The sequence below is a fragment of the Methylosinus sp. LW4 genome, assembly GCF_000379125.1.
Taxonomy (GTDB): domain Bacteria; phylum Pseudomonadota; class Alphaproteobacteria; order Rhizobiales; family Beijerinckiaceae; genus Methylosinus.
Genome location: NZ_KB900626.1, coordinates 2713139 through 2768034, shown reverse-complemented (window position 1 = coordinate 2768034; position 54896 = coordinate 2713139). Strand labels below are relative to the sequence as shown.

53 protein-coding genes, 1 tRNA gene and 1 pseudogene (1 of these 55 cut by a window edge) are annotated in these 54896 nt (G+C 65.6%); 21 read left to right on the top strand and 34 right to left on the bottom strand.

The features are described 5' to 3' along the window. The 3 genes from queG to nth all read right to left on the bottom strand — a co-directional run. Positions 1–1108: the 5' portion of a tRNA epoxyqueuosine(34) reductase QueG gene (gene queG / locus METLW4_RS24915; protein WP_245258455.1), read on the bottom strand. 110 nt of this gene lie to the left of the window's left edge; 1108 of the gene's 1218 nt are visible here — the first part of the coding sequence; its start codon is at positions 1106–1108; its stop codon lies beyond the left edge, outside the window. Further along, positions 1006–1698, bottom strand: coding sequence for a glutathione S-transferase family protein (locus METLW4_RS0113885; RefSeq protein ID WP_018266821.1), 693 nt, complete (start codon positions 1696–1698; stop codon positions 1006–1008). Before METLW4_RS0113885 ends, queG begins: the two co-directional genes overlap by 103 nt. Before the next feature lie 406 nt (positions 1699–2104). Then, a complete protein-coding gene (gene nth / locus METLW4_RS0113880; protein ID WP_020493743.1) occupies positions 2105–2794 on the bottom strand; it encodes an endonuclease III in 690 nt (229 codons plus the stop codon). 44 nt (positions 2795–2838) lie between these two features. On the opposite strand from nth, the gene METLW4_RS0113875 reads away from it, so the two are divergent. The 3 genes and pseudogenes from METLW4_RS0113875 to METLW4_RS28885 form a co-directional block, all read left to right on the top strand. Next, entirely contained in the window at positions 2839–3336 is a 498-nt protein-coding gene (locus tag METLW4_RS0113875; RefSeq protein ID WP_026191506.1) for a DUF2244 domain-containing protein, read from the top strand. Between the two features lie 48 nt (positions 3337–3384). After that, positions 3385–4284, top strand: a complete 900-nt coding sequence (locus METLW4_RS0113870; protein WP_026191505.1) for a methylated-DNA--[protein]-cysteine S-methyltransferase — start codon at positions 3385–3387, stop codon at positions 4282–4284. Positions 4285–4287: 3 nt separating this feature from the next. Next, positions 4288–4392, top strand: a pseudogene (locus tag METLW4_RS28885) (DUF1640 domain-containing protein); the annotation flags it as partial. A gap of 183 nt (positions 4393–4575) precedes the next feature. Here the strand turns inward: METLW4_RS28885 and METLW4_RS0113860 are convergent. Next, complete coding sequence (locus METLW4_RS0113860; RefSeq protein ID WP_018266815.1) at positions 4576–5229, bottom strand: DedA family protein; 654 nt, start codon at positions 5227–5229, stop codon at positions 4576–4578. 106 nt (positions 5230–5335) lie between these two features. Then, positions 5336–5761, bottom strand: coding sequence for a hypothetical protein (locus METLW4_RS24905; protein ID WP_245258454.1), 426 nt, complete (start codon positions 5759–5761; stop codon positions 5336–5338). Positions 5762–6144: 383 nt separating this feature from the next. Between METLW4_RS24905 and METLW4_RS0113850 the strand changes: the two genes are divergently transcribed. Then, positions 6145–6432 carry a hypothetical protein gene (locus tag METLW4_RS0113850; RefSeq protein WP_018266813.1) on the top strand — a complete coding sequence of 96 codons (288 nt, stop codon included), beginning with the start codon at positions 6145–6147 and terminating at the stop codon, positions 6430–6432. Positions 6433–6448: 16 nt separating this feature from the next. Here METLW4_RS0113850 and METLW4_RS0113845 read toward each other — a convergent pair whose 3' ends face one another. The 3 genes from METLW4_RS0113845 to METLW4_RS0113835 form a co-directional block, all read right to left on the bottom strand. Further along, positions 6449–6889, bottom strand: a complete 441-nt coding sequence (locus METLW4_RS0113845) for a VOC family protein (protein ID WP_018266812.1) — start codon at positions 6887–6889, stop codon at positions 6449–6451. 65 nt (positions 6890–6954) lie between these two features. Beyond that, on the bottom strand, positions 6955–7149 hold the full coding sequence (locus tag METLW4_RS0113840; RefSeq protein WP_018266811.1) for a hypothetical protein: 195 nt from the start codon (positions 7147–7149) through the stop codon (positions 6955–6957). Between the two features lie 104 nt (positions 7150–7253). Beyond that, a complete protein-coding gene (locus METLW4_RS0113835; RefSeq protein WP_018266810.1) occupies positions 7254–8150 on the bottom strand; it encodes a radical SAM protein in 897 nt (298 codons plus the stop codon). Between the two features lie 343 nt (positions 8151–8493). Between METLW4_RS0113835 and METLW4_RS27060 the strand changes: the two genes are divergently transcribed. Next, positions 8494–9465, top strand: a complete 972-nt coding sequence (locus METLW4_RS27060; RefSeq protein WP_157235128.1) for a DUF535 family protein — start codon at positions 8494–8496, stop codon at positions 9463–9465. Positions 9466–9597: 132 nt separating this feature from the next. Here METLW4_RS27060 and METLW4_RS0113825 read toward each other — a convergent pair whose 3' ends face one another. The 3 genes from METLW4_RS0113825 to METLW4_RS24895 form a co-directional block, all read right to left on the bottom strand. After that, positions 9598–9978, bottom strand: coding sequence for a VOC family protein (locus tag METLW4_RS0113825; RefSeq protein WP_018266808.1), 381 nt, complete (start codon positions 9976–9978; stop codon positions 9598–9600). A gap of 81 nt (positions 9979–10059) precedes the next feature. Next, positions 10060–12153: a sensor domain-containing diguanylate cyclase gene (locus METLW4_RS26555; RefSeq protein WP_018266807.1), complete on the bottom strand. Its 2094-nt coding sequence runs from the start codon at positions 12151–12153 to the stop codon at positions 10060–10062. 172 nt (positions 12154–12325) lie between these two features. Beyond that, complete coding sequence (locus METLW4_RS24895) at positions 12326–14143, bottom strand: putative bifunctional diguanylate cyclase/phosphodiesterase (RefSeq protein WP_018266806.1); 1818 nt, start codon at positions 14141–14143, stop codon at positions 12326–12328. Between the two features lie 504 nt (positions 14144–14647). Here METLW4_RS24895 and METLW4_RS0113810 point away from each other — a divergent pair. Beyond that, entirely contained in the window at positions 14648–15157 is a 510-nt protein-coding gene (locus METLW4_RS0113810; RefSeq protein WP_026191503.1) for a hypothetical protein, read from the top strand. 2 nt (positions 15158–15159) lie between these two features. On the opposite strand, the gene METLW4_RS0113805 is transcribed toward METLW4_RS0113810, so the two are convergent. Both METLW4_RS0113805 and METLW4_RS0113800 read right to left on the bottom strand, forming a co-directional pair. Next, positions 15160–15543: a cell division protein ZapA gene (locus METLW4_RS0113805; protein ID WP_018266804.1), complete on the bottom strand. Its 384-nt coding sequence runs from the start codon at positions 15541–15543 to the stop codon at positions 15160–15162. Between the two features lie 13 nt (positions 15544–15556). Beyond that, complete coding sequence (locus METLW4_RS0113800; protein ID WP_018266803.1) at positions 15557–15850, bottom strand: DUF4164 family protein; 294 nt, start codon at positions 15848–15850, stop codon at positions 15557–15559. A 266-nt stretch (positions 15851–16116) separates the two neighbouring features. Here METLW4_RS0113800 and gap point away from each other — a divergent pair, with 266 nt between their 5' ends. Next, positions 16117–17124 carry a type I glyceraldehyde-3-phosphate dehydrogenase gene (gap, locus tag METLW4_RS0113795; protein ID WP_018266802.1) on the top strand — a complete coding sequence of 336 codons (1008 nt, stop codon included), beginning with the start codon at positions 16117–16119 and terminating at the stop codon, positions 17122–17124. A 35-nt stretch (positions 17125–17159) separates the two neighbouring features. After that, on the top strand, positions 17160–18353 hold the full coding sequence (locus METLW4_RS0113790) for a phosphoglycerate kinase (RefSeq protein WP_026191502.1): 1194 nt from the start codon (positions 17160–17162) through the stop codon (positions 18351–18353). 10 nt (positions 18354–18363) lie between these two features. Here the strand turns inward: METLW4_RS0113790 and METLW4_RS0113785 are convergent, their stop codons facing one another. From METLW4_RS0113785 to METLW4_RS0113740, 9 genes are all read right to left on the bottom strand, one after another. Further along, complete coding sequence (locus tag METLW4_RS0113785; RefSeq protein ID WP_018266800.1) at positions 18364–21048, bottom strand: nitrate reductase; 2685 nt, start codon at positions 21046–21048, stop codon at positions 18364–18366. Beyond that, positions 21048–22661, bottom strand: a complete 1614-nt coding sequence (locus METLW4_RS0113780; protein ID WP_018266799.1) for a sulfite reductase subunit alpha — start codon at positions 22659–22661, stop codon at positions 21048–21050. The genes METLW4_RS0113785 and METLW4_RS0113780 overlap by 1 nt, the downstream gene beginning before the upstream one ends. Next, entirely contained in the window at positions 22658–24409 is a 1752-nt protein-coding gene (locus tag METLW4_RS0113775; RefSeq protein ID WP_026191501.1) for a NirA family protein, read from the bottom strand. The genes METLW4_RS0113780 and METLW4_RS0113775 overlap by 4 nt, the downstream gene beginning before the upstream one ends. Before the next feature lie 2 nt (positions 24410–24411). Next, positions 24412–25626: an NAD(P)/FAD-dependent oxidoreductase gene (locus METLW4_RS24890; protein WP_018266797.1), complete on the bottom strand. Its 1215-nt coding sequence runs from the start codon at positions 25624–25626 to the stop codon at positions 24412–24414. A gap of 12 nt (positions 25627–25638) precedes the next feature. Then, complete coding sequence (locus METLW4_RS0113765; protein ID WP_018266796.1) at positions 25639–26430, bottom strand: ABC transporter ATP-binding protein; 792 nt, start codon at positions 26428–26430, stop codon at positions 25639–25641. Positions 26431–26441: 11 nt separating this feature from the next. Continuing rightward, the gene (gene ntrB, locus METLW4_RS0113760) at positions 26442–27338 is read right to left on the bottom strand and encodes a nitrate ABC transporter permease (protein ID WP_018266795.1); all 897 of its coding nucleotides are present in this window, start codon (positions 27336–27338) and stop codon (positions 26442–26444) included. A gap of 14 nt (positions 27339–27352) precedes the next feature. Then, positions 27353–28678 carry a CmpA/NrtA family ABC transporter substrate-binding protein gene (locus tag METLW4_RS0113755; RefSeq protein WP_018266794.1) on the bottom strand — a complete coding sequence of 442 codons (1326 nt, stop codon included), beginning with the start codon at positions 28676–28678 and terminating at the stop codon, positions 27353–27355. 339 nt (positions 28679–29017) lie between these two features. After that, complete coding sequence (locus METLW4_RS0113745) at positions 29018–30178, bottom strand: CmpA/NrtA family ABC transporter substrate-binding protein (protein WP_018266792.1); 1161 nt, start codon at positions 30176–30178, stop codon at positions 29018–29020. Continuing rightward, a complete protein-coding gene (locus tag METLW4_RS0113740; RefSeq protein ID WP_018266791.1) occupies positions 30175–30747 on the bottom strand; it encodes an ANTAR domain-containing response regulator in 573 nt (190 codons plus the stop codon). Before METLW4_RS0113740 ends, METLW4_RS0113745 begins: the two co-directional genes overlap by 4 nt. Positions 30748–31367: 620 nt before the next feature. On the opposite strand from METLW4_RS0113740, the gene METLW4_RS0113735 reads away from it, so the two are divergent. Beyond that, the gene (locus METLW4_RS0113735) at positions 31368–31667 is read left to right on the top strand and encodes a DUF6156 family protein (RefSeq protein WP_018266790.1); all 300 of its coding nucleotides are present in this window, start codon (positions 31368–31370) and stop codon (positions 31665–31667) included. Positions 31668–31854: 187 nt separating this feature from the next. Here METLW4_RS0113735 and purB read toward each other — a convergent pair whose 3' ends face one another. Continuing rightward, a complete protein-coding gene (gene purB, locus METLW4_RS0113730; RefSeq protein WP_024878632.1) occupies positions 31855–33162 on the bottom strand; it encodes an adenylosuccinate lyase in 1308 nt (435 codons plus the stop codon). Positions 33163–33393: 231 nt separating this feature from the next. Here purB and METLW4_RS0113725 point away from each other — a divergent pair, with 231 nt between their 5' ends. From METLW4_RS0113725 to METLW4_RS0113710, 4 genes are all read left to right on the top strand, one after another. Next, positions 33394–33618, top strand: coding sequence for a DUF433 domain-containing protein (locus METLW4_RS0113725; protein ID WP_018266788.1), 225 nt, complete (start codon positions 33394–33396; stop codon positions 33616–33618). Next, the gene (locus METLW4_RS27055; protein ID WP_083919271.1) at positions 33618–33947 is read left to right on the top strand and encodes a DUF5615 family PIN-like protein; all 330 of its coding nucleotides are present in this window, start codon (positions 33618–33620) and stop codon (positions 33945–33947) included. Before METLW4_RS0113725 ends, METLW4_RS27055 begins: the two co-directional genes overlap by 1 nt. A gap of 144 nt (positions 33948–34091) precedes the next feature. Beyond that, positions 34092–35342 (top strand): NAD(P)/FAD-dependent oxidoreductase, encoded by a 1251-nt coding sequence (locus METLW4_RS0113715; protein WP_018266786.1) that lies wholly within the window; start codon positions 34092–34094, stop codon positions 35340–35342. A 141-nt stretch (positions 35343–35483) separates the two neighbouring features. Further along, positions 35484–35801 carry a hypothetical protein gene (locus METLW4_RS0113710; protein WP_157235124.1) on the top strand — a complete coding sequence of 106 codons (318 nt, stop codon included), beginning with the start codon at positions 35484–35486 and terminating at the stop codon, positions 35799–35801. Here the strand turns inward: METLW4_RS0113710 and METLW4_RS0113705 are convergent, their stop codons facing one another. After that, the gene (locus METLW4_RS0113705) at positions 35802–36353 is read right to left on the bottom strand and encodes a DUF721 domain-containing protein (protein WP_018266784.1); all 552 of its coding nucleotides are present in this window, start codon (positions 36351–36353) and stop codon (positions 35802–35804) included. A 50-nt stretch (positions 36354–36403) separates the two neighbouring features. Here METLW4_RS0113705 and mutY point away from each other — a divergent pair, with 50 nt between their 5' ends. After that, a complete protein-coding gene (gene mutY, locus METLW4_RS0113700) occupies positions 36404–37516 on the top strand; it encodes an A/G-specific adenine glycosylase (protein WP_018266783.1) in 1113 nt (370 codons plus the stop codon). A 21-nt stretch (positions 37517–37537) separates the two neighbouring features. After that, the gene (locus METLW4_RS0113695) at positions 37538–37801 is read left to right on the top strand and encodes an Imm74 family immunity protein (RefSeq protein ID WP_018266782.1); all 264 of its coding nucleotides are present in this window, start codon (positions 37538–37540) and stop codon (positions 37799–37801) included. A gap of 62 nt (positions 37802–37863) precedes the next feature. Here the strand turns inward: METLW4_RS0113695 and METLW4_RS0113690 are convergent. Then, a tRNA-Gln gene (locus tag METLW4_RS0113690) sits at positions 37864–37937 on the bottom strand. A 430-nt stretch (positions 37938–38367) separates the two neighbouring features. On the opposite strand from METLW4_RS0113690, the gene METLW4_RS0113685 reads away from it, so the two are divergent. Next, a complete protein-coding gene (locus METLW4_RS0113685; RefSeq protein WP_245258495.1) occupies positions 38368–39369 on the top strand; it encodes a Ppx/GppA phosphatase family protein in 1002 nt (333 codons plus the stop codon). A gap of 18 nt (positions 39370–39387) precedes the next feature. Here the strand turns inward: METLW4_RS0113685 and METLW4_RS0113680 are convergent, their stop codons facing one another. The 3 genes from METLW4_RS0113680 to METLW4_RS24880 all read right to left on the bottom strand — a co-directional run bounded on the left by METLW4_RS0113680 (position 39388) and on the right by METLW4_RS24880 (position 44834). Continuing rightward, complete coding sequence (locus METLW4_RS0113680; protein WP_018266780.1) at positions 39388–41058, bottom strand: porin; 1671 nt, start codon at positions 41056–41058, stop codon at positions 39388–39390. Positions 41059–41291: 233 nt separating this feature from the next. Then, complete coding sequence (locus tag METLW4_RS24885; protein ID WP_018266779.1) at positions 41292–42950, bottom strand: OprO/OprP family phosphate-selective porin; 1659 nt, start codon at positions 42948–42950, stop codon at positions 41292–41294. Positions 42951–43175: 225 nt separating this feature from the next. Continuing rightward, positions 43176–44834, bottom strand: a complete 1659-nt coding sequence (locus tag METLW4_RS24880; RefSeq protein ID WP_018266778.1) for an OprO/OprP family phosphate-selective porin — start codon at positions 44832–44834, stop codon at positions 43176–43178. A 593-nt stretch (positions 44835–45427) separates the two neighbouring features. On the opposite strand from METLW4_RS24880, the gene METLW4_RS24870 reads away from it, so the two are divergent. The 3 genes from METLW4_RS24870 (at position 45428) to METLW4_RS0113650 (ending at position 48194) form a co-directional block, all read left to right on the top strand. Continuing rightward, on the top strand, positions 45428–47086 hold the full coding sequence (locus METLW4_RS24870; RefSeq protein ID WP_157235122.1) for an OprO/OprP family phosphate-selective porin: 1659 nt from the start codon (positions 45428–45430) through the stop codon (positions 47084–47086). 267 nt (positions 47087–47353) lie between these two features. After that, positions 47354–47581 (top strand): DUF2093 domain-containing protein, encoded by a 228-nt coding sequence (locus tag METLW4_RS0113655; RefSeq protein WP_018266775.1) that lies wholly within the window; start codon positions 47354–47356, stop codon positions 47579–47581. A 193-nt stretch (positions 47582–47774) separates the two neighbouring features. Then, positions 47775–48194: a YjdF family protein gene (locus METLW4_RS0113650; protein ID WP_018266774.1), complete on the top strand. Its 420-nt coding sequence runs from the start codon at positions 47775–47777 to the stop codon at positions 48192–48194. Here METLW4_RS0113650 and lpxK read toward each other — a convergent pair. The 4 genes from lpxK to METLW4_RS0113630 form a co-directional block, all read right to left on the bottom strand. Next, positions 48191–49171 (bottom strand): tetraacyldisaccharide 4'-kinase, encoded by a 981-nt coding sequence (gene lpxK / locus METLW4_RS0113645; protein ID WP_018266773.1) that lies wholly within the window; start codon positions 49169–49171, stop codon positions 48191–48193. The genes METLW4_RS0113650 and lpxK overlap by 4 nt on opposite strands. Before the next feature lie 21 nt (positions 49172–49192). Next, complete coding sequence (locus tag METLW4_RS0113640; protein ID WP_018266772.1) at positions 49193–50470, bottom strand: 3-deoxy-D-manno-octulosonic acid transferase; 1278 nt, start codon at positions 50468–50470, stop codon at positions 49193–49195. Positions 50471–50606: 136 nt separating this feature from the next. Continuing rightward, complete coding sequence (locus METLW4_RS0113635) at positions 50607–50855, bottom strand: DUF4170 domain-containing protein (protein WP_018266771.1); 249 nt, start codon at positions 50853–50855, stop codon at positions 50607–50609. Beyond that, positions 50852–51670: a 3'(2'),5'-bisphosphate nucleotidase CysQ gene (locus tag METLW4_RS0113630; protein WP_018266770.1), complete on the bottom strand. Its 819-nt coding sequence runs from the start codon at positions 51668–51670 to the stop codon at positions 50852–50854. The genes METLW4_RS0113635 and METLW4_RS0113630 overlap by 4 nt, the downstream gene beginning before the upstream one ends. Before the next feature lie 240 nt (positions 51671–51910). Here METLW4_RS0113630 and METLW4_RS0113625 point away from each other — a divergent pair, with 240 nt between their 5' ends. Then, positions 51911–52444, top strand: a complete 534-nt coding sequence (locus METLW4_RS0113625) for a DUF6101 family protein (RefSeq protein WP_018266769.1) — start codon at positions 51911–51913, stop codon at positions 52442–52444. Here METLW4_RS0113625 and ubiA read toward each other — a convergent pair. Next, entirely contained in the window at positions 52435–53388 is a 954-nt protein-coding gene (ubiA, locus tag METLW4_RS0113620) for a 4-hydroxybenzoate octaprenyltransferase (protein WP_018266768.1), read from the bottom strand. The two genes, METLW4_RS0113625 and ubiA, sit on opposite strands and share 10 nt — an antisense overlap. Continuing rightward, positions 53385–53861, bottom strand: a complete 477-nt coding sequence (locus tag METLW4_RS0113615) for a hypothetical protein (RefSeq protein ID WP_245258453.1) — start codon at positions 53859–53861, stop codon at positions 53385–53387. The genes ubiA and METLW4_RS0113615 overlap by 4 nt, the downstream gene beginning before the upstream one ends. 128 nt (positions 53862–53989) lie before the next feature. On the opposite strand from METLW4_RS0113615, the gene METLW4_RS0113610 reads away from it, so the two are divergent. Then, positions 53990–54733: a 16S rRNA (uracil(1498)-N(3))-methyltransferase gene (locus METLW4_RS0113610; RefSeq protein ID WP_026191497.1), complete on the top strand. Its 744-nt coding sequence runs from the start codon at positions 53990–53992 to the stop codon at positions 54731–54733. The last annotated feature ends 163 nt before the right edge of the window (positions 54734–54896 follow it).

Below are 54896 nucleotides of genomic sequence, written 5' to 3'. Positions count from 1 at the left end.
CCCAGACGGATGCGCCGCGCGCGAGCGCCGACGAATCGGAGAGCAGCGGCCGGAGAGCGGCGGCGAGCCGTGGGTTTTTCGAATTGCCGATGGCGATCGCCACATTGCGCCGAAAGCGCGCATGGCCGAGCCGCTTCACCGGCGTTCCCGCGAAGAGCGCGCGAAAGCCGGCGTCGTCCAGCGCGGCGAGATCGGCGAGGGGGAGCGCGGAGAGATCCTCGCGCAGGGCGAGCTTGGCGTCCCGCGTCGCTCGCGCGAATTTGTTCCAGGGGCAGACGGCGAGGCAATCGTCGCAGCCGAAGATGCGATTGCCGATGGCTTCGCGGAACTCGCGCGGGATCTGGCCCTTGTGCTCTATGGTGAGGTAGGCGACGCAGCGCCGCGCATCGAGGCGGTAGGGCGCCGGAAAGGCCTTGGTCGGGCAGGCGTCGAGACAGGCGCGGCAGGAGCCGCAATGATCCTGCTCCGGCGCATCGGGCGTGAGCGAAAGATCGGTGAAGATCGCGCCGAGCAGAAGCCAGGAGCCGAAGCGCCGCGAAACGAGATTGGTATGCTTGCCCTGCCAGCCGAGCCCGGCCGCCTGCGCCAGCGGCTTTTCCATCACCGGCGCCGTGTCGACGAAGACCTTGACCTCGCCGCCGCCGGCCTGCGCCAGCAGAAAGCCGGCGAGCTGCTTCAGCCGACCCTTTATGACCTCGTGATAGTCGCGTCGGCGCGCATAGAGCGACACGGCGCCGCGATCGGGCTTCTCCAGCGTCGCCAGCGGATCGCCGGACGCGCCGTAATCGACGCCGAGCATTATTATGGAGCGCGCCTGCGGCCACAGCGCCTTGGGCGCGGCGCGTCGCTCGGCGGTTTCCGCCATCCAGTCCATATCGCCATGGGCGCCGGATTCGAGCCATTGCGCGAGCCGCTCGCCCGCCTCTGCCGGGGCGTCGGCGGCGGCTATGGCGCAGAGATCGAAGCCGAGCGTGGCCGCGCGGCCGCGCAGCGCCTGCTCGAGGCTCAGAAGTCCAGCTCGGCGTAGACCGGCCCCGGCGTCATGCCCGGCGCGCGATCGGCCAGCAGGGGACGGAAGGCCGGCCGCGACTTGATCCGCTGATACCAATGCTTGACCGTCTCGTCCTCGTCCCATGGCACGTCGCCCAGATAGTCGACGCAGGAGAGATGAGCCGCAGCGGCGAAATCCGCATAGGTGAGGGATTCGCCCGCCAGCCAGCGCCGCGCCTCGGTCAGATAGCCGATATAGCGAATATGGGGACGCAGATTGGCGCGCGCGACCCGCAGCAGATCCATGTCCGGCGCGCCGCCGCCGATCTCCGGCGCGAGAAAGCGCTTGTAGACTTTCTCGGTGACCAGATAATTCGTCACCTCGTCGAAGAATTTGACATTGAACCATTCGATCAGCCGGCGCGTCTCTATGCGCTCGTGCAGTCCGAGCGGCATCAGCCGCAGGCCGCGGAAATCCGGCGGCAGGCAATCCTCGAGATATTCGACGATGACGCTCGCGCCCGGAATCACAGTCCCGTCGTCGTCGACGAGCACCGGCGTCTTGCCGGCCGGGTCGAGCGTCAAAAACTCCCGCCGCCGCTCGGCCGCCCGCTCCTCGACCAGCGTCGTCTCGATCCCGTATTCGGCGAGAATCAGCCGCACGAAGCGGGAATGGGGGCAGAGCGGATGATGATAGAGAGTGGGCATGGAGCCGTGATGTGACGGCGAAACGCCGGAAACTGCGCCTGGCCGCGCGAAAGCGGAGACGTTCGTATAAGTCGGCGCGCGCGGCGCGACAAGCGCAGAGATTGTGCTCGGCCGGCCTTTGGCTTCGCTCTAATTGTCTGAAAATAATCCACTTCGGGCCGGTCCGCGCCGGCGCCTGCGAAACCGGCCGCGACCCGCCTTTTTTATGGGCTGCGTTAATGATTGGTTTCTGATTCGTGGCCTCGGCTCGGCGCGCGCGAGGGGCGGAGAATTCGAAACCCATGACCCCTCCCTCCACGCGGCCGGACTATGGCTGTGGTTTAGCGGGAGAGCGGGGCGACGTTCGTGCGCTGGCGCACATTCCGGCCCGAAAAGAGCGGGCTGGCCGTCAGATCGTCTTGCCATCTCAGATCGTCTTGCCCTCGAAACGGCAGAGATCGGCGATGATGCAGCGCTCGCATTCCGGCCGGCGCGCCTTGCACACATAGCGGCCGTGCAGGATCAGCCAGTGATGCGCATGGAGCTTGAAGCGCTCGGGCACGATTTTCTCGAGGCCGGCCTCCACCTGCTCGACGGTCTTGCCCTTGGTCAGCGGCAGCCGGTTGGAGACGCGGAAAATATGCGTGTCCACCGCGATCACCGGCACATGAAAGGCGATGTTGAGCACCACATTGGCGGTCTTGCGGCCGACGCCGGGCAGCGCCTGCAGCGCCTCGCGGTCGCAGGGAACCTCGCCGCCGTGCTTCTCGATCAGCTGCGCGCAGAGGGCGATGACATTCTTCGCCTTGGTGGGATAGAGGCCGATCGTCTTGATATAGCCGCAGAGCCCTTCGACGCCGAGCGCGAGCATTTTTTGCGGCGTGTCGGCGATTTGGAACAGAGCGCGCGTCGCCTTGTTGACGCCGACGTCGGTCGCCTGGGCGGAGAGCACCACGGCGACGAGCAGAGTGAAGACATTCACATGCTCGAGCTCGCCTTTGGGATGCGGATCGGCCGCCTCGAGACGCGCGAAAATCTCATCGATGCGCGCAGCCTCGCGGCTGCGCGGCGATGCGGGACGCCGCGCCTTGGCGAGCGAGCTCTTTTCGTTCGGCATAAAGGCGTTATAACTCGGCATTCTGGAGAACGAAAGGCGGCGGCGTGACAGCGAGCGCACCTTCTGCGGAAGCCATTTATCAGACGCGGCTGATCCCGCATCGCTCGATGACGCTGCGGCAGGCGCATGTGTTCATCCTGCTGTTCGGCGCGGGCACATGCGCGCTGTCGGTTCCCTTCTATATTCTCGGCGCGTGGCCGGTCGTCGGCTTCATGGGGCTGGACGTGCTGGCGCTCTATGTCGCGCTGCGTGTGAGCTTTCGTTCGGCCAGAGCTTTCGAGAGCATCAGCCTCACCCCTTTCGAGCTCGTCATCGTCAAGAAGAGCGCCTATGGCCTGCGGCGGGAGCGGCGTTTCGACACTTATTGGCTGCGGCTCGAGACGGAAGAGGACGAGGAGTTCGGCATGCAGCGCGTGCTGCTCGTCTCGCGCGGGGAGCGCATCGAGATCGGCGGCTTTCTCGCGCCGGAGCAGAGGGCCGCGCTCGCCGAGGAGCTTTCGCGCGCGCTGGCGACGGCCAAGCGCGGGCCGTTTTATTCCTGACGCGTTTTCGGGTGGCGGCTCTCGGTCGCGCGCGCCATGATGCGCCGCATGACCCTGCGCACCGACATCATCCCTCCTCTCGCCGAAACGCGGCCGCAGGAGGATTACGCCAAGGTGGCGGAGACGATCCGCTTCATCGGCGAGAATTGGCGCCGGCAGCCCGCGGTCGAGGAAATGGCGGAGGCGGCGGGCCTGTCCGAAGCGCATTTGCGCGCCTTGTTCCGGCGCTGGGCGGGACTCTCGCCCAAGGCCTTCCTCGAGGCGTTGACGCTGCGCCATGCGCGCGCGCTGCTCGGCGGCGAGACGAACCTGCTCGACGCCTCGCTGTCGCTCGGTCTTTCCGGTCCTTCGCGCCTGCATGATCTCTTCGTGACCCATGAGGCGCTGACGCCGGGCGAATATAAGCGCGGCGGCGAGGGGCTGGAGATGCGCTACGGCTTCCATCCTTCGCCTTTCGGCGAGGCGATTTTGGTCGCGACAGAGCGCGGCCTCGCCGGGCTCGGCTTCGTCGACGGCGTGCGCGCGGAGGCGTTGGACGATCTTCGCCGTCGCTGGCCGAAGGCGCGATTCTCGCTCGATGGCGCGGCGACCGCGGCTTACGCGCGGCGCGCTTTCGATCCGGCGGAATGGCGGCCGGACCGGCCCTTGCGCCTCGTGCTGATCGGCTCGGAATTCGACGTTTCGGTCTGGGAGGCGCTGCTCGACATCGACATGGGCCGGGCGACCACTTACGGCGCGCTCGCGCGGCGGCTCGGCAAGCCCGGAGCCGCGCGAGCGGTGGGCGCGTCTGTCGGGCGCAATCCCGTTTCCTTCATCGTGCCGTGCCATCGCGTGCTCGGGGCGAGCGGCGCGCTCACCGGCTATCATTGGGGGCTGACGCGAAAGCAGGCGATCATCGGCTGGGAGGCCGGGCGTCTCGCGCCTTTGGCGGCCGACAGAGAGGCGTGAGGCATGGAGAAGCTCGAGGCCGCGGGCGTTCCGCATGCTCAGGCCAAGGCGACAGCGGAGGCTTTTGCCGAGGCGACGAGCCAGGAACTGGCGACGAAGGCCGATCTGGCACCGTAAAGACGGACCTGGAGTCGAAGATCGAAAAAGCCGAGCTGCGTCTCGTGGCGAAGATCGAGGCCACGAAAGCCGAGATCATCAAATGGCTGTTCGGAACGATCGGCTTTCAGACGCTCGTCATTCTCGGCGCTGTTTTGGCGCTCGCTCGCCTCGCGCATAGCTGACGGCTTCGCGTCACGGCGGACGACGATCGATGCGCTCGAAATGCGCCTCGGCCTCCTTCGTCAGCCGCTCCTCGTGGATTTTCCAATAGCGCCACAGCAGGAAGGCGCCGAGAATCGCGCCGGCGAGGCCGAGCCAGCCGATCGGGCCGGCGATTCGATGGATGGCCGCGCCGAAGACATAGCCGCCGAGGCCGAAGACCAGCGCCCAGCAAATGCCGCCCGCGGCGTTATAGGCCAGGAACTTCACCGGATCGAAGCGATTGGCGCCGGCGAGCACGGCCGCCAATATGCGCAGCAGCGCGATGAAGCGCCCGAAGAACACGATGGCGCCGCCCCAGCGCATGAAGAGATATTGCCCGAGCCGCAATTGCGGCGGCCCGACGCCGATATGCGCGCCATAGCGCATCAGCAGCCGCACGCCGAACTCGCGCCCGACCCAAAAGCCGATATTGTCGCCGAAGATCGCGCCGGCCGCCGCGGCCAGAATGACGAAGCGAACGTCGATATTGCCGGAGTGGCCGGCGTAAATGGCCGCGCCGACCAATGTCGTCTCGCCGGGGAGCGGTATGCCGGCGCTCTCCAGCGCGACGATGAAGAATATGGCCCAATAGCCATAGGTCGTCAGAATGGAGACGATCTGCGCTTCGTCGATCAGTCCCGCCATGCCCCGCCTTTGCCGATTCGACCAAGAGACGGCCGAGCGGCGCTATTGTCGCCGCTGGGCGCGCCGACGGCAAGAGAGGCCGCTGGCGAGAAGCGCGACGCGCGCCTCAGCGCGCGGCGCGTTGCAGGCGAGCCGCGGCGTCGAAGGAGAGCCCGCCGTCGCGAAGGAAAGGCAGACCGAAGCCTTTCACGTCATCGGCGAATTGCGCGCCGCCTTCCAGCGCCTTCTCGACCACCTTGCGCAGCCCGCTGAGGATCGGCTGATCGCAGCCGGCCATCTCGCGCGCCAGCTGCGCGCGCTCCGCCTCATCGGCCCTCTGCGCGAAATCGCGCACCACGACAGAGACGAAACGTCCCGCGCTGACGCCATTCTCCTGCGCGACGGCGCGGACTCTCTCGGCGAAAACGCCTCCGATGCAGAAAGTCGCGGCCTGCGCGACCTTGTCGTTCGAGCATGAATGGATCAGATCGGTGACGAGCATGACCTTTTCTCCGTCCTGCGAACGAAACTCTCCTGCTCCGTCGGAATGCATTTTCGGAATTCCCATAGTCTTCTCGCGGCGTCCGATTGTCGGCTTCCGTCCGAGACGCCGTTCCGCCGCCTGAACCGCGACGCCCACGCAAAAGCCGGACCAAATTTTGAGAAGCGCTGTCGTCATTTTTGCCGCTCTATCGTCACAAAACTCCGTTTCATTCGAATCTATTCGATCATTCGGCTGTGCCGCCGGGCGCCGCGTAAGCAAAACGCCGTAGTTCCAAAAAGGTTTCATCGTCATTCGACCTTTTACCCCCGGGGCACGGCGGAAAAACGGCGAAGGCCTTGCCGGCCGCCGGGATGGCCCGATTTCTTTGAGGATGAGCCGCTCGCGCGGGCGCGTCCCGCGCCGGTCGCGACGGCTTTTACGGAGGAAAGTCGATGGAACGTCGCTCTTTCATGAAATTTTTCGTCATCGGCGCGGCGGCGGCGCTGGTCGCCGGTCCTGCCGACGCCCTCACCTCGGTCGCGCCGCTCGAGACGCCGCGGGCGCCGGAGCCGGCTCCCGAGGCCGCCGTGGCGACGGCGGAGGATCTCGAGCGGGCGCAGGTCGAAAAGACCTATTGGTACTATCGCCGCCGCGTCTGGCGGCCGCGCTGGCGCCGCCGCTACTGGCGCCGGTATTATCGGCCGCGTTACTGGCGTCGCCGTCGCTACTATTATTACTGAGCGTCTATACCAGCGTTCACCAGGCGCCGGAGTTGGGCATGGAGCTCCAGGGCTCGGCCGGCGGCAGCGGCGCGCCTTTCTGCAGCAGCTCGATCGAGATTTGATCGGGCGAGCGGATGAAGGCCATATAGCCGTCGCGCGGCGGACGATTGATCGTCACGCCCGCCGCCTGCAGCCGCGCGCATAGCGCGTAGATATCGTCGACCGCAAAAGCGAGGTGGCCGAAATTGCGGCCGCCCGCATAGTCATGCTCGTCCCAATTATAGGTGAGCTCGACGAGCGGCGCGCCTGCGTCTTTCGCCTGCGGAAGATCGTCCGGCGCGGCGAGATAGACGAGGGTGAAGCGGCCCTTCTCATTCTCGGTGCGGCGCGCCTCGACGAGGCCGAGCTTGTTGCAGAAGAAGTCCAGCGAGCGGTCGAGATCGCCGACGCGGATCATCGTGTGGAGAAATTGCATATTGGCGCCTCATGCGGGGTGAGAGGCGGCGAGCATAGCCGCTCTCGCGCGCGGGCGCACGCGCCCTATTGATGCGGCGGGATCTTCAGCGCGCTCTCCAGCGCGATGATGATCGGAATGAGCGCCTCCTTCTCCTGCTCGGCCGAGCCGAACTCGGCGGATTTCAGCCGCTGCTCCACCTCGTGAATCGTCATCAGACGCCGTTCCAGGACGATCAGCAGCTCCTTGGCGATCTGCGGCTCGAGCTCGATTCTGATCATGCGCGCATCTTTCCTCATCGACTGGCCGATTCCGATCGACCGAACGCAGCATAGGTTCTGCTCGCCGAGGGCGATGTGCGCTGGCGCATAGTGCGGAAGGACGCCTACAGTCCCCGCGCCCAGGCGGGCCGCAGCGGAGCCGCCTCCGGCGCGGCGATGGCGGCGCGGAGCTGCTCCAGCAGGCGCGGCTTGTCGGCGCCGAGCGTGCCGCGCAGCACGAGCCAATTGGAGGCGTGGTCGCTGCGGAACACGGTGCGCCGCAATTCCAGCCGCGAGAGGAAGCGCTCCATCTCGCGCAGCAGCCCCGGCACGTCGAGCGGCGCGAAATCAGGGAAATCGGCGCGAAACCGCGCCTCGCCCTTGGGGAAGCTGACGACCAGAGTCGCCAGAAACTCCGGTTGCGCGGCGTTGATCAGCGCGGCGGAATTTTCCGCATGCGCCTCGCTGAGCGCGGCGCCGCCGAGCCCGTTGAGGATCATCACCGAGCGCTTGATCCCGGCCGCGCCGAGCTTCTCCAGCGCGTCGCGGCTGGAGGCGAAGGTCTCGCCCTTCTGAACCCGCGCCAGCACATCGTCATCGCCCGATTCCGCGCCGACATAGACGAGCGACAGGCCGAGCGCGGCGAGATCGCGCAGCTCGGCGACGGATTTGCGGCTCACATTGCGCGGCAGGCAATAGCTCGACACGCGCCGCACGCCCGGCAGCTCGCGGCGGATCGCTTCGAGAATGGCGGCGAGACGGCGCGTCGACAAGGTCATGGCGTCGCCATCGGCCAGAAACACGCGCGCGACCGAGGCCCCATAAATCTCGCCGCAGCGCTTTATGCTCTCCATCACCTCCGCCTCGTCCCGCGGACGGAAGCGCTTCTGCGGCGCGGTGTACATCTCGCAGAAGCTGCAACGATTCCACGAGCATCCATCGGTGACGGGCAATATCAGCGACTCCGCCTCGCTGGGCGGACGAAACACGGGCTCGACATAGCGGATGGGGGCGTCGGTCATGGGGGTAAGTCTACCGCGACGAGGCGCGGACGGGAATGGGGGCGGGGGTTCTGACCCTCGACGGTCTGCGTCGAAGACCTAAATCGGCTCCCGCTATCCGAAAGCCCTCGATCGACAGATCCTGGGCGACCGACGCCGCGCTCTTTCTCGATCCATATCCGACCTCGAGCCTGACTGGACAAATTATTGCTGCAATGTGTACGCTACATTACAGATAGTTAATGTTGATCCGTCATGACCTATCGAATGGCGATCGACGCAACGTGCGAAGCCGTGTCGAAACAGTCGTTTGTTTGGAGGCGTGGTGCAAGAAGCGATACGGACGATATGGCGGGACGTCTGCGTGATCGCAGAAAATGAATCGGCATTTCGAGCGGGAATATTCTTCCTGTCGTCGTTGCGGGATATGCGCGCCACAGCGGCATGGCTGAATTTTCTCGAAGCTTTCGGAGAAAAACTTCAGTTCGGAGCCGCTCCGACGCAATGTATCAAAAAGCCGTTTTCTAATTATGCCCTGTATCGCCTCTCGCTATCACAGCGCGTGTCGATTTTAACGGATCACTATAATTTGATTGGTGACGCTATTCCGGCTCTTGTCGCCGTTTCTTGGGGAAGATCGAGTCTAGAGCTCGGAATTCTATCTGGAAAGAACGGCGCAACTTATCGGTTGTCGCTACGCCCTGCGGAATATTGCTACAAGGAGGGGGAGCTGAGTTTGGTATTGAGCGACGCTGCGGACGGTCTCGAACTCGCGAAGCTGACCTTTGTGCTCGCCAACCGACAAGATGGAGAGCCCTGCCTTTTGATCGGGGGACTGCAAGGACCATCGTCGCACTGCGGCCCCGACGCCAAAACGCGGATCGTGAAAGCGACGCGGGCTCTCTGGGGGGTGCGTCCCAAAATGGCGGTCTTCCTGGCGGCGACGCATTTCGCCCGAGCCATGGGCGCGCGGCGGATTCTCGCGGTATCGAACGACACTCATTCGATCAACGCCGACGCCTGGTGGCAACGCCAGCGGATGCGCGCAGATTATGACGCTTTTTGGCTCGAACGCGGCGGAGCGCGCGTAGCCGAAGGCTTCGCCTTACCGGTGACATCGTCGACGACAAAATCCAAATGCAAGCGACGAGAAGAGCTGCGCGCGCGTATCGACGAGCTGGTGGCTGGACTTTTTTCCTCGGAACTCGAAAAACATCCTAGATTTGCGGAAGCGCGCGCAAGCGCGCTCGGATGGCGAACCGGTGCGACGAACCAAGCGGAGAGGCCTTCGAATCGAAGGCTCGTCGACGAAAAGGCTCCCGCACTGTGTGGCTGAGGCCCGCATCGGTTCCAGCCATGCGCAAACGACGTGATATCCTGCGCGGGCGAAGGTCCGCGAACTCCGAAAAGCGGGTCCTCTGGCCGTCTGCGGCGCATGACCGCTCCTTGCGCATCATCGCGCTCGCCATCACCCCACCCCGCCGCCGATCGCCTGCCCGAACAAAATGCGATGCCCGTCGATCGTTGTGACGACGATCTCGCGCATTCCATAGGGGCGATCGGCCGGCGGGGTGCAGAGCGCGCCGCGGGCGGCGATCTCGGCGTGGAGCGCGTCGATGTCGTTCACATTCACATAGCCGAAGAGATTGTGGGAGCCGAGCGTGGTGGGCGGCGCGTCGGTGGGGCAATGGCCCAGCATCACGCGGACATTGTCGCGCTGAACCAAGCGCCAATCCGTGGCCTCCGGCCACAGCAGCTCGAAGCCGAGCACGTCGCGAAAATAGCCGGCGCTGGCGTCGAGATCGGGAACGGCGAGCACAAAGGCCCAAGTGGAGAGCGTCGGGGGCATGAAGTCACCTGAATGAAATCGCCTGTATGAAATCAGCTGCGTGCTTGCGCGCCCCTATGATGGCGGCGCGGTCCGCAAAATTCAAATCGAGAAACTATTCGCCGGCTCCTGCGTCTCGGAATAGATGCGATATTGGTTTCTGCCATTCTCCTTGGCGCGATAGAGCGCTCGGTCGGCGCGCGCCAGCATGGCGTCCGGCCCCTCCAGAGCGGAGGCGAAGAGAGCGACGCCGACGCTCACCGTGGCGCGCCGCGCGCCGCCGGGCAGCAGATAGGGCTCGGCCGAGAGCGCGCAGATTTTCGTCGCCATGACGGAGGCGCTGGCGGCGTCGCGCGAGCTGGATTGCAATATCGCGAATTCGTCGCCGCCGAGCCGCGCGACGACATCGCCGGCGCGGCAATGGCTCCTCAGCCGCGTCGCGAGCGCTTCCAGCAGCGCGTCGCCGCTGGCGTGGCCCAGCCGGTCGTTGACGTCCTTGAAGTGATCGACGTCGATATAGAGCAGCGAGAAAGGCTCGCCGCCGGCTTCGGCGTCGGCGAAGGCGTGACGCAGCGCGTCGATGAAGCTGCGGCGATTGGCGAGGCCGGTGAGCGCGTCCGTCTGCGCGAGGATGGCGATCTGATCCGCGACCTCCTTGCGCTCGGTCACGTCGAGCGCGACGCCTTCGATCAGCTGCGAGCGGCCGGCCCGATCGCGCGCGGCGTAGCGGGCGTCGAGCCAGCGATAGCCGCCGTCGCGGCGCCGAAAGCGGAACTCCACCATGCCGCCGCGCCGTCCGTCCGCCGCCGCCCGCGCCAGCGAGGCGCCGACCTTGTCGAGATCCTCGGGGTGAACGCAATCGGCGAGGCAGCGCGCCGGATCGGTCAGCTCCCAGGGATCATAGCCGAACAGCGCGATATTGTGGGAGACATAGACGAGGCGCGGATTTTTCCCGTCCATGCGAAGGCGGAACAGCAGAGTCGGGCTGCGCTCCACCACCTCATTGGCGTCGCGGAGCCGGTCGACATAGCGCTGCCGCGCCAGCGAGCCGCCGATGAGATCGCCGAGTATGCGCAGCGCGTCGATCTCGGCCGGCTTCCAAATGCGCTCGCTGCGGCAATCCTCCACCTCCACCCAGCCCCAGGGCGCATCGTCGACGACGATGGGCGCGAACAGCGCCGAGCGCACGCCGGCGCGCTCGAGAAAGCTCTTGGCGGGGCCGGGCGCGAGCGTGCGCGTCGCGGCCGTCACCGGCCGGCGCTCGGCGAGAGCGGCGAGCAGCGGGCCGGAGAGAAAAGCGCGCCTCCCGTCGGCCTCGAAGAAGGAGGCGTCGAGCGCGACCGGAGAGTCCGCGCGCCGCCAGAAATGCAGCAGGGACGGGGGCTCATCCGGCGCCGCGCCGGATTCGAAGACGAGAATGCGATCGGCGTCGATCGCCGCGCCGACGGATTCGAGCAGATCGGGAATTGCGGCGGCGCTGGGGGCGGCGGTGGTGAGCTCGGTCGCGGCGGTGGAGACGGCGTGCAGCAGAGCGTTGCGCTGATGCAGCGCCGCCGACAGCGCCTCCTGCTGCAGCCGGCGCCGCGACACCGAGACCAGCCAGCCATGGGCGCGCAAGCCGATGATGACGAGCACGGCGGTGAAGGCCGTGAGCAGCGCGCCCATCGCCAACGCGGTCGACTCCGCGCGCGCGAAGAGCCCGACGATGGCGGGCAGCACATCCGGCGCGATATAGCCGAACATGGCCGGCAGATACGCGGAATTGGTGACGATGGCGCCCGCCGCCATGCCGCCGGCGGCGAAAAGCGCGAAGGCGTGATAGCCGGGGTCCGGCGTCAGCCACAGGACCGATGAGGCCGCACCCCAGAGGCAGCCGGTCAGCGTCGAGCCGAGCGTCCACAGCGCGAGGAAGCGCCGCACGGCTTCGGGCGTGGGATGCATGGCGCGAAAGCGGCGCGCATGGATGATGCGCGCGACGACCAGGATCGCGATGGCGACGAGCCAGGCGACGATCAGCGCGCGCGGGTAGAAATCGTGAAAAATGCTCGCGACGATCGCGGCGTTGGCCGCATTGAAGACCAGCACCGATTGTCCGGTGGCGAGCATTTGCGCCTGATCCGCGCGGATCGCTGCGGCGAGCTCCTCGGGATCGAGGTCCCGCTCCTCGGAACGCGAGTCGCGCTCATACCGATACATGCCCGACCCTTCGACGCGCCTCCCGCCGCTGGAGGATGCTGGCGGCGCGATTTGTTTGCAAAATGTCCGTATCGCGTTCCGACGATGTTTCTCCTGGGGAAGAATCTAGCGCATTGCGCTCGGGAGCGGAGTCCGCGCCCGAGAAGGGCGCGGATGGGCGCGAGCGACATTCTCAAGCGAGCGAGACGGGCGGGCGGACGCGGCCGACCGGCGCGACGCCTTCGACGAATGCACGGAGTGGTTGTGGCGGGCTGATGACATAGCCCTGAACCTCGTCGCAACCGAGCTGGCGCAGAATACGCAGCTGCGCGTCCGACTCGACGCCCTCGGCCGTCGCGGTTATGCCGAGCTCATGCGCGAGGGCGACGACCGACCGCACAATGGTCGCCGCGCGCGGATCGGCCTGCGCCTGCTGCGTCAGCGAGCGGCCGAGCTTGATGCGATCGACCGGCAGAGCGTGGAGATGCGCGAGCGCGGCGCCGCCGCCGCCGAAATCGTCGAGCGCGATGGAGACGCCGAGCGCGCGGATCGCGGCGAGGCAGCGCAGAATCTCGGCGTTGTCGGCGAGGCGGACCGAGCTGGCGATCTCGATCTCCAGCCGGCTCGGATCCATGCCGGAGGCGGCGAGCGCCTCGGCGACGTCGCGGGCGAAGCCGGTCTTCTCCAATTGCGGCTGGGTGACATTGACGCTGACGCGCGCATCGGGCGGCAGAGCGGCGGCGCTGGCGCAGGCCTCGTTCAATATCCAGGCGCCGATCTCATAGAGCAGGCCGGCCTTGGTCGCGACGGGGAGGAAATCTTCCGGCGTGCGCAGGCCGTCGCGCGGGTGCCGCCAGCGCAGCAGCGCCTCATAGCCGCAGACGCGCGTGACGCCGAGCGCGACAATGGGCTGGAAATGGAGCTCGAACTCGCCGGCGCCGACCGCCTCCCTCAAATCCTGCCAAATGCGCCGATTGGCGGCAATGCGCGATTCAATGTCGGGATCGAAGAAGCGGAAATGGGCGCGGCCGCTGGATTTGGCTTCGTACAAGGCGAAATCCGCCTTGCGCATCAGCGTCCGCAGATCGAGGCCGTCTTCCGGCGCGCGGGCGATGCCGACGCTGACGCCGACCGTCGCCATCGCCTCCTCGAGATCGAAAGGGGCGGCCATCGCCTCCATCAATCGCATCGCGAAGGCGCCGACATCGGCGAGCGAGCCGGCGTGGGATTGCACCACGGCGAATTCGTCGCCGCCGATGCGGGCGACGATATCGGCCTTTCCGACAATGGAGGAGATGCGCTCGGCCACCGACCGCAGCAGAATATCGCCGGCCCTGTGCCCCAGAGTGTCGTTGATCTCCTTGAAATTATCGAGATCGATGCAATGGATCGCGGCGCCGAATCCATTGGCCACCGCGGCGGCGATGACGATCTCGCCCTGCTGCTCCAGGGAGGCGCGGTTGGCGACGCCGGTGATGGCGTCGAAATAGGCGAGCCGCCGGATGCGCTCCTTGCGCTCCTCCTGCTCGAGCGCGATGGCGCAGAGATGCACGCAGGTCTCGACGATCGTGCGCTCGAGCGGGCTCGCGCCGCGGCAGGTGCGATAATAAAAGGCGAAAGTGCCGATGACGCGATCGTCCGAGGCGCGAATCGGCGACGACCAGCAGGCGCGCAGGCCGAGCGGAGCGGTCTGGGCTCGAAAGGCGGCCCAGCGCGGATCATTCTCCATGTCCGTGACCTCGACGGGCTCGCCGAAATAGGCGGAGGCGCCGCAGGAGCCGACGTCCGGCCCGATGCGGAGGCCGTCGAGCGAGTCGGAATAATGCGACGGCAGGCTCGGACCGGCCAGCGGATGCAGGCGGCCTTCGCGATCGACCGTGAGAACGGAGCATGTGGCCTGCGGCGCGAGCTGCTCGGCGCGAAGGCACAGCTCCGCCATGGTCTCGCGCAGCGGCTTGCCGCGCGCCAGACGCTCGAGCACATCATGCTGAAGCGCTCGGAGACCCTGCATCGTGGCGTTCGAGCAGCTACCACAGTCGAGTTCTAGCATTGGCCTCGCCTTTGAAGTCAATCTCATTATTTTCTGCGTATCTCGATCGCAACCATAAGAATTGAAAAGCAGCCGCCATGTCGGCGGCGCGACGATGATCCTCACGTCGGTGAAAATAATGCGCCGACGCGGTCCTGTCGATCATGGCCGCCGAGCGTGCGCTTCAACAAAACCTATTATCGCATGTCCGCCGGCCATTGTGTAGGGCGGAGCTGGAGCGCAATATATCGCCGTTGGATCAAGATGATCGCGGGCGCGGGTCCGGCTCCGTCAGCGCTCGCGCACAATCGCTCTGGGGCGGCTTGCAGGGCGGCGCGGCGCAAGGCGCGCGGACCGACAAAGGAGCGCGGACCGACTTGCCTTGGTCACGTCATTGGCCCAGTCTTGCGCAGCCGCGGGCGGCGGCGCGCCGAAAAAGCAGGCGCGCCGTCATGACGCAACGACCCGCCGGCATGGGAGAGAAACATGTCGAAATTCGCCACACTGGCTCTGGCCGTAATGATCTCGGCGCCCTTCGCGGCCGCTCCGGCGCGTGCGGTGGAGATCAGCCCCTTCTTTCCGCTGCCTAATTCCTTCGACGTCAAAGGGCCGATCAAGGATGGCGTGCTCGCGCAGCAGATCTCCTGGCTGGAGGACGGCATCGCCGCCATCGAGAAGGCGCGCGCCGGCGCCGCGCCGGACAAGCTCGCCGATCTCGACGCGCAGCTCGCCGCGGCGGTCAAGGAGCGCGACATTTTGAAGAGCGACGAGACCGGCCGCGACGCCGAGCTGGCGCGCAAAAATCTGGTCGTCACCAATATCAACCGCTGGATCAACGGCCTCGCCCGCAAGGCGACCGAGCAGCTCAAGATCGCCATTCTCAAGGATGGCGCGGAGCGCGACGCGGCCGAGCGCCGGCATATTCAGCTGTCGCAGCAGGCCGATGATCTCGAGAAGGTCAAGCACGAGCCGGCCTTCGAGGCCTGGGGCCGCTGATCTCAGAGCATTGGGGGCGCCTCCGCGCCCCCGTGCTGAAGATCGCGCGAGAGACGCTCGACGCGGGTCGTCGCATCCTCGAGCGCGGCGGCGAGCCTCTCCACCAGAGCGGCCTCGGCTTCTTTCGCCGCGGCGGCGTTCTCGCGCAGCGTCGCCAGCTCCGCCTGCAGGGCCTCGAGCTTGCGCGTCGCGATCGACGCGTCATCGGCGAGGGTGAGCGCCGCCATCACGGTGATGCGCTGCTCGCCAATGTCGCCGAAGCCTTCGCGCAAGGACAAAATCTTGTTCTCGACGAGCTTGGCCAGCTCGTCGAGATGGGCTTCCTCGCCATCCTCGCAGGCCATGCGATAGGTCCGGCCCGCGATCGTCACCACAACATGCGCCATTCGCCGCCTCTCGCTACGTCTGCGCCCGGTCCTCGTCGCCGAGCACGGCGATAATGCCGAGGCTCGTGCGGTCGAGACGCGTCAGCACCTCGTCGCGCGCCTTCTCCAGCGCGCTGTTCTGCGCGAGGGCGGCGTCGAGCTCGAGGCCGAGTCGGCTGCGGTCGTCCTGCATGACGGCGAGCTCCTCCTCGAGGTCGGCGTGCGACAGCTCGACCTCAATGCGTCGCGCGACAGTCTCCTCCAGCCGCTCCAGCGCGGCGGCGAGCCGTTGCAGCGCATCGTCGAGCCTGTGTGGGACTTGTGTCATATGGAAACCGGACCGATCGCGATTAGATTCGCACGTACGAATCGTTAACGCCTAGCAGCAATCGCGTAAACCCCAATCCGAGCCGCGACTCCGTCGCGGAGCGACCGGAGACCGCGTTGACAGGGGGGCGCGACCTGTTATCAAGCCGCTCATTCGAGCGGGCGGTTGCCGCCAGAAAATGCGGCAAAATGGGCAAAGCCCCGATTTTGGGCGGTTCGGCGACCGCCCGGCCCCGCCCGAGCGAGCAGATGAGAAGGAGCACCGCTATGGCCGTGAGAGTGGCGATCAATGGGTTCGGACGCATCGGACGCAATATTCTTCGCTACATCGTCGAGAGCGGCCGCACCGACCTCGAGGTGGTGACGATCAACGATCTCGGCTCTGTCGAGACCAACGCCCATCTGCTGCGCTATGATTCCGTGCATGGCCGTTTCCCCCGCGAGGTGAAGGTCGAAGGCGATTCGATCGACGTGGGCCAGGGGCCGATCAAGGCGACGGCGATCAAAAATCCGGCCGAGCTGCCCTATGAGGCGCTCGGCGTCGACATTGCGCTCGAATGCACGGGCCTTTTCACCGCGCGCGACAAGGCGAAGGCGCTGCTCGACGCCGGCGCGCGCCGCGTGCTGGTCTCCGCGCCTTCCGAAGGCGCCGACATCACCGTCGTCTATGGCGTCAATCAGGACAAGATCACGAAGGACGATCTCGTGATCTCCAACGCCTCCTGCACCACCAATTGCCTCGCGCCCGTCGCCAAAGTGCTGAATGACGCCATTGGCATAGAGCGCGGTTTCATGACGACGATCCACTCCTACACGGGCGACCAGCCGACGCTGGACACCTATCACAAGGATCTCTACCGCGCCCGCGCCGCCGCGCTCTCCATGATTCCCACTTCCACCGGCGCGGCCAAGGCCGTGGGCCTGGTGCTGCCGGAGCTGAAAGGCAAGCTGGACGGCGCCGCCATTCGCGTGCCGACGCCCAATGTCTCGGCCGTCGATCTCAAATTCGTTCCCAAGCGCAAAACGAGCGTGGAAGAGATCAACGCCGCCATCATCGCCGCCGCCGACGGTCCGCTGAAAGGCGTTCTGGGCTACACGAGCGACAAGAATGTCTCGGTCGATTTCAACCATGACCCGCGTTCATCCGTGTTTCATCTCGATCAGACCAAGGTGATCGAGGGCGAGCTGGTGCGCGTCCTGTCCTGGTACGACAATGAATGGGGCTTCTCCGGCCGCATGACGGATGTCGCCGCGACGATCGCCAGGCTCATCTAGACGCGATTCTTTTCCTCATTCACCGGGGCACGATCATGCCGTCTTTCAAAACGCTCGATTCCGCCGATCTCGACGGCAAGCGCGTCCTGTTGCGCGTCGATCTCAATGTGCCGACCGAGAATGGCGTCGTCACCGACAAGACGCGCATAGAGCGCGTGCTGCCGACGATAGAGGATATTTCGAAAAAGGGCGGCAAGGTCATCCTTCTCGCCCATTTCGGCCGTCCCAAGGGCGAGCGCAAGGAAGAGGATTCCTTGAAGCCCATCGTCTCCGCGATAGAGGAGACGGCCAAGCGCAAAATCGCCTTCGCCGATGATTGCGTCGGCGATGTCGCCGGCGCGGCGATCGCGCAGCTGAAGAATGGCGATATTCTGCTGCTCGAGAACACGCGCTTCCACAAGGGCGAGGAGAAGAACGATTCCGCCTTCGCGGCGGAACTCGCCAAGCTCGGCGACATTTATGTGAACGACGCCTTCTCCGCCGCGCATCGCGCGCACGCCTCGACGGAAGGGCTCGCGCATCTTCTGCCGGCCTACGCGGGCCGCACCATGCAGGCGGAGTTGCAGGCGCTCTCGGAGGCGCTGGAACATCCCGCGCGTCCCGTCATGGCGATCGTCGGCGGCGCGAAAATCTCCACCAAGCTCGATCTGCTCGGCAATCTCATTCGCAAGGTGGATATTCTCGTCATCGGCGGCGGCATGGCCAATACTTTCCTCGCCGCGCAGGGCAAGCCGGTCGGCAAATCGCTGTGTGAGCATGATCTGCTCGAGAAGGCGCGCGCCATTCTCGCCGATGCGCAATCGTCCAATTGCGAGATCGTGCTGCCGGTCGACGCAACTGTCGCGCAGAAATTCGAGGCGCATGCGCCGTCGCATATCGTCGCGATCGAGCATGTCGGCGAAAGCGACATGATCCTCGATGTCGGGCCAAAGAGCATCGCCCATATAGAGAGCCTGCTCGCCAAGGCGAAGACGCTGGTTTGGAATGGCCCGCTCGGCGCCTTCGAGCTGCCGCCCTTCGACGAAGGCACCAACGCCGTCGCGCAGACGGCCGCGCGTTTGACCGTGGAAGGCAAGCTGCTCTCCGTCGCCGGCGGCGGCGACACTGTGGCCGCGCTCAATCAGGCTCATGCGGCGCAGGAATTCAGCTATCTCTCGACCGCCGGCGGCGCTTTCCTCGAATGGCTCGAGGGCAAGGAGCTTCCCGGCGTCGCGGCGCTGACGAAATAAGCAGCCGCCGTCACTCCTCGCAGCAGGCGCGCGCCGCGGCGATGGCGCGCTTCAGCTCTGGAATGCAGGAGCCGCAATTCGTGCCGGCGCGCAGTTTCTCGCCGATCGCGGCGACGCTGCGCGCCCCATTCGCGATCGCCGCATCGATCGCCCTGGCGCCGACGCCGAAGCAGGCGCAGACGATCGGACCATCCTGCGCCGCGCCATCGGGCGAGCGCCCCGACAAAAGCGCCTTGCGCTGCTCCGAGCCGAGAGACTCTGTCTCGAACAGCGCTGTCGCCGCGTCGAAGGCGCCGCGCGCATCCTCTCTTCCGACAAAGAGACAGAAATCGACGCGCTGCTCACGAAAACGCGCGACGCGATAGATTCCACGCGCCTCGTCGAGATATTCCGCAATATCGGCCTCACCGCCGAGCGACGCCGCATAATCGCGCCATGATGCGAGAGCCGCGTCCGAGGCGAAGAGAAGGCCATGGCCGCCGGCGACGGCGACTTTGGTTCCGAGCGCGGCGATCGTCGGCCGCAGCGGCGCGCGCGAGAGCAGAAAGCCCCGCGATTTGAATGCGACCGCATCTATGCGCGCCGGCGTCGCCTTCGCTTCCGGCTGTCCCGAATGCGGATCGACGATCGCGGCGACGAGCGAGCCGACGCGCGCGAAAGAGGACGTTTCGTCGCTCCAATGAATGGGCGCGAATAATTGCCCGCGTCGCTGCCGATCGGTGACGGACACTGCGAGCAGGCACTCGCCGTGGCGCGTCGAAACGCAGGCGAAGCCGTCGTCGACGAGACCGAGCGGCGCCGCGTCGGCGGGATGAATCTCGACGAAGGGAAAGGGCGAATGCCGCGCGAGACGCGGGCTTTTGCCCGTGCGCGTCATCGTATGCCATTGGTCGCGAATGCGCCCTGTATTGAGGCGGAAGGGAAAGGCCGCCGTCGTCGCGGTTTTCAGCGACGGCGGCTCCGGCGCGACGAAGCGCGCCTTGCCATTGGCGGTGAAAAAGCCGCCTTCGCCGAAAACTCGTTCGCGCCCTTTCGTCTCTCCCGCGCGGATCGGCCATAGCGTCGGATGCAGCGCGTCATAGGCCTCGTCCGAGAGCGTTGCGAGCCCACCTATGTCGAAGCTGCGCGCGCCGTCATTCTCGAAAGCGGAGAGCGTCGCATGCTCGCGAAACACATCCGCCGCGGAACGAAAATCGAAGGCGTCGCTAAAGCCCATGCGCGTCGCGACGTCGCTGACGATGCGCCAATCCGGCTTCGCATCGCCGGGCGATGGCAGAAAGGCGCGCTGACGCGAGATGCGCCGCTCCGAATTTGTGACCGTGCCGGATTTCTCGCCCCAAGCTTGCGCCGGCAGCAGCACATGCGCGCCCGCGTTTATCGTGTCGTTCGACAGCACATTGTCGGAGACGACGAAGAGATCGAGCTTCGCCAGCGCCGCGCGCGCATCATCGGCTCGAGGCAGCGAGACGGCGGGATTGGTTCCCATCACCCACAGCGCCTTTATCTCGCCGCGCGCTATGGCCTCGAACATTTGCACGGCCTTGAGGCCTTCATGCGTCGCAATGCGTGACGCATTCCAGAAGCGCTTCACCCGATCGATCTCGGCGCTCGAAAAACCCATATGCGCGGCGAGCTGATTGGCGAGGCCGCCGACCTCGCGTCCGCCCATGGCGTTGGGCTGGCCGGTCAGCGAGAAGGGCGCGGCGCCCGGCGCGCCGATGCGCCCCGTCGCGAGATGACAATGAATGATCGCGTCGACCTTGTCGGTCCCTTGCGCGGATTGATTGACGCCTTGCGAAAAGGCCGTGACAGTCTTTGGCGTCGTCGCGAAGAGCTCGAAGAAAGCCGCGACATCGACCTCGCGCAGCCCGGTCGCCGTTGCCGTCGCCGCGATGGTCGGCGCGATTTCGCGCGCGGCGTCGAGCGCCTGCGCGAAGCCTTCGGTATGCTGCGCGATATAGTCGTCGCAGGTCGCGCCATTGGCGACGAGATGCACGAGCAAGCCGCAGAAGAGCGCGACATCGCCGCCGGGCGCGATGGGCAGAAAGAGATCGGCCTCTTCCGCCGTCGCTGTGCGGCGCGGATCGATGACGACGATCTTCGCGCCACGCTCCTGCTTGTTGCGCAACATGCGCTGAAACAGAATCGGATGACACCAGGCCGCATTGGAGCCGACGAGCACGATGAGATCGGCGCAGTCGAGATCCTCATAGCATCCCGGAACCACATCGGCGCCCAAGGCGCGCTTATGTCCCGCCACTGTCGAGGCCATGCATAGCCGCGAATTGGTGTCGACATGCGGCGAGCCGATGAAGCCTTTGATGAGCTTGTTGGCGGCGTAATAATCCTCCGTCAGCAATTGGCCGGAGAGATAGAAGGCGACCGCCTGCGGTCCATGCGTTTCGATGATGCGCGCAAAGCCCTGCGCCACATGATCCAGCGCCGCGTCCCATGTCGCGCGTCGCAGCCCATCCCCGTCGCGTAGCATAGGATGCAGCAGGCGCTCGTCGAGCGACAGCGTCTCATGCAAAGCGGAGCCTTTGGAGCAGAGCCGCCCGTGATTGGCCGGGTGCGCGGGATCGCCGGCGACTGCCGCGCCGCCGCAGCCATCCGGCGTCGCCAGCACGCCGCAACCGACGCCGCAATAGGGACAAATGGTCGCGACAGAGGCGCTGCGTGGATCGACCCGCTGCATCAATAGACATCCTGTCGATAGCGGCCGCTCTTCTTCAATTCGGCGACGAAGGCGACGGCCTCATCCGTGGCGCGCGCGCCATATTGCGCAACGATATCGACGAGCGCGCGCTCGACATCCTTGGCCATGCGCTTGGCGTCGCCACAGACATAGATATGCCCGCCATCGGCGAGCCAGGCGAAGAGATCGCGCCCCACCTCGCGCATGCGATCCTGCACATAGAATTTCTCGGAGCCGTCGCGGGACCAGGCGAGCGAGAGGCGCGTCAGCAGGCCGGATGACTTCATCGCGTTCAGCTCATCTGCGTAGAAGAAATCGCAATCGCTGCGCTGATGGCCGAAGAACAGCCAATTGCGCCCGCGCGCGCCGTTCGCCTGCCGCTCCTGCAGAAAGGCGCGGAAGGGCGCCACGCCCGTGCCGGGGCCGATCATGATGATCGGCGCATTCGGATCATTCGGAAGCGAGAAGCCGTGCGACGCCTGCACATAGACTTTCAGCGGCGCGTTGCTCTCGATGCGCTCCGCGAGAAAAGTGGAGGCGACGCCTTTGCGCAGGCGCTTACCGATCCTATAGCGTACGGCGTCGACCGTGAGCGACACGCGCCCCGGCGCCGCTTTCGGCGAGGAGGAGATGGAATAGAGCCGCGGCTGCAGAGGCTCGAGCGCCTCGACGAAAGCTTCCGCATGCGGACGCACGCCGGGAAATTTCATCAAGGCCGCCAGCACGTCGAGATCGGCGGCGTCATTGTCGCTATCTTCGCCTTGCGCCAGCGCACGCGCCTTTGCGCGCGTCTCGCCGCCGGTGAGGAAGGAGATCAGCTCGAACAGCCGATCGGGCGCAGGCGACAGCGCGCAATCGTCACGCAGCGCTTCACGCAGGCTTTTGCCCTTCACCGGCGCGAGCGGCGAGGCGCCGATCATGGCGATGATCTGATCGACGAGGCCGAGATCATTTTGCGCGAAGACGCCGAGCGAATCGCCGACGTTGTAATCGATCCCGCTCTTCGAAAGATCGAGCTCTATATGCCATGTCTCTTTCTCCGAAGCCGGCTTGTTCAGCCTCCGACGCGACAAAAATAGCGCTTCGACCGGATTGTCGCGCGAATGTCCGGGCGCGGACGCCGGATGCGCGAGGTCTGATTTCGGCTCTGGACCGCGCGCTTTCAGGCTCGCATCCTCGGCTGATGACGCCGCGTCGCGTTCTTGCGCGAGCGTCTTCAACATGCGCGCTGTGTCCTTGCCGCCGGGCGCGCAGAGATTGAGACGCTCCTCCTTGCCGGCGAACAGCGCCTCCGCATAATTTTGGCAATCATAGCCGCATTGGCCGCAATCCTGCTGCGCCATTGCGGCCATCATGCGTCGTCGCAAAGGACGGCCCTGCGCGAGCGTCATGCGGTCTTGCAATTGCAGCGTCGGATCATGCCAGGGCGCCGCGCCATCATCGGCGTCGCCGGCTATGGCCGCATTTTCCGTCGGCGACAGAGCGACGACTCCGGCGTCGTCCATCGACATCAGACCAGCGAAAAAGCCATTGAGCCAAGCGCGCTGCTCCTCGGAGAAGGGAGCCGAAGGCGGAATGAGATCGAGACGTTGCGGCTGCGTGATCTTGGTCATTGCTCCGCCTCGAAGATCAATCGTCGCAATGCCTCTACGTCATGGCGCCGCGTGAAGGCGGCGAAGCTCTCCGCGCTGGTCGCGCGATGTGCGAGATAGGCGCGCAACAGGCTCTCGATCTTGCGCGGCGCATCTGTCGCCGCGACATTCTCGAGCAGCTCGCGGCCGATCGCGCCCTCCGCCCCGAAGCTGCCGCCGACGACCATATTATAGCCCTCGACCGTATCGCCTTCTTCATTGATCGGCACGCGCGCGCCGACGAGGCCGATGTCGCCGATGTAATGCTGCGCGCAGGAGTGACGGCAGCCGGTCAAATGTATGTTGATCGGCGTGTCGATCTCTATTTTCTCCTCGCAATGCGTGGCGATCTCGTCCGCGTGCCTTTTGGTGTCGGCGGCGGCGAAACGGCAACCGGCGTTGCCCGTGCAGGCGACGAGACCGGCGCGGAGCGGCGACGCCTTCGTCGCAAGGCCGAGCGCCTCGATCCGCGCGAGCGCCTCGTCGATCCGCGCGTCGGCAATTCCAGAGATGAGCAGATTTTGCCAGACGGTGAGCCTTATGTCGCCGTCTCCGAGCTCACGCGCGATCGTCGCGAGACCGTGCGCTTCGTCGCTCGTCAGGCGACCGAGCTTCAATGCGACGCCGATCCAGCTCTTCTGCGCCTCTTTCTGCGCATGCGCGCCGATGTGCGCGAGCCTGTCGAAGCCGGGCCGTTGCGCAATCGCCTCTTGCGGCGCGCGCAGCAGCGGACGGCCGAGCTTTTCCTCTACCAGCGTCAGAAATCGATCAAAGCCCAATTGATCGAGCACATATTTCAATCGCGCCCGCGCGCGATTGGTTCGGTCGCCCGTGTCGATGAAGACGCGCAATATGGCGTCCGCGATCTCGACTGCCTCGTCTGTCGGAACGATCACGCCCGTGTCGCGCGCGAGATCCTTGTGACCAGTGATGCCGCCGAGCGCGAGACGAAAGTAGACGCCCGGCGCGATTCCATGTCCGTCGCTAATCTCGATCGCCTGAAAGGCGACGTCATTGGTCTCCTCGAGCACGGCGATGCGGCCGCCGCCATCGAAAGCGATGTTGAATTTGCGCGGCAGGCCGGAGAGCGAGCGATCATTGAGAATATGAAAATGCATCGCGCGCGCGAAGGGGCGGGTATCGATGAGCTCCTGCGGATCGATGCCGGCGGTCGGCGCGCCAGTGATGTTGCGAATATTGTCGGCGCCGGCGCCGCGCGTCCATAGGCCGAGGCTCTGCACGCCTTCGATCATCGCGACGGCGCTCTTGGGCTCGATCTCGCGAATTTGCAGATTGGCGCGCGTCGTCACATGCAGATAGCCGCCGCCATGGCTGTCGGCGAGATCGGCGAGGCCCGCGAATTGCCAGTGGGTGAGAATTCCATTGGGGATGCGCAGGCGGCACATATAGGAGGATTGCGTCGGCGCGACATAGAACAGCCCATGATAGCGCCAACGAAAATTATCGGCCGGCTTTGGCGGCTCATTGCGCTTCGCCTGCGCGACGAGACGCGCATAGGCGTCGAATGGATGCTCCTCGCGCTTGATCTTCTCTTGCTCATTGAGCGCGCCGCCATTGGCGATTGCGCGATCCTGCGCCGCGAAATGAATGGCGTCGGGGCCGATCGGCGTTTCCTTCGTCGGCGTGGCGCGTCGCGCGCGCGAGGCCTGAAAGCCGGAGGCGAATCCTTCGAGATAGCGTTTCTGCTCGGCAGTGAAATCACCGGCCATGGTCATGCCGCCTTTCTTTCGCAGAGGCTGCGGCCGAAGATCAGCGCATCGCGCCATTGCGTCACATCGGCGCGCGAGCGAATGAGCTCGAGGCACCAGAGCGCCGCGCTGGTGTCGCCGATGAGCACGGCGCCGGTGAGACGGCCATTCTCTATGACGAGCTTTTTGTAGAGGCCGAGCCCAAAGTCGCGCCAGGAGATCGTCTCGGCGCCGTCGCTTCCCATAAAATCTCCGGCGGAAAAGACATTGACGCCGGAGACCTTCAGATTGGTGGAGACGACGCTGCCCTCGTAAATATCGCTTTCGCCGCAGAGTCTCGCGGCGAGGACGCGCGCCTGCTCATAGGCGGGCTCGACGAGGCCATAGCAGACGCCTCTGTGCTCAGCGCATTCTCCGAGCGCGAAAATGTCGCGGATTTTGGTTTCCATATGATCGTCGACGATGATTCCTCTTTGCGCGCTCACGCCGGCGTCGCGCGCCAGCTCCATATTGGGCGCAATTCCCGCGGCGAAGACGACGCCATCGGCCGCGAGCCGGCGGCCATCGGCGAGCTCTATCGCGCGGACGCATTCGTCGCCGATGATGCCTATCGTGCGCGCTTCCAGCAGAATTTCTATTCCTCTGCTCGCGATGAGCAGCTTCAGCAGCTCGGCTGCTTCCTTGTCCAGCTGCCGCTCCATCAGCCGATCAGTGACATGCGCGAGTGTGACCTCGGCGCCGCGTTTGGCGAGCCCATAGGCGGCTTCGAGGCCGAGCAGGCCGCCGCCGATGACGATGATTTTCTTGCGCTGCGCCGCGAGGCGCTTCAGCGCGTCGACATCGGCGCCGTCGCGAAACACGTGAACGCCGGATAGCTGCGCGCCGGGCAGCGGCAGACGCAGCGCGCGGGAGCCGGTTGCGAGCACGAGCTTGGAAAAGCCGATGTTCTCGCCATTCTCCAGCGACACGCGCTTCGTCGCGATGTCTATGGCGTGCGCCTTGGCGCCGTAGAGAAGAGTGACGCCGTGGTCGCGCCACCAGCTCGCGGGCCTCAGCTCGATCTCGGCCATCTCGGCCTCGCCCGCGAGCACGGAAGAGAGCTGCACGCGATTATAGGCGAGGCGCGGCTCCTCGCCGATGACGGCGATGGCGTAGCGGCCGAGCGCGCGCTTCGACAATTCGTCGACGAGACGCGCGGCCGCCATGCCATTGCCGATGATGACGAGAGGCTCGCTCATTTTTCGCTCGCCTCACGCCGCTTCGACATAGTGATGACGCTCATAGAGGAATTGCAGCACGCGGCGTCGGCATTCGAGATAGAGAGGGTCGGTGGAGAGAGCCACGCGATCGCGCGGGCGCGGCAGAGCGACATCCAGCGTCTCGCCGATGGTGGCGCAGGGGCCATTGGTCATCATCACGATGCGGTCGGAGAGCAGCACGGCTTCGTCCACATCATGAGTGATCATCATCACCGTATTGCCGAGCGTGCGATGCAGCGCCATCACCTGATCTTGCAGATGCGCGCGGGTGAGCGCGTCGAGCGCGCCGAAGGGCTCGTCGAGCAGCAGAACCTTCGGCTCCATGGCGAGCGCGCGGGCGATGCCGACGCGCTGCTTCATGCCGCCGGAAATCTCGCTCGGACGCCTGTCCTTCGCATGCGTCATCTGCACGAGCTCGAGATTGCGCATGGTCCAATCATGGCGCTCGGCGCGGCTCTTTTTGCGCGAGAACACCTTGTCCACCGCGAGGCGCACATTGTCGTAGACGGTGAGCCAGGGCAGCAGCGAATGATTTTGGAAGACGACGGCGCGATCCGGTCCGGGCGTGTCGACCTGACGATTCTCCAGCACGACGCCGCCGGCGCTCGCGCTCACCAGCCCGGCGACGATATTGAGCAGAGTGGATTTGCCGCAGCCGGAATGGCCGATGATGGTGACGAATTGTCCCTTCTCGACGGAAAGATCGACGGCTTCGAGCACTTTCGTCGTGCGGGTGCCGCTCGCGAAAATCTTGTCGACATGATCGATGCGAAGATAGCTCATGGCGAATCCTTTCAGGAAGCTTGCGCGCCGCGCGTGGCGAATGCGCCGATCGCGGCGACGATGCGATCGAGCACGAAGCCGGTGACGCCGATATAGGCGAGGGCGACGAAAATGTCGGACAGGCGCGAGGAATTCCAGGCGTCCCAGATGAAGAAGCCGATGCCGACGCCGCCGGTCAGCATTTCTGCCGCGACAATGGCGAGCCAGGAGAGGCCGACGCCGATGCGCAGGCCGGTGAAGATGTAGGGCGCGGCAGACGGAATCATGATCTTCCAGAAGAACTCGAGGTGATTGAGCCGCAGCACGGCGGCGACATTGCGATAATCCTGCGGAATATTGCGCACGCCGACAGCGGTGTTGATGATGATCGGCCAGATGGAGGTGATGAAGATCACGAAGATCGCCGAAGGATGGCTATCGCGAAAGGCCGCGAGCGAGATCGGCAGCCAGGCCAGCGGCGGCACGGTGCGCAGCACTTGGAACAGCGGATCGAGCCCGCGCATCGCCCAGCGCGATTGTCCGACGACGACGCCGAGCAGCACGCCGGCGACGCTGGCGAGGCCGAAGCCGACGGCGACGCGCTGCAACGATGTGAGCACGCGCCAGCCGAGGCCGATATCCTGTGGTCCCGCGACGAAGAACGGGTGCAGGATGAGATCGTTCGCCTCGCTCCATATACGCGACGGCGACGGCAGAGCCGAGGTCGGCTTGATGCAGAGAAGCTGCCAGAGGCCGAGCAATATCGCGAGCACGATGATCGGCGGCAGCACGGCCGCGAAGAATGCGCGAATGCGCGCGCCATGCTTCTCGATGAGCGGCGTGCGCCGGCGCGCATAGAGCTCGTCGATCGAGCGATCGTCGGCCTGCGCCGCTTCGACGAGAGCGTCCTTGGTGATTTGCATCGTCATTTCGGCCTCTTCGATCAGACTTGCGCGCGCTTGATGGACAGGCTCTTCAGATAGGCCTGCGGATTTTCAGGGTCGAAGACCTTGCCGTCGAAGAAGGTCTCCTTGCCGCGCGACGTCGATGTCGGAATTTCCTTGGCGGGGACATTGATGGACTTCGCCGCCTCGCGCCAAATGTCCTCGCGATTCACCTTGTCGACCAGCGCTTTGATATTCGTCGTCGGCTCGAGCTTGCCCCAGCGAATGTCCTCGGTGACGAACCAGGCGTCGTGACTCTTGAACGGATAGGAGGCGGCGTCGCGCCAGAATTTCATGAACTGCTTCGTTCCTTTCTCGATGCGGCCATTGCCGTAATTGAGATCGCCTTTGAGGCGGCCGACGATATCGGCGACGGGCACGTTGAACCATTGGCGCTTGCCGACGATCTCCGCGAGCTCGGCCTTGTTCTCCATTTTGTCGCACCATTGCTGCGCTTCCAGCACGGCGGCGGTGAGCGCGCGTGCGGCGCGCGGATTTTTGTCGACCCAATCGGCGCGCAGGCCGAGCGCTTTTTCGGGATGCTTCGACCAGATCTCGCCGGTGGCGCAGGCGGTGTAGCCGATGTTCTGATTGGCGAGCTGCTCGTTCCAAGGCTCGCCGACGCAAAAGGCGTCCATATTGCCGACCTTCATATTCGCCACCATTTGCGGGGGCGGCACGACGATGGTCGAGACATCCTTGTCGGGATCGACGCCGGCCGCGGCGAGCCAATAGCGCAGCCACAAATCATGCGTGCCGCCGGGGAAGGTCATGGCGACCTTCACCTCCTTACCTTCCGCTCTCTTCTTGGCGAAGGCGTCACGCAGCGCCGAGGCGTTGGTGGTGATCTTCAGATCCTTATATTCATTGGCGACGGAAATGCCCTGCGCGTCGAGATTGAGGCGCGCGAGTATGTACATGGGCGTCGGTGCATTGTTCTGCGTCACTTTGCCGGTGGTGATGAGATAGGGCATGGGCGTGAGAATATGCGCGCCGTCTATGCCGTTGGCGGCGCCGCCGAGCACGAGATTGTCGCGCGTCGCGCCCCAGGACGCTTGCTTGACGACCTCGACCTCCGACATGCCGTGCTTGGCGAAAAGGCCTTTTTCCTTGGCGATGATGAGCGGCGCGGCGTCGACCAGCGCGATATAGCCGAGGATCGCTTTCGTCGTTTCCGGCCCTGCGCCTTGCGCGAAGGCGCCGGCGGGGAAGGCCGCACGAATGGCGGCGAAGCTCGCGGCGGCGCCGGCCGCGCCACGCAGCAGCGCGCGGCGATCGAGCGTCATGGCCGCATTGGTCTTCGCTGAGCTTGTTTCGTCTGTCATCGTCACCGTCGTCCTCTTCGCGCTGCGAGCGCATCGGTCAGGGCGAGTCGGCGCCGTCCTTTAGTCGACGGCGCGAAACGCAAAAAGCCGCTTCCCTCGGGAGAGCGCATGGCGCTCGAGCTCCCTGGGACAGCGGCGTTGCTGTTCGTCCGTCGTTGGACAAATGGAAAGATGCGCGAGGCGCATCGTCGGGAAGAATGGTGCAAGCTGCGCGCCAAAAGGCCGCGCACCCGCTATCCTTTGTAATTCAATGAATTTCGGCGGAACCGTCACGGCGAGGCGCGACGTCTGTATCGGCGCCTTGCCCAATAGGCGGGCGCCGAACCGATAAAAAACAGGCTATGGCGCGCGGCGAATGGGGAAGGCGGCGAGATAGGCGTCGAGGTCGCGCTCATCGAATTTCGGGCCGCAAAAGGCGCCGATGGCGTCGCTGGGGCGCGGCGCTGCAGGCAGAGCGGCGTCGAAGAGATCGGCGCGGAACACGGCTTTCGCCGCGTCGAGAAGCGCGGTCGAGACGGGCGCCTGTCCCCAGCGCGCCATTTGCGCATAGAGCCATGCGGCCTGAGTGGGGTCCGGCCGCTCGGCGCCTTCCCGGCCGAGCAGCAGATAGCGCGCGTTCTCGCGCGTCGCGCCATCGGGCGTGATTTTGAGCCGGCCTTGCAGCGTCCGCAAGATCACATCGGCGCCGACGCCGACGCGATCTGGCCGCGCGAGCAGCGCTGCGATCTCATGCGGATCCGCTTCGCCGATGAAACGCGCGGCGCGATGTAGAGCGCGCAGCAGAGCGGCGACGACATTCGGGTGCTCGAGCGCGAAGCTCTCGCGCATAGCCAGCGATTTTTCCGCGCAGCGCGAGAACAGCTCGACAGAAAAATGCAGAATATGTCCGACGCCGAGATCGACGGCGACCGAATTCCACGGCGCGCCGACGCAAAAGCCGTCGACATGGCCCTGCGCCAGGCTGCCGACCATATAGGGCGGCGGCAGCACGACGAGGCGCACGTCCTCATCCGGGTCGACGCCGCCGGCGGCCATCCAATAGCGCAATTGGTAGTTATGGCCGGAGAAGGGGAAGGTCATGCCGAAGGTCAGCGGCTCCGCCTGCGCGGCCTTGCGATCGGCGACGACGCGGGCGAGCGCGCGCGCCGTGGCCAGCGGATCGAGCGCATCGCCGTCGAGACGCGCCCGCATCGCCTCATGCAGCGTCGGAGAGAGCGTGATGGCGTTGCCGTTCATGGCGAGATTATAGGGCGCGACGATCGGTGTCTTCACATGGCCGACGCCGAGGCTGGAAGCGACGGCGATGGGCGCGAGAAGATGCGCGGCGTCGAACATGCCGATATTGAGCTTGTCGCGCACATTGGACCAGGAGACTTCCTGCACGAGCTCGACGTCCAGCCCTTCCTGCGTAGCGAAACCCTTGTCCACGGCGACGAAGAGCGAGGCGGCGTCCGCGAGCGGAATGAAGCCGATGCGTAAATGTTCGCGCTCCGCGGTCATTTGAACAGCTCCGAGGCGGTGATGATCGCCTGGGCGATCTCGAAAATCTTCTTCTTCTCGCGCATGGCCGTGCTGCGCATCAGCCGATAGGCGTCCTCCTCGCTGAGGTTCTTCGCCTTCATCAAGAGGCCCTTGGCGCGGTCGATCGTCTTGCGCTCCTCGATCTCCGATTTGGCGCGCGCCAATTCGTCCTGCAGGCGCGAAAAGGCGTTGAAGCGCGACACGCAGAGATCGAGAATGGATTTGATGCGCTCTTTCTTCAGCCCGTCGACGATATAGGCGGAGACGCCGGCGTCGACGGACGCCTGAATGGAGGCGGCGTCGCTCTGATCGACGAACATTGCGACGGGCCGGCGCACGGCGCGGCTCACCTGGAACATCTGCTCCAATATGTCGCGGCTCGGATTTTCGAGATCGATGAGGATGACGTCCGGGTCGATCGCATAGATGCGCGCGAGCAGGCTGCGCATCTCGCCAATGCGCTCGACATTGGTGAAGCCGGCCTCGCGCAATCCATCCTCGAGGATCGCAGCGCGCACCGGACTTTCATCGACGATGACGATTTTCAAACCGACGCCTCCGCGACGCTGCGCCGCAGGCAGGCGCTAGCGAATATGCGGACCAATTACAAATGATTTCGGCGGGAGAGGGTAGAAGAGGAGATGTCATGAGATGGCCCCGCAGCGCTGAGGCTGGCGGGGCCGCTTGTTTCGCAGAATGCGAAATCTCCGGAAAGTTCCAGATTCGGAGTGGAGGGAGGCGTCGCGCTTGGCCTTCGCGTTTCGCCGCCCGTCGGGATGTCACGAATGTCGGCGCCCGAGGAAACCTGCGCTCGATTTCTTCGCTGCGCCATCGACCTCTGCTGAGGTCAAACGGTGTGACCCGGTGGCGTCATGCTCCTCTCGCATGTATCGCTCGACTCGAGGCCTGCGTGCGTTGCCACGCCGGCCCGCCCATCGCGTTCTCATCCCTCGAGGTCCCGCTCGATCGGTTCGCACGGTTCTCGGCTCCTCGCCGTTTCCCGCGGCCCCCTGTGACGCGATGATGAAATGGTGATCTCGATTCTCGATTTCGTCAAGCGCAGAATTGGTCGCGGCGAGGCGGTTTTCTTTTTGCGCGCGGCGCGCTACGCAATGGCTCCGACGAGGCCGGCGGGAGCGCCAATGCCGGTCCGACGGGAGAGAAGCGCATGCAAGCGGACAGTGACGGTTATTACTATTTCCTTACCTATAGCGGCGTGAGCCTTCCGCTCAAATTGACGTCGCCGCTCGATCCGAACGACCTCAACAATCGCAACACATTCTTTCGCGCCCGCTATGACGCGGCCGAGCGTCTGCTTCTGTGCGAGAAGATGGTCTATGGCGAGGTGGAGCTGCGCCACGCGTATGAATATCGCGCCGAGGGCGGTCTCGCCCGCGCGCTCATTCTGATGGGCGAGGACGAGACCGAGGTGCTGTTCGACGAGAATGGCAAGCAGACGGTGGCGTGAGGGCGGCGTAGGTCGGGCGGAGCGCGCGAGCAGGAAGGCTTTTGCGGACGATCGGTTCGCCGTCATTGCGAGGAGCGTAGCGACGAAGCAATCCAGGAGCCGCCCCATGGCTCTGGATCGCTTCGCTCCGCTCGCGATGACGCGCGGCGATTGTCGGGTTTTGCGGAGCGAGCGTCCGCGAGCAGCGTCACGCCTTGCCGAACACGCGATCGAAGATCGTGTCGACATGCTTGAAGTGATAGGCGAGATCGAACAATTCATCGAGCTCCGCGGGCGAGAGCTTCGCGCTCACCTCGGCGTCGGCGCCGAGCAGCTTGCGGAACTCGCCTTCGCCGCGCCACACGGGCATGGCGTTGCGCTGCACCAGCGAATAAGCGTCCTCGCGTGAGACGCCCTTTTGCGTCAGCGCCAGCAGCACGCGCTGCGAATGCACGAGCCCGCCGAGGCGGTCGAGATTCTTCTGCATGTTCTCGGGATAGATCATGAGCTGATCGATGACGCTGGTCAGGCGCGAGAGCGCGAAGTCGAGCGTCACCGTGGCGTCGGGGCCGATATTGCGCTCGACGGAAGAGTGCGAAATGTCGCGCTCATGCCACAGCGCGACATTCTCCAGCGCCGGCGTCACCATGCCGCGCACCAGCCGCGCGAGGCCGGTGAGATTTTCGGTGAGCACGGGGTTGCGCTTATGCGGCATGGCGGAGGAGCCCTTCTGCCCGGCCGAGAAATATTCCTCCGCCTCCAGCACCTCTGTGCGCTGCAGATGGCGAATCTCGATGGCCAGCCGCTCCACTGATGACGCCACGACGCCGAGCGTCGCAAAGAAAGCGGCGTGACGGTCGCGCGGAATGACCTGCGTGGAGACGGGCTCCACCGCGAGGCCGAGCTGCTTCGCCACATGCTCCTCGACGCGCGGATCGACATTGGCGAAAGTGCCGACGGCGCCGGAAATGGCGCAGGTCGCGACCTCCTTGCGCGCGGCGACGAGCCGCTCGCGCGAGCGCGTGAATTCGGCATAGGCTTGCGCGAGCTTCAGGCCGAAGGTCGTCGGCTCGGCGTGAATGCCATGCGAGCGGCCGATGGTCGGCGTATATTTATGCTCGAGAGCGCGGCGCTTTATCGCGGCGAGCAGGCCGTCGACGTCGGCGATGAGAAGATCGGCGGCGCGCGCCAATTGCACGGCGAGACATGTGTCGAGCACGTCGGAGCTGGTCATGCCCTGATGCACGAAGCGCGAATCCGGCCCGATGAACTCGCCGAGATGGGTGAGGAAGGCGATGACGTCATGCTTGGTCACGCGCTCGATCTCGTCGATGCGGGCGACGTCGAAAGTGACGAAATCGGCCTTGTCCCAGATCGCCTTGGCGCTCTCCTTGGGGATCACGCCGATTTCGGCGAGCGCGTCGCAGGCATAGGCCTCGATCTCGAACCAGATGCGAAAGCGCGTCTGCGGCTCCCAAATCTTGGTCATCTCGGGGCGGGAATAGCGAGGGATCATGGGCTCGGGCGTCCTTTGGAAAAGTCTTCGTGCGGCCGGTTCGGCGGGAAGACGATCGTTTAGGCCCTTCCGCGAGCGGAGTGAAGGGGGCGGGGCCGGCTCCGCTTCCAGTCTTCGTGGTGAACATATCCTAAAGATAGCAAGGCGCGGTGCAGGGCTGGCGTTCCGGGCGAAGGCCCGGGTGACCCCGAGCGCGCCTCGCGATATATTGAAAGGGAACCGGAGGTCGAAATGAGCCAGCTCGAGCGTATCACTGTCGATCCGCAGCAATGCGGCGGACGCCCTTGTATCCGCTCGCTGCGCATTCGCGTCAAAGACGTTCTGGACCTTCTCGCGGCCGGGGCCTCGAATGAGGAGATTCTCGAGGATTATCCGCTGCTCGAGGCGGCGGATATCGTTGCCGTCCTCGAATTTGCCGCGCGCCAGAGCGATCATCCGATCCTGCGCGTCGCCTGATGCGCTTTCTCGTCGATGCGCAGCTGCCGCCGGCGCTTGCGCGCTGGCTCTCCGCGGCGGGACATGAGGCGGAGCATGTCGGGGATGTCGGTCTCGGAGACGCCAGCGACAGTTCGATCTGGAGCTATGCCCTTGCGGCCGGCGCCGTTGTTATCTCCAAAGACGAGGATTTTGCGCAGCGGAAAGCGCTCGAGAGTGGCGGCCCGCCAATCGTCTGGGTGCGCGTTCCGAACACGCGGAAGCGCGAGCTTCTGGCCTGGTTCGAAACGATGCTTCCCGACATCTTGGCGGCGCTGGAGCGAGGCGAAAGCCTCATCGAGGTAATTTGAGCCCGCTTCGCCGGCCGGACCGTTGGAATTCGAGACGCCCTCTCTGGCCGAAATATTGCTGCGGATGAACCAACGCCAGCGCTGGCGTTCGCCCGCTCGGGCCGCCATATCTCGGTTTCAGAATGTGTTCGCCCGGAGGACCTTATGCAGCAGACCGCCGATGTCGCCGTGCTGGGCGCGGGAATGGTCGGAGTCTCGGCCGCCCTGCATCTGCAGGCGCGGGGGCGCGATGTCGTCCTCGTCGATCGGCATGGCGCGGCCGGATTGGAGACGAGCTTCGGCAACGCCGGGCTCATCGAGCGCGCCTCCGTCTTTCCCTATCTCTTCCCGCGCGATCTCGGCGATCTCCTGCGCTATGCGCTCAATCTCTCGCCGCAGGCGCATTATCATGTCTCGGCCCTGCCCAGCGTCGCGCCCTGGCTGTGGCGCTATTTTCGCGAGAGCGCGCCGGAGCGCGCCAAACGTCACGCTCTGGACGCGCTGCCTTTGGTCGAGCGCTGCCTCGAGGAGCATGACGCGCTGATCCAGCTCTCGGGCGCCGGCGACATCGTCCGCCGCACCGGCTGGATCAAGCTCTATCGCAGCGACAAGAGCCTCGCCAAAGGGCTCGTCGACGCCGCCCGGCTGCGCGACTTTTCACTTCGCGTCGAGGAGCTGGACGCCGCCGGCCTCTCGGCGCTGGAGCCCGACATAGCGCCCGTTGTCGGCGCCGTGCATTTTCGCGACACCGCCTCGGTCGCCGATCCTTGCGCGGTGGCGCAGGCCTATGCGGAGCTGTTCCAGCGTCGCGGCGGGCGCTTTCTCGCCGGCGACGTTCGCGCTCTCGCGCAGACGCGCGACGGACATTGGAGCGTGCCCACGCATGACGGCGCGCTGATCGTCCGCGATGTCGTCGTCGCGCTCGGCCCCTGGTCCGACCAGATTTTCCGCCCGCTCGGCTATGATCTGCCCTTCGCGGTCAAGCGCGGCTATCACATGCATTACGGAACCAAGGAGGGCGCGCGGCTTTTCCATCCCGTTCTCGACGCCGACAATGGTTATGTGCTGGCGCCGATGACGCGCGGCGTGCGCCTCACCACCGGCGCGGAATTCGCTCGCCGCGACGCCGCGCCGACGCCCGTGCAGGTGGGAAAGGACGAAGCGCTCGCGCGCACGCTGTTCCCGCTCGGTGAGCGGCTGGACCCCAAGCCCTGGATGGGCTGCCGCCCCTGCTTCCCGGACATGCTGCCGATCATCGGCAAGGCGCCGCGCCATCAGGGCCTCTGGTTCGATTTCGGCCATCAGCATCACGGCTTCACGCTCGGCCCGGTGAGCGGCAGGCTGCTCGCCGAGATGATGACCGGAGAGGCGCCCTTCACCGATCCGGCGCCCTATGCGGTCGAGCGATTTCGATAATCCACAACGGAATTTTTTCGCCGAATGAGCGACCATGGCGCGCAGTGATTCGCCTCGGCGTCGATGATCTATTTCCGGCTGTCCTTTTTTGAATGCGTGCGCGTCCCCTGACGGCGAGCCGATTTTTCATTGGAGACGAATATGAAGCTCTCTTACATTCTCGGCGCGGCGCTCGCGCTTTTTCTTCTGGCGCCCGCGGCGGCCGTCGAGGTCGCCGTCATCTACGAAGGCTTTCCGGGCTATGCCGGCTGCAAGGAGCGCGCGGATATGCAGCGCGTCGTCGATCTCGCCGAGCAATATGATCTCGAGGCGGCGCGCGAGATCATCCGCCGCGGCCTGAAGAGCAAGGATTGCCGCGTGCTCGGCGGCGACATCATCGTCGAGGCAGTTCCGCCCTTCAGCCGGCTGGTGAAGGTGCATATGCGCGGCGATCCCGACGCTTATTGGATCATCCAATAATCAGCGGGTCGGCTTGGCCAGCGCGCGCTCGCCCAGCGCCACCAGCGCGGCCCGCAGCCTCTCGTCGGCGACGCCTTCGGTCACGGCTTCCGCCTGCCGGCGCGCTGCGAGATCGACCGGCGGCTTCGTCGGCCGGACGCGACGGGGGGCGAGCGGCTCCTGCTTCATCGTGATCTTGGCGACGCAGCGCCAGCCGAGATGCGTGTTCACGCGTTCGATGATGGCGGCGCTCATATGCTGAATGTCGAGGCCGAAGCCCGGCTCGACGTGCAGCGCCAGAATCGCTGGCTCGTCTGTCTTCTCGGCCGCGCGGCTTTTGGCGCCGGCTTGGTTTTCGTCGGCCGCGCGCTTTTTGGCGCGCGGCGGCCATTGCAGCTTCACCGGCTCGCAAATGGCGGCGACGCGCGCGCCGACGATCGCCTCCCAGCGCAGCAGCAGCGAGCTTTCGCTGAAGCCCTGGCGCGCGGCGAGAGGATCGAGCGTCTTGTCGACGAATTCGCCGAGGAGGCGCGATCGCCGCATTTTCGAGCGTCCGGCCGCCGCGTCGGTCATGTTCTCTCCTTGCGCGATCGGCTCTGATCTCGGTAAGGACAGGTTAGCCCATGCCGAGAGCCCCCGCCAAGTCGTCGGCCGCGAGGTCGTCCACAAAATCGCCGCCGCGGCCCGATCCGCGCGCGCTGCTCTCCGATTTGCTCTCCTGGTATGACCGCCGCCGCCGCGATCTGCCCTGGCGCGCCGCGCCCGGCGAGCGGGCCGACCCTTACGCCGTCTGGCTGTCGGAGATCATGCTGCAGCAAACGACGGTGGAGGCGGTCAAGCCCTATTTCCTCGGCTTTCTCACTCGTTGGCCGAGCGTCGAGGCGCTCGCCGCCGCGCCGCTGGAGGAGGTGATGAAAGCCTGGGCCGGCCTCGGCTATTACGCCCGCGCCCGCAATCTCCACGCTTGCGCGCAGCAGGTGGCTTTCGAGCGCGGCGGCGTCTTCCCGCGGGAGGAGGGGGATCTTCTCTCTCTGCCCGGCGTCGGCCCCTATACGGCGGCGGCGGTGGCGGCCATCGCATTCGACGCGCCTTGCGTCGCCGTCGACGGCAATGTCGAGCGCGTCGTCGCTCGGCTCTTCGCCATCGACCGCCCGATCCGCGAGGCCAAGCGCGAATTGCGCGAGACGGCGCAGACGCTGCTTCCCGCCGCGCGCTCCGGCGATTTCACGCAAGCCTTGATGGATCTCGGCGCGACGGTCTGCACGCCGCGCGGGCCGCGCTGCGATCTCTGCCCTTTCGCGTCCGGCTGCGAGGCGGCGCGGCGCGGCGAGACCGAGCGCTTCCCGGTAAAGGCGCAAAAGCTCGAGAAGCCGCTGCGGCGCGGCGCGGCCTTCGTCCTCACCTGCGGCGGCGCGGCCCTGCTGCGCACGCGGCCGCCGCGCGGCCTGCTCGGCGGCATGAGCGAATTTCCCTCGACGCCTTTTCGCGTCGATTTCGACCCCTCCCGCGCCCAAGCCCATGCGCCCGCCGCGGCGCGCTGGCGCGCGCTGCCAGGGGAGGTCGAGCATGTGTTCACGCATTTTTCGCTGCGGCTGACCATATTCGCCGCGACGCTTCCGGCGCCGCCGCCCCATATCGAGAACGGCCGCTGGACGCCTCTGGCGCGCCTTTCCGAGGAAGGGCTGCCGACCTTGATGCGAAAAGTGGCGGTGCGGGCCGGTTTGATCGTAGAGTGAGCTGAAGCGGGAGCATCTTGCATGGCGCGGCGCAAATCGATCCAGATCGAGATGACGGAAGGCGCGATTCGCGTCCTCTCCGGCGGCCATGTGCTGACCATCGCCAATAGCGCGCCGCCCCCGGACGCCGAGGAGGACACGGATTTCTTCATCCGCCTCGACGACATCGACCATTGGGACGCGCCCGACCAGGAAATCCCCATCGACATCGTCGAGCTGCAGTCGATTCTCGAAGCGATAGAAGAAGAGCTCGAGCGCCACGGGCTGAGCGTGACCTTCGAGTGAGGAGGCGCGAGGCTGGCGGGGAGAGCTCGGCCGCGAGCTTTCGGCGAAAGCTCGGACGTAAATGGCTGGGGGACCTGGATTCGAACCAAGATTAACGGAGTCAGAGTCCGCTGTTCTACCGTTGAACTATCCCCCAACGGTCGCGCGGCGAAGCGGCGCGTCGCGGTGATCTAAAGAGAGGATGCGCCTCTGTCAACATGATCGGCGCGGTTTGATCGGCGCGGTTCGTGGCGCGACCTTTGCTGGTTTTCACAACGGCCTCGCTCGCGCCCGCCGGCGCGGCCCGTAAACGCGCTCCTTGGCATTCGCGCCGGCCTTGCTACACTTCCCGCGATCGGCCATGAGAGTTCGTCGAGACGGGGATCGGCGGCGCGGCGGCGCGAAGGAAAAAAGGCCGATCGGGAGGCGGGTTGAAAAAGCCGGAACATTGGGGCGGGGGCCTGGGCGGAGGCGAGGCGCCGCGCGCTGGAGCGGGGGCGCGCGCATCCGTGGACGGCGCGGGCGATCCTGTTCGCCCATCCGACCCCCTTTGCGCTGCGGACGTCTCCGCGCGGAGCGCTCGCTTTCTGGGCGAGCGGCGCGACGATCATGTCTATGCGGCGCTCGATCTCGGCACCAATAATTGCCGGCTGCTGATCGCCCGGCCGGAGCAGCGCTCCCGGCGCAAGACGGACATGCTGCGCATCGTCGACGCCTTCTCGCGCATCGTGCGGCTCGGCGAGGGCATGGGCTCCTCGAGCCGCATCTGCGAGCAGGCGATCGAGCGCACGCTGGAGGCGCTGGACGTCTGCCGCGAGAAAATGAGCGCCCGCGGCGTCTCCCGCGCCCGACTGATCGCCACCCAGGCCTGCCGCGCGGCCGACAATGGCGCGGAATTCGTCGAGCGCGTGCGCGAGCGCACCGGCCTGCTGCTCGAGGTCATCGATCGCGAGACCGAGGCCCGCCTCGCCGCGCGCGGCTGCGGCTCGCTCGCGGATCCGCGCGCGGAGAGCATTCTGCTCTTCGACATCGGCGGCGGCTCCACCGAGCTGGTGTGGCTGACGCGCGACGCGCAGGGCGGCGAATTGCGCCATTGGACCTCGCTCGAGCTCGGCGTCGTCTCGCTGGCGGAGCGATTCGGCGGCAAGAGCGTGACGCCGGACATTTATGAGGCGATGACGGCGCGCGCGCTCGAGGGGCTCGCCGCCTTCGCCGAGCGCACGGCGGCGGAGCGGCGCTGCGAGCGCTTTCATCTGCTCGGCACCTCCGGCACGGTGACGACGCTCGCCGGTGTGCATCTCGGCCTCGAGCGCTATGATCGCTGGCGCGTCGACGGGCTCTGGCTCTCGGACGAGGACGCCACGCGCGCCATCGATTCGCTGCGCGCCATGGATTTCGACCAGCGCGCCGCCAATGGCTGCATCGGCCCGCAGCGCGCCGATCTCGTGCTCGCCGGCTGCGCGATCTTTGAGGCGATACGCCGCGTCTTCCCGGCGGCCCGCACCCGCATCGCCGATCGCGGCCTGCGCGAGGGCATGCTGCTCGAGATGATGGAGGCGGACGGCGTCTTCACGCCGCGCGCGGGTTGAGGCGACGCCCCAAGCGGGTCAGAAGGAGCGTTGGAGGCGCAGGCGGCCTTCCACAGTGGCGTTGGCGCCCTTCCATGACGGCAGGCCGACCGACCACAGCGCTATGTCCGGCGCGAGCCCCACCGGCCGGCTGTGATGATTGTCGCGCAGATACATCAGCTCGCCGCCGAGGTCGAAATTCTTGATCGGCGTCCAGACGAGATTGGAGCCGACGCGATATTCGGTCGTGTTCACGGCGCCGACGCCGCCGCCGAAATCGGCGATGGCGCTCGGGCTGTAATAGAGCTCCATCAGCGAGCCGTAGACGCCGGAGGAGAGCGTCGGCGTCCAATAATGCTTGAAGGCGGCCAGCCCCACCCAGCCGATCGATTTGTCGCAATGGGCGGCGGCGGTCCATATGCAGTCGAAGCTCAGAAACTCCCAGCCATTGCTGGCTTTCACGCCGCCATTGCCATAGCCGTAGAAGGCGTTGCCGTTCACGGGGCCGCCGTTGAAGCTGAGATTATTGCCCATCAGATAGCCGACGGCGCCGCGGGCGTAGGTTCCCTGCACCCATAATTTGTCGCCCTCGGAAAAAATATCGGGGGCGAATTTGTCGAGATTGAACTGCCAGCCGAGCTGAAACGCATAGCCGTAATCGTCCTGCGAAACGACGGGGATGGCGGTGCCGAGCGGCAGGCCGGTGACGGGCGTCGCCACTGTGGCGTTGCGCGTGTAGGTGGATGTGCGCAGCTGATGCGCCGCGCCGGACAGCTGCACGGCGCCCCAGGGCTGGTCGATGCGGAAGGCGCCGACGATCTCTGGAATTTGCACGCCGTCCGGCACGCCGGTGAAGCGTGTTCCCCAGGCCGCCGCGGCGGCGTCCGCTGCCGCGCCCGAGAGGCCGTAGACCGCCGCCACATAATTGAAGGCGCCGATGGTCGAGCCGACGAAGCCGCGCCGCGAGACATTGTCCTCGAGAGAAAAGCTCAGAGAGACGCCGTCGCGGAAGCTATAGGTATAGGCCAGCGCGCCGACGGTGGCGTTGGAGCCGCGCAGCGCCTCCCAATCGATATTGTCCGTGTAGAAATCGAAGAAGGATTGCACGCGGCCGGCGGTAATGCCGCCAAATTGCACAAAGGCCTTGTTGAGGATCGTCGTCTCGCGCGCCGTCGTGCGGAATACATTGCCATTGGAGTAATTGGCCGCGCCGAAATATTGCGAGCCGCTGATCGAGCCGGTCGCCGCGCTGCTGTCCGAGCCGAATTGCGATTCGAGCCGCACGAAGGCGCGCATCGTGCCGTAGTCGGTCGGCGCGCGCGCGTCCATCTCCACCCGGCCGAGGCCGACGAAGCCGGAATTGTCGCCGCTGCGCGGATTGGAATAGCCCAGGATGGGAACATGTCCCGGAATGCCGAGCGGATTCGAGTTGATGCTGGGGCCGAAGGCGAAAGGATTGTCGGTCGCGATGATGCTGCGCGACATTCGATAGGAGGTGCTCCAAGAGCGCCATTCGGCGACGACGGCGCCGCCGATGCGCAGGCAGGTGTTGTTGCCGGGGATATAGAAGAAGGCCGCGCCATATTGGTCGCAGATGCGGACATATTCGACGGGCGCGGCCTGCCGTTTCGGAAGCTCTTCGGCGCGCCCCGCAGCGACGCTTTGCGCGACTGTCGCGATGACAATAGAAATACGGAAAATATTGGACATATTTGAGATCCGCCGCAGCAAAAAGGAATCGAATTACGTATTTACGCTTAAGTAAATAGGCCGATTACCTACGCTGCGCCGAATCGACGACGCAAAGTTCTTAATTTGATATTATGTTTTCTACGGGATGCAAACGTCCGCCGCCGCGTCGCATCGCCCAAAAAAAACGGCCGCCCGAAGGGGCGGCCGCGTGAATTGGAGCGTAATATAAGACGCCTCGATCGAAGCGCCCCTCACCAGTAGATTTGCGCCCGGGCGAGGAAGAGGCTCGGATGCTCGCCATTGAGATAGGGGCGGTCGGAGGGCGCGACCAGCGTCAGCGTCTTGGTCCAATTGGCCTGGAAGCGCACGCCCTTCACCGGATACCAGTTCAGCGCGAGGGAGAAATTGTCCTGGCGTCCGCCCAGCGTCGCCGTGCTGGCCAGGGCCTTCTGCGCGGCGTTGCCGGCCACGGTCGCCGCATAGACGAAGTTGCCGTCGACGAGACCGCCATTGTTGAGATTGATCTCGCTGTAGCGCGCCGCCAGCTCGAAGGCGCCATAGCCGCCCTTGTTCAGCGGGTTCTTGATCTGAACCTCGCCGAAGCTGCCCGGCGTGTTGAAGTCCTTGTCGTAGCCCTTGTAGGAGGCCGCGCGGGACTCGCCGGTCAGGAACAGGGAGCCGAGAACGTAATAGCCGCTATAGCGCAGGCTGGTTCCGCCGCCATTGCCGAAGATGAGGGCGTTGGTGAAGTCGCGCTCATATTGGGCGGCGATATATTCCGCCTGCAGTGAGACCGGGCCATAGGCGGCGGCGGCCTCGAAGCCGTAGTTGTAGGAGTATTTCAGGCAGCTCGAGCGACGGGCGAAGGGAGCGATGAGCTGGCCCGCTCCGGTGGTCGTGATGTTGAGGCTGGCCGCCGAGGCGCCGCAGGAGAGATCCTGCGCCGCGGAGACGCGGGTGAGCGCGCCGCCGCCGCCGAGCACGTCGGTCTCCTCGCGCTCGGGCGATTGGCCGGGGCGCAGATTGGCGGCGTCGGTCGCCGCGGTGGTGTTGTTCGGCTTGTGATATTTGAAGGAGCCGCCGAGATGGAGCAGCTTGTCCTCCTCGGTGATCGGCGCATAGACGCCGCGCACGGCCGCATCCCAATATTGCGCCTCCCCCGTGGGCGGCGCGGTCGCCGTGTCCTGCGGGCTGGTCGAGAATATGCCGGCCTTGACGCTCCACTGCTTGTCGCCGACGCCGACCGCCGCGCCGGTATGGCGGCTCGGCGAGAGGACGGAAGGCAGAGAGCGCTCGATGAAGGTGAAATATTTCGACGATTCGGTCGCTTCCAGGCTGAAGGGCTCGCGGAAATTGCCGATCTGGAAGGTGACGGGCTGCGAGCTGATCTCCGAGGGGAGCAGCTTGTCGCGATAGGCGACATAGAAATCGCGAATGCCGGCGACGCCGGCGCCGGTGAAGTCGTACTGGACCTTGTAGAACCAGTTTTTGAACGCCTTGCCCTCGATCTCGAGGCGGGCGCGGCGGAAGCCGACATTGGAGCGGGAGATGGTGTCGGCCGAGGAGGCGAAGCCGCCGTCGATCTGCAGATGTCCGCCGACCTTGAAATTGAAGTCCTGATCCTCGGTCTCGACGAAGAGGCCGTTGCGGAAGGAGACGAAGACCGGCGGCGGGGCGTTGGTGGGCGCGGCCTTGGCGGAATTCAGCGCATTCTTGACCTGCGCATTGTCCTTGGCCTGCTGCGAGACCTTGGCCTCGAGCCGCTTGAGCTCCGCCTTCAGCGCCTTGATCTCGCTCGCCGTATCCGCCAGCGCCGAGGCCGGAACGCCCAGCAGCCCGCAAAATGCGACAAGGGCGACTCCGCCCGAGAGGCGCGCGGTCGAGCCGCCGATATCGCCGTGTTTCTTCATGTTCGTCCCCATATGAACGGATCAGTAAAATTCCTTAACCATGGACTATAGGGATTGACTAGAGATGTGGAGCCGAGCCGGGCCGCCGCGGCGGCGTTTCCGCCGCCTCTGTTGCGGAAATGTCACGTTATAAATATTGGTTTCATAACGAAAAAGGCCGCCCCGAAGGGCGGCCTTTCGTGATTCGATCGTCTCGCTGAGCCTTGCGAAGGCCGGAGCTTTCGCTCACCAGAAGACCTGGGCGCGGGCGAGGAAGGTGCTCGGGTGCTGGCCGTTGAGATAGGGCTTGTCGGACGGAGCGACGAGCGTCATGGCGCGCGTCCAATTGGCCTGGAAGCGGACGCCCCTCACCGGATACCAATTGAGCGCCAGAGTGAGGTTCTCCTCGCGGCCGCCGAGCGTCGCCGTGCTCGCCAGCGCCTTGTCGGCGGCGCCGCCGGCCACCGCCGCCCAATAGGCGTAGGGACCGCTGACGAGACCGCCATTGTTGAGGTTGAGCTCGCTGTAGCGCGCGGCGAATTCCCAGGCGCCGAGGCCGCCCTTGCTGAGCGGATTGAGGATCACGATGTCGCTGAAGGTGCCGGGCGTGTTCCAGTCCTTGTCATAGCCCCTATAAGAGGCCGCGCGGGACTCGCCGGTCAGGAAGACCGAGCCCTGGACATAATAGCCGCTGTAATTGAGGCTCGATCCGCCATTGTTGCCGAGCGCCAAGGCCGTTCCCGCATCACGCTCGTAATGAGCGCCGGAATATTCGCCTTGGACCGAGAACGGCCCATAAGAGGCCGCCACTTCGAAGTTATAGTTGAAGCTGTATTTCAGGCAGCTGTTCTGCAGATAGCCGGGAGTCCACAGCAGGGCGACGCCGGCCGCCGATTTGTAGACCGGGCTGCAGGTCAGCGCCTGAGCCGAGGGGACGACGACATAGCGATTGTTGAGAATGTCGGTCTCGTCGCGCGAGCCGGTGCCCGGCAGCAGATTGTTCGGGTCCTGGGCGGCGGTCGAGTCGTTCGGCCTGTGGAACATGAACGAGCCGCCGAAATGCAGCAGCTTGTCCTCCTCGACGATCGGCGCATAGGTGGCGCGCGTCGTCAGGTCCCAATATTGATGGCCGGTGACGGCGGGAGCCTGCGCGGAGTCCTGGCCGAAGCTGGTCGAGAACACGCCCGCCTGCACGCTCCAATTCTTGTCGCCGAGGCCGACCTTGGCGCCGACATGGCGATCCGGGGCCAGAGCGCCGGGAAGCGCACGCTCGATGAAGGTGATGTGCTTGGAGGAGGTCACCGTCTCCATGCTGAACGGCTCGTACTGGCTACCGACCTGGAAGGTGACCGGCTGCTTGGTGATGGACTCCGGCAGCAGCGTGTCGCGATAGGCGACGAACGCGTCGCGAATGCCGGTCACGCCGGTGCCGGTGAAGTCGTATTGGAACTTGTAAAACCAGTTCTTATACGCCTTGCCTTCGACCTCGAGGCGAGCGCGGCGGAAGCCGACGTTGCTGCGGGCGCCGGAGGCGGAGGGATAGCTGGTGAAGCCGCCGTCGGCCTGAATGCGGCCGCCAATCTTGAAGTCGAAGCTCTTGTCCTCGGTCTCGACATAGAGGCCGTTCTTGAAGCTGACGAACACCGGCGGCGGAGCATTGCCGCCCGGCGCGGCCTTGGCCGAGTTCAGCGCGTTCTTGACCTGATGGGTCGTCTTGGCCTGCTCGTCGAGCTTGTGCTCGAGCCGCTTCAGCTCGGCCTTGAGCGCCTTGATCTCGCTCGCCGTGTCGGCGTGAGCCGCCGCGGGCGCGCCGAACGCGCCGAGGGCGAGGACCGCTACGCCTCCCAGCAGCTTCGAAGGCGTCGCGCCCTTCGCGATCGTCTGAACGTTCGGTACCTGTCTCATGTCAGCCTCTGCCTTGAATTGCTTACCGCTACGGCACGGCTAGAGGCGTTGTGTGACACATTCATCACAAAAGGCGGCGGCGGCGGATTGTGACATCGGTTTCCACTTAAGGTGTTGCCCAAATGCCACGTCGCCGTGGCCGAGGGAGCGCGGCCGCCGCCGGATCGCCTTCGATCCCTCTAGGCGTCTGGTCCGAGCCGCTCGCCGCCGCGCGCCGCAATCGCAATATGGTCGAGCCTCATAGCGACGCCGCATAGCGATTGTGTCGAATCGGCAACACGTACGTGAAAATCCTTAAGAGAAGCCGATTCCGGCCTTGCGCGAACGGCCGATCGAAATGTAAGACAATTACATGTGATGTATCCAAAGAACATTTCGCCGTTAGAAGCTCATCATGCGGGCGCATCTGGCGATAATTTGGGCATCATCCGATGTTTAGTAGGCAAAAGGTGCAATCGTCGCGCGCCTTGCATGTGTTCTTCGGGCCGGGGAGATCTGTCGTCGACGCGAGATATTCATTCGACCGAATGCAAATCTCGTCCGGCGAGCGGACGTCCGAGGCGCCACGCAATCGCCGAGCGCAGGGGGCTGAGATGAGAGAACAGACTATCGGGTCGAAAATGGCGCAGCGGCTCTCGGGCGGCGTCGCGCTCGCCGCCTTCTGCGGGATGGTGGGCGCTCCGGCGTCGGCGCTGGCGGACACGGCGAGCGAGATCAAGGCGCTGAAGGAGCAGATCAAGCGCCTCGAGGCTCGGGTGACCGAGCAGGCCAAGACCAACGCCCAGGTCAAGAATGCGCTGAATTCCGCCAAGACCCAGCCGGGCCTCGTCGCGCCGCCGCCGGTGTTCGTCAGCTTCCGCAACGGCCTCTTCGTCGAGACCGAGGACAAGGCGTTCAGCTTCAAGCTCGGCGGCCGCATGCAGATCGACGGCGGCTTCGCCAGCTCGGCCGACACCATGTCGCGCAGCAATGTGGGCTTCCGCCGCGCGCAGATCTGGCTCGAGGGCAAGGCCTATAAGGACTGGTTCTACCGGTTCCAGTATGATTTCACCAACTCCGGCGTGACCGGCATTCGCGACGCCTATATCGGCTATCGCGCCAAGCTGCTGCCGGAAGAGATCTCCAAGCAGCCCGTCACCTTCCAGGTCGGCAATTTCTTCGAGCCGTTCAGCATGGAGACGAACAGCTCGACGAGCAACATCACCTTCCTCGAGCGCGCGCTGCCGACGGTGCTGGCGCCGAGCCGCCATACGGGCGCGGCCGTCACCATCGGCGACAAGCTGTGGACGGTGAAGACCGGCATTTTCTCCACCTCGCCGCAGGATACAGCGGTCGCTCCGCCCACTGGCGGCGCGCAATATTGGGACGCGGCGGTGCGCGCCACCTATGCGCCCATTCAGGAAGAGGACAAGCTGCTGCATCTCGGCTCGTCCTTCCGTTATCACAAGCCGGAGAACACGACGGCCGCCACCGATTCCGCCTTCCTCCGGCCGGGCGCCGGCACGGAGCGCGAGGAGGCGGATGTGCTGGGCGGCAGCGGCACCTGGACGCGCGTGTCCGCGGCGCAGGATTTGACTTGCGCGGCCTCGGGCAGCCTGGCGACGAACGCGACCGGCCTCGGTCTCCTGTCCGCGCCTTTCGTCCTGAAGAACGGCTGCTTGAAATACGCTTATAGCTACGGCTTCGAGGCCGCCGCCAGCTACGGCCCGGTCTCGCTGCAAGGCGAATATATCGCCACGCGTTACGAGCGCGATCCGCTCAACGCTCTCCTGCTCGGCAATGGCGGCGGCTCGAGCCTCCAATACAGCGGCTATTATGTCCAAGGTTCGTGGTTCCTGACCGGAGAATCGCGCGCCGCCGTCTATGGCAGCTACGACAAGAACTTTTTCACGCCCGGCACTTTCGGCCCGATCCAGATCAAGGATCCCGTCAACAAGGGCGGCTGGGGCGCCTGGGAGCTCGCCGCGCGCTACAGCGAGATCAATCTCAACAATGGCGGCCTCGTCGATGGCAATTTCGTCTATGCGGCGACGGCGGCGGGCACGGCGGCTCAAAAAGCGCTCGCCAGCACGGCGACGCTCGGCGGTCGCCAGGACAATCTGACGATCGGCTTGAACTGGTATCCGGTCAACGGCTTCCGCTTGCAGGCCAATTGGACGAAGGCGCTGACGCTGGTTGCGCCCTCCGACCGTCCCTATCTCAACGGAGAGCATCCGAGCTTGTTCCTCGCCCGCGCCAACGTCTTCTGGTGAGAGCGCGTCGAAACAACATCGAATCGATCTTCATGGCCGCCCCTTTGGGGCGGCCATTCGTGTTTTGGGGCGATTTCCTTTCAAATGGCGCTCATCCGAGCCGGCTTCTGGCGCGGGCGCGGGTTTTTTGGCGAGCGCTGGCGCAAGCTTTGCCGCCCAAATGCGATTCGGCCTTGCCAATCGCGTCTCTCCTATTGAAAATTCGGCATGACCTCGTTTATTTCGTCAGTGCGCCGCTTAACCGAGCGGGCGAGACGCAGGATCCGCATGAACCGGTTCGAACGACAGCCGCAGGCCGCGGTCGAGGCCGAGGTCGAATATCGCGACGGCGACTTCCGCGTTCGCCGTCCAGGCGCCTTCGTGCGCTGCGCCGTGACCGGCGAGCCCATACTGCTGGAAGAGCTCCGCTATTGGAACGTCGACCTGCAAGAGGCCTATTCGAGCACCGACGCCAAGCTCATCCGCATCGGCGTGAGCTTCCCGAAGAAGCCTTAGAGCACGCTCGACGTTCTGCGCGCTCTCCCGCGAAAAACCGATGACATGAATTCCAAACCGCGGTAATATTTGCCGGTCGGAAAAAGGCGGCCCGGTGAGGTGAGTCCGGGCGCCCTGTGAGAGCAGGGCTCTGTCACGTCGCCTATCGGCGTGACCCTCGGCGCATGAGAAAGTGCGTCTGTAGGGTCGGATAATGCTCACCAGAACAATCACATCCATATTTTTCGACGGCCAGTTTTGGGTCGCCGAGATCGAGCGGCGCAGCGAGGACGGCCTCGAGACGGCGCGCCATTGCTTCGGCGCCGAGCCGAGCAATGCCGAATTGCTCTATTGGGTCGATCGCGAGCTACCTCGCCTGCAGTTCCACCCTTGTGGGGGTGCGCCGGAGGCGCCTGGCGCCGAAAAGCCGAATCCCAAGCGCGCGAGGCGCCTCGCCGCGCTCGAGGCGGCGACGATCGGTTTCGGCTCAAAGGCGCGGGAGGCGATGCGAGTCGCTCTGGAACAACGCAAGAAACAGAGGCGCGCCGAGGCGGCTACGCGGCGCGAGGAGGAGCGTGAGCGCCGTTGGAATCGGCGTCGGAGCAGAGCGAAGGCGCGTCGCGGCGACCGTTAATCCGTAATGGAGCGGCGAAGGAGCGCGCGCATGTCTTCTTCCTCTGCGAAGCGGAGGTCGATCGGTAGAACGTCCACGCGCGCGGCCATGTCGGGCGAAAGACGCGCCGCGTCTTTTTCCGTCGTGACCAGCGTCGCGCGAAGACGCGCGGCTTCGCGCTCGAGCGCCGCCATCTCGCGCGCCGTGAAGGCATGATGATCGGCGAAGCTTTTTCGGCCGACGATCTCGAGCCCCAAAGCCTCCAGAGTCGCGAAAAACTTCTGCGGCCGCGCGATGCCCGCAAAGGCGAGCGCGCGCTGCGGAAGGCGCGCGGGGAGGGGCGCGACGCCGGCGCGCAGAACGGGCTTTCCCGCCGCTCTCGCATGTGCGGCGACCGCTTCTCCCGCCGCGCCTTCGCCGATCAGCACGAGCGCATCCACAGCGGCGAGCTGGCCGGGCAAGGGCGCGCGCAGCGGGCCGGCGGGCGGGCATAGGCCATTGCCGGCGGCATAGGCGCCGTCGACGACCATCAATGCGAGATCGGGCTCGAGCCGCCGGCTCTGCAAGCCATCGTCCAGCACCAGCGCCGTCGCGCCGAGAGCGCGTGCGAGCCGCGCGCCGGCCGCGCGGTCGGCGCCGACGATGGTCGGAGCGCAGCGTGCCAGCAGCAGCGCTTCATCGCCCGTCTCGCGCACGGAATGAATGCTCGGATCGATGAGAAAAGGCGCGCGCCGCGCAGTGCGGCGGCCATATCCGCGGGTGAGGAAGAAGGGCCGCTCGCCCATTTCCGTGAGCAGAGCGGCGATGGCGAGCGCGGCCGGCGTCTTGCCGTCGCCGCCGAGCGTCGGGCCGCCGATCACGATCGTCGGAAGATCGGCGCGCGCGCCCCTCCGTCTCATGCGCGCTGAAACGGCCGCGCCGTAGAGCGCGCCGAACGGCGCCAGAGCCCGCGCCAGCGGCGAGGCCGGCGCGCGTCGCCAGAAGTCAGGCGCGCGCATTGGCGATGCGGCGCCGCGGGCTCATTTCTGCTCCAGCGCCGATTGCGCGAGATAAGGCTCGATCGCCGCCATAATGCTCTGCGAGGCGCCGCCGAGCTTTCGCACCACCTCGGCGCCGGCGCGGCCCATCGCGCGCATGCGAGAGGGGTCGGACAGCAGAAATTGCAGCGCGCGCGCCAGCGATTCCGCGTCGCTCACGCGGGCGGCGGCGCGGGCGGCGGCCAGCTCGCCATAAATATCGGCGAAATTCTCGACATGCGGCCCGTGCAGGATCGCGCAGCCGAGCTTGGCCGGCTCTATCGGATTATGCCCGCCCTCCGCCGTCAGCGATTTTCCCGTGAACACGACGCTGACGGCGCGCAGGAACAGGCCGAGCTCGCCCACTGTGTCGGCGACATAGATCTGCACGCCGCGGCGCGGCTCGCCGTCGCGCGAGCGCAGGCCCACAGCGAGGCCTTTGGCGCTGGCGAGAGCGGCGATCTCGGCGCCGCGCTCGGGCTTGCGCGGCACGATGATGGTCAGCAGCGACGGGACTTCGCCGGAAAGCGAGAGATGCGCGTCGATCGCGATCTCCTCCTCGCCCGCATGGGTGGAGATCGCCGCCCAGACGGGACGCGGGCCGATGGCGCCGTTGAATTCGGCGAGCCGGCCGGCGCCGACGGGCGGCGGCGGCACATCGAATTTCAGATTGCCGCACACGCGCACGCGCGGCGCGCCGAGGCCCAGATAGCGCGCGGCGCTCTCGGCGTTTTGCGCGAGGCAGAGATCGATCTCGCCGAACAAGGTTCGCGCGCCGCCGGGCAGGCGCCGCCAGCGCGCGGCGGAGCGGCGCGAGATGGTGGCGTTGACGAGCACGAGCGGCAGTCGCCGCGCATGGATGGCGCGGATCATATTGGGCCACAGCTCCGACTCGGCGAAGAGCACGATGTCGGGACGCCAATGCTCGAGAAAGCGCTCGACGAATTGCGGCGCGTCCAGCGGCAGAAACTGATGCACGGCGCCGGCCGGCAGCCGCGCCCGCAGCACTTTGGCGGAGGAGACCGTGCCCGTGGTGACGAGAACCTCGACGCCGCGCTGAATGAAGCGCTCCACCAGCGGCAAAAGAGCGAGGCTCTCGCCGAGGCTCGCGCCATGCAGCCAAACGAGCCGTCCGGCGGGACGCTCGAGGCTCGGCGCGCCCATGCGCTCGCCGAGCCGCGCGGGATCTTCCTTGCCTTGTCTCGCGCGCCAGCCGAGCGCCACGCCGGCGAGTGGCGCCAAACCGATGGTCAGCAACCGATAAATCGTCAAGACCGGCATCGACGCCCCGGTGAACTCGCCAATAATGCGACGGCCGAGCTCTCGCCGCGCCGTATTCGAATGAAAGGGCCGATCGCGACGCCCCGGCCCAGCGGGGCCGTCGGGCGCGCCGTCGATCGGCCGCGCGGAAGGAGACTCAATTCGTCTCGGGATCGAGGAGGCTGTGCAGCTGCACGACGAAATAGCGCATATGGGCGTTGTCGACGGTGGCGTGCGCCTTCGCCTTCCAGGCGGCGAGCGCGGAGGCGTTGTCCGAATAAATGCCGACGATGTCGAGCTTCGTCGGGTCGCGGAAGGCGACGCCCTGGAGGTCGATCAGCTCGCCTCCGAAAACGAGATGAAGCGCCTGTGGCGCGCCGCCGTTCAGTGTCGTCGTTTCGCTCATATCACGCCCTTGGAAACGGCTCGCGCCAGCGCGAGACTCTCGGGAAAGATCGATTGCGGCGCCGCCACCAGCATATCGCGCCGCAGCTGCGGACGATTATAGCGCAAGGGAAGCCCCTCGAGCTCGGACAAGACGCCGCCCGCCTCGGTGAGTATCACATCGGCCGCGGCAATGTCCCAGTCTTTCGAATCCGCGGAAGCGATGGTGAGATCATTGCGGCCGGAGGCGACGTCGGCGACGCGCAGAGCCAGCGACGGCGTGCGGTCCTGAACCGCGAATTTATATTCGGAGCCGGCGAAGCGCGCCGCCAGGCCGCGCGGCGCCTCCAGCCGCGCGCCCGCCAGAACGGCGAGCGTGGCGACGCGGATCGGCGCGCCATTCAGCGCCGCGCCATGGCCGGCGGCGGCGGCGAATGTCCATTCCAGCGCCGGCGCGTGAATGACGCCGAGCTTGGGCCGCCCTTGGTCGATCAGCGCGATGGAGACCGCCCAGCGCCTGTCTCCGCGCAGAAAAGCCTGGGTTCCGTCGATCGGATCGACGACCAGCAGCCGGGGGCGAAGCAGCCGCTCCTTATTGTCGGCCGTCTCCTCGGAGAGCCAGCCGGCGTCCGGGAACAGCGCCATCGCCGCCTCCTGCAGGAAGCGGTCGACCGCCATGTCCGCCTCGGTCACGGGCGAGCCGCCGTCCTTATAGGAGACGGCCGCGCTGGTCTTCTCGCCCGGGCGGAAGAAGCCCATGGCGATCTCGCCCGCTCGCCGCGCGACGGCCTCGAGCTGCGGCAGCTGAGCCGCGAAGTCGGTTGCATTGTCGGCCATTGCTATAGTCGTTAAGCGAGCGGAGCCCCTCCCGCAAGGCGGTCTTTTCGGCGAATTGCCGCGAATTTCGACGATCTCGTTTGCCGGGCGCTAACCCAAAGCTCGCGAATCGGTCGAAAAGGCAATGGTTTACGGGCGATTCACCAGCCTTGTTAGCGAGCTTTGCCGCAACCGTCGCCCAACATGCGACCCATGAAACGCGAGATCAGTCGCGAAGGTCACATCTCGGGGAGCGAGCGCATGTTCGAGACCAAAGCCATGGCGGAGACGCAGCTTCAATTCGCCGTTCAGCGCGATCGGCGCGCCGACGGCGGCCAGCGCCAGGTGCGCGTCGGCCGGCGCGACATTCTGATTTCCCGGCGCTTTGCCGGAATGTCCATGATGATCAGCGTGCCGGTGCAGGCCTATCGCGGCGTCGCTCTGGATGTCGAGCCGAGGCTGGACGGCGGCGCCTCCTACCGCCTGTCGCTCGCCCATCAGGACCCCGATCTCGACGTCGTTCTCACCGAGACGGCCGATGGCGGCGCGATCTCGGCGGATTGGAAATATTGGGCGTCCTATCTCGATCTGCCGCGCCTCGCGGCGCGCGGCGGCGAGCTGGAGACCATCGATCCGCGCCTCGGCGGCGTCGCGCTGCGCGAGACGATCGCGCGCCGCAAGAACTCCACGGTCATCAAGCGCCGTCCGCGCTTCTGCGCGCGCCGCAAGCAGGGCGAAGGCGAGCGCATGGCGACGGTCTATGAGGGCGAGCGCGAGATCGTCTGCTATGAATAAGCGAGAATGGCGCTCTGCGCCGCGAGGCCGGCGAAGAGCAGCAGGCCGGCGTCGCGATTGGAGCGGAACAGCATGAGCGCCGTCTCCGGCGCGGCGGAGTCGCTGGTCCGATAAACCTGCCAGCAAAAATGCGCCGCATAGGCGGCGAGGCCAAGCTGCGCGAAGCCGCCGACATCGGCGGACAGCAGCGCCAATTCCGCGAGGACGGCGGAGCCGAGATAGAGCGCGCCGACCGCGAGCCGCACGCGCGCGCCGAACAGCAGCGCCGTCGAGCGCACGCCCGCAATGGCGTCGTCGCGCTTGTCCTGCAGCGCATAGATCGTGTCGAAGCCGATCGTCCACAAAATCGCCGAGGCGTAGAGCAGGACGGCCGGAAGGCCGAGCCCGCCGGCGAGCGCCGTCCAGCCGAGCAGCGCGCCATAAGCGAAAGCCAGCCCCAGCACCGCCTGCGGCCAGGAGGTGACGCGCTTGGCGAAAGGATAGATCAGCACGATCAGCGGCGAGGCGAAGCCGAGCGCGATGGTGAAGCCGTTGAAGGACAGAAGAACGCCGAGCCCGACGAGGCATTGCGCCACGAGAAAGGCGATCGCAGCGCGCAAGGAGACGCGGCCGCTGGCCAGCGGACGCAGCCGCGTGCGCTCCACCTTCGCGTCGATCTTGCGGTCGACGATGTCGTTATAGGTGGAGCCGGCGCCGCGCATGGAGACCGCGCCGATGAAGAAGAGCAGCAAATGCCAGACATTGAGCGGCGCGCCGAGCGCCGCGGCGGCGAGCGCGCTGCCTTGCCAGCAGGGCAGCAGCAGCAGCCACCAGCCGATCGGCCGATCGAGGCGGGCGAGCTGCACATAGGGACGGAGCGGGTCCGGCGCGAGGCGCCACAGCGGATGGTCGGCGACGGCGTCGGGCAGCCGCGGCTCGTCCTGAGGCCGTTCCGCAGCGCTCACAGCGGGCCGGCGGGCAGCTTCTGCGCCTGCGGGCCGATGCCGGCGGCCTGCTCTTCCTGCATTTTCTTCGCCTTGGCGGCGACGGCGCAGGCCTGGGCGGCGAAAGTCTGCGTCTTGCCGCGGGCCTGTTTGAAGCCGTCGACCATGGCTTCCGGTATGTTGCACCAGTCCTTGTTCTTCTCGATATAGGCGGCCATCTCGGTCTCTATGGAGACGAGCTTGCGCGCCACCGGACAGGCCGCGACCGGGTCCATCTTGCCCTTGGACGCCTTGCCGATATTGTTGAGCGTCTGGATCTGCGACATGCGCCGCTGCGAGAGCTTCTGAAAATCCTCCTGGCAGGACTGAGCCAGAGCGGTCGACGCCCCCGCCGTCGCGAGAAGAAGTCCCAAAATCGGCGCGCCGGCGATCATGCCTGCGACATTTCGCGCCCGCTGTCCGCTCCTGGCCGTGATTGCACCCTTGGCCCTCATGGCGGCGATCCCCTTGTTATGGTTTATGCGGTCTTAGCAAGAGACTTGCGCCTCTTGCAAGCATCCGGCAGTTTCGCGGATAAAGCGGCGGCTTGATGGCGCTCCGCTCTCACCCTCCGGGAAAGCTCGTGTCACGTTACGATTTCTCCGCGCAGAGGCTCTTCGTCGAGGCGCGCCTCGAGGCCGGAGCGCGTATCATTCCCGACGCCGATCGGCTCAATTATCTGTTGAATGTGCTGCGTCTGCGCGAGGGCGACGCGATCTTGCTGTTCAACGGCCGCGACGGGGAATGGCGCGCGAATCTCGAGGAGGTGGCCAAGCGCAAGGCGATTCTCGTCGCCAAGGAGCGCCTGCGCGCGCAGACCCTCGCCGCCGATCTCCATTACTGCTTCGCGCCGCTGAAGCATGCGCGGCTCGACTATATGGCCCAAAAGGCGACAGAGATGGGCGCCGCGCGCCTCGCCCCGATCATCACCCGCCGCACACAGGCGCGCCGCGTCAATCTGGAGCGCCTCGCCGCCAATGTGGTGGAGGCGGCCGAGCAATGCGGCGTGCTGAGCGTGCCGGAGGTGGTGGAGGAGGTCGCGCTGGAGGCCTATCTCGCCGCGCGCGAGGCGGGGCGGCTGCTCGTCTTCTGCGACGAGGACGCCGTGCATGCCGATCCCGTCGCGGCCCTGCGCGTGGCGCCGGCGCATGCGGGCGTCGATGTTCTGGTCGGCCCGGAGGGGGGCTTCGATCCCGCCGAGCGGGAGGCGATCCTCGCCGCGCCGCTGGTCGCGCGCCTCTCGCTCGGCCCGCGCATCTTGCGGGCGGACACGGCCGCCGTCGCGGCGCTGACATTGGCGCAGGCGGTTCTCGGCGATTGGCGCTGATGACGGCCTCGAGCGACACGATCCTGCCACGATTGTTCGACCTTATTGGACCTAAGTGGTCGCCGTCGCGTGACCCCTCGCGTCGAAGCGTGCGAAGTAACGAGTTGGTAAACATCCGGCGGCAACATCGGGAGGCGCGCAAGGCGCGTCGACTCGGTTGTTG

Bases quoted from the DNA above. Each gene is read 5' to 3' on its own strand.
- METLW4_RS0113860 (WP_018266815.1), bottom strand. From the start codon at position 5,229: ATGGCGGGACTGATCGACGAAGCGCAGATCGTCTCCATTCTGACGACC.
- METLW4_RS0113655 (WP_018266775.1), top strand. From the start codon at position 47,354: ATGAACCGGTTCGAACGACAGCCGCAGGCCGCGGTCGAGGCCGAGGTC.
- METLW4_RS24905 (WP_245258454.1), bottom strand. From the start codon at position 5,761: ATGCATTCCGACGGAGCAGGAGAGTTTCGTTCGCAGGACGGAGAAAAG.
- METLW4_RS0113835 (WP_018266810.1), bottom strand. From the start codon at position 8,150: ATGACCGACGCCCCCATCCGCTATGTCGAGCCCGTGTTTCGTCCGCCC.
- METLW4_RS0113650 (WP_018266774.1), top strand. From the start codon at position 47,775: ATGCTCACCAGAACAATCACATCCATATTTTTCGACGGCCAGTTTTGG.
- METLW4_RS0113840 (WP_018266811.1), bottom strand. From the start codon at position 7,149: ATGATCAGAATCGAGCTCGAGCCGCAGATCGCCAAGGAGCTGCTGATC.
- METLW4_RS0113810 (WP_026191503.1), top strand. From the start codon at position 14,648: ATGTCGAAATTCGCCACACTGGCTCTGGCCGTAATGATCTCGGCGCCC.
- METLW4_RS24885 (WP_018266779.1), bottom strand. From the start codon at position 42,950: ATGAAGAAACACGGCGATATCGGCGGCTCGACCGCGCGCCTCTCGGGC.
- METLW4_RS26555 (WP_018266807.1), bottom strand. From the start codon at position 12,153: ATGTATCGGTATGAGCGCGACTCGCGTTCCGAGGAGCGGGACCTCGAT.
- METLW4_RS27055 (WP_083919271.1), top strand. From the start codon at position 33,618: ATGCGCTTTCTCGTCGATGCGCAGCTGCCGCCGGCGCTTGCGCGCTGG.
- gap (WP_018266802.1), top strand. From the start codon at position 16,117: ATGGCCGTGAGAGTGGCGATCAATGGGTTCGGACGCATCGGACGCAAT.
- METLW4_RS0113615 (WP_245258453.1), bottom strand. From the start codon at position 53,861: ATGAGGGCCAAGGGTGCAATCACGGCCAGGAGCGGACAGCGGGCGCGA.
- METLW4_RS0113825 (WP_018266808.1), bottom strand. From the start codon at position 9,978: ATGCCCCCGACGCTCTCCACTTGGGCCTTTGTGCTCGCCGTTCCCGAT.
- METLW4_RS0113775 (WP_026191501.1), bottom strand. From the start codon at position 24,409: ATGGCCGGTGATTTCACTGCCGAGCAGAAACGCTATCTCGAAGGATTC.
- METLW4_RS0113790 (WP_026191502.1), top strand. From the start codon at position 17,160: ATGCCGTCTTTCAAAACGCTCGATTCCGCCGATCTCGACGGCAAGCGC.
- purB (WP_024878632.1), bottom strand. From the start codon at position 33,162: ATGATCCCTCGCTATTCCCGCCCCGAGATGACCAAGATTTGGGAGCCG.
- METLW4_RS0113765 (WP_018266796.1), bottom strand. From the start codon at position 26,430: ATGAGCTATCTTCGCATCGATCATGTCGACAAGATTTTCGCGAGCGGC.
- METLW4_RS0113885 (WP_018266821.1), bottom strand. From the start codon at position 1,698: ATGCCCACTCTCTATCATCATCCGCTCTGCCCCCATTCCCGCTTCGTG.
- nth (WP_020493743.1), bottom strand. From the start codon at position 2,794: ATGCCGAACGAAAAGAGCTCGCTCGCCAAGGCGCGGCGTCCCGCATCG.
- METLW4_RS0113715 (WP_018266786.1), top strand. From the start codon at position 34,092: ATGCAGCAGACCGCCGATGTCGCCGTGCTGGGCGCGGGAATGGTCGGA.
- METLW4_RS0113640 (WP_018266772.1), bottom strand. From the start codon at position 50,470: ATGCCGGTCTTGACGATTTATCGGTTGCTGACCATCGGTTTGGCGCCA.
- METLW4_RS24895 (WP_018266806.1), bottom strand. From the start codon at position 14,143: ATGCAGGGTCTCCGAGCGCTTCAGCATGATGTGCTCGAGCGTCTGGCG.
- METLW4_RS0113850 (WP_018266813.1), top strand. From the start codon at position 6,145: ATGGAACGTCGCTCTTTCATGAAATTTTTCGTCATCGGCGCGGCGGCG.
- METLW4_RS0113780 (WP_018266799.1), bottom strand. From the start codon at position 22,661: ATGACCAAGATCACGCAGCCGCAACGTCTCGATCTCATTCCGCCTTCG.
- METLW4_RS0113630 (WP_018266770.1), bottom strand. From the start codon at position 51,670: ATGGCCGACAATGCAACCGACTTCGCGGCTCAGCTGCCGCAGCTCGAG.
- METLW4_RS0113755 (WP_018266794.1), bottom strand. From the start codon at position 28,678: ATGACAGACGAAACAAGCTCAGCGAAGACCAATGCGGCCATGACGCTC.
- METLW4_RS0113695 (WP_018266782.1), top strand. From the start codon at position 37,538: ATGGCGCGGCGCAAATCGATCCAGATCGAGATGACGGAAGGCGCGATT.
- METLW4_RS0113845 (WP_018266812.1), bottom strand. From the start codon at position 6,889: ATGCAATTTCTCCACACGATGATCCGCGTCGGCGATCTCGACCGCTCG.
- METLW4_RS24890 (WP_018266797.1), bottom strand. From the start codon at position 25,626: ATGAGCGAGCCTCTCGTCATCATCGGCAATGGCATGGCGGCCGCGCGT.
- METLW4_RS0113725 (WP_018266788.1), top strand. From the start codon at position 33,394: ATGAGCCAGCTCGAGCGTATCACTGTCGATCCGCAGCAATGCGGCGGA.
- METLW4_RS0113870 (WP_026191505.1), top strand. From the start codon at position 3,385: ATGACCCTGCGCACCGACATCATCCCTCCTCTCGCCGAAACGCGGCCG.
- METLW4_RS0113745 (WP_018266792.1), bottom strand. From the start codon at position 30,178: ATGACCGCGGAGCGCGAACATTTACGCATCGGCTTCATTCCGCTCGCG.
- METLW4_RS0113625 (WP_018266769.1), top strand. From the start codon at position 51,911: ATGTTCGAGACCAAAGCCATGGCGGAGACGCAGCTTCAATTCGCCGTT.
- METLW4_RS0113785 (WP_018266800.1), bottom strand. From the start codon at position 21,048: ATGCAGCGGGTCGATCCACGCAGCGCCTCTGTCGCGACCATTTGTCCC.
- METLW4_RS24880 (WP_018266778.1), bottom strand. From the start codon at position 44,834: ATGAGACAGGTACCGAACGTTCAGACGATCGCGAAGGGCGCGACGCCT.
- METLW4_RS24870 (WP_157235122.1), top strand. From the start codon at position 45,428: ATGAGAGAACAGACTATCGGGTCGAAAATGGCGCAGCGGCTCTCGGGC.
- METLW4_RS0113710 (WP_157235124.1), top strand. From the start codon at position 35,484: ATGAAGCTCTCTTACATTCTCGGCGCGGCGCTCGCGCTTTTTCTTCTG.
- mutY (WP_018266783.1), top strand. From the start codon at position 36,404: ATGCCGAGAGCCCCCGCCAAGTCGTCGGCCGCGAGGTCGTCCACAAAA.
- METLW4_RS0113680 (WP_018266780.1), bottom strand. From the start codon at position 41,058: ATGTCCAATATTTTCCGTATTTCTATTGTCATCGCGACAGTCGCGCAA.
- METLW4_RS0113735 (WP_018266790.1), top strand. From the start codon at position 31,368: ATGCAAGCGGACAGTGACGGTTATTACTATTTCCTTACCTATAGCGGC.
- METLW4_RS0113705 (WP_018266784.1), bottom strand. From the start codon at position 36,353: ATGACCGACGCGGCGGCCGGACGCTCGAAAATGCGGCGATCGCGCCTC.
- METLW4_RS0113805 (WP_018266804.1), bottom strand. From the start codon at position 15,543: ATGGCGCATGTTGTGGTGACGATCGCGGGCCGGACCTATCGCATGGCC.
- METLW4_RS0113800 (WP_018266803.1), bottom strand. From the start codon at position 15,850: ATGACACAAGTCCCACACAGGCTCGACGATGCGCTGCAACGGCTCGCC.
- lpxK (WP_018266773.1), bottom strand. From the start codon at position 49,171: ATGCGCGCGCCTGACTTCTGGCGACGCGCGCCGGCCTCGCCGCTGGCG.
- ntrB (WP_018266795.1), bottom strand. From the start codon at position 27,338: ATGACGATGCAAATCACCAAGGACGCTCTCGTCGAAGCGGCGCAGGCC.
- METLW4_RS0113635 (WP_018266771.1), bottom strand. From the start codon at position 50,855: ATGAGCGAAACGACGACACTGAACGGCGGCGCGCCACAGGCGCTTCAT.